The following is a 43,969-nucleotide window of genomic DNA, read 5'->3' as shown; positions in this document are numbered from 1 at the left end:
ACCGCCTTGGGCGAAGAGACGACAGCCCGCTACGCCGGGAACCCCTGGATCCGCAACACCTACCACGACAACCTCAAAGACGCCCAAAACTTCGCCCGCACCATCATCACCGGCCCCTAAACCAGCAAACCCTGAGCTGCTGGGGACTATGCGAGTTGGTGACTGTCTCTGCAGCAACGGATAATATCCACGGACGAGTTCACCATTCGTAGCGCTGTGACGGCTGCGGATAAACCCCTTGAGGAGGGCCAATGGCGCATTTTGTGATCATGGGCTGTGGCCGCGTAGGCGCCACGCTAGCGCATACCCTGGAGGACGCTGGACACTCAGTGGCTGTTATTGACCAGGATGACCGCGCCTTCCGTCGGCTCCGAACCGGATTTGCCGGCCGTACCGTCACCGGTGTCGGCTTTGACAGGGATACCCTCAAGCAGGCGGACATCGAAAGTGCCTACGCCTTTGCCGCCGTTTCCAGCGGGGATAACTCTAATGTTCTCGCCACCCGCGTGGCCCGTGAGACATTCCATGTGGAGCACGTAGTAGCCCGTATCTACGATCCGGGCCGCGCCGAAATCTACCAGCGCCTGGGGATACCGACAGTCGCCGCAGTGCGCTGGAGCGCTGACCAGGTGCTCCGACGGATTTTGCCGGAGGCTACCATCAGCGGCGACTTCCGGGAGCCCTCCGGCCGGCTGATCCTAACTGAAGTGAACCTTCATGCTGGCTGGATCGGGCGGCATGTCCTGGATATCGAAAAGGCTTCCCGCTGCAAAGTGGCCTACCTGACCCGGTTCGGGGAAGGCATGCTGCCCAGTGTAGACACCAGCTACCAGCAAGGGGATACCGTGCACGTGATGTTGCCGGTGGCAAATCAGCCCGAGATCAATCGTGTTCTTGCCACCGCCCCAGCTAAGGAGTCCGAGTGAAAGTAGTTATTGTAGGGGCCGGCAGTGTCGGTTCCTCGATTGCCCGCGAACTTCTCTCCCACGGGCATGAGATTCTGCTCATTGACCCGAAGCCAGAAGTTGTTGGCCGCAGCGGTCTGCGCGGCGCGCGCTGGCTGGTCGGTGATGCCTGCGAAATCAGCACGCTTAAGGAAGCCAAGCTTGAAGAGGCCGATGTGGTCGTTTCCGCCAGCGGGGATGACAAGGTCAACCTTGTGGTGTCGCTGCTGGCCAAAACGGAGTTCGGTGTTGGCCGCACCGTGGGCCGGGTTAATAATCCCAAGAATGACTGGATGTTCGATGATTCCTGGGGCGTGGACGTCGCCGTGAACACGCCCCGTCTAATGACCGCTTTGGTGGAAGAAGCAGTGGAAATCGGTGATTTAGTGCGGTTGCTGACGCTGCAGGCGGGAGTCTCCGCGCTAGTCGAATTCACTGTGCCCGAAGTAGCTGCGGTGATCGGCAGTACGGTGGGGTCGATTCAGTGGCCGTCCGACTCAACTCTCGTCGCAATACTCCGTGACGAGGCACCGATAACGCCGAGTCTCGACGACGTCATCGACAGCGGCGATGAGCTGTTTTTCCTGACCACCATTGCCGCCGAGGACGAGCTTAGGGCTCTGCTGTCCCCGGGGAAGCAGGGTCAGCAGCCAAATCCTTAGCCGGGACAGCCGGGACTGGGCGGCTCAAAAGCCATGCGAGCCAAAGCCCGAGCGCGTAAAGCGGCAGTCCCATGATCAGCCGTGTCGAGCCCAGCGCCGCCACCTGGTCTGTTACGTACAACGGAATTTGCACCACTAGGCGGAGCCCCATCACTGCGACCAACATCCAGGTGGCGACGCGGTAGGCACGAACCCGGCGGGAATCCTGACGCCAGCGCAGCCCCTCGTTGCGTACGTAACCGAATACCACGCCCATAATGGGCCACTTAACCAAGATTGAAATGACCATGGCTGCCATATAGCCGGCGTTGGTGAAGAATCCCGCGAGATAATAGTCTTTGGCCTGACCGGTGCTGCGGCTGATCAGCGCCGAGATTCCAACGCCTATCAGTCCCGCAATCGCCTGGGATAGCGGCTCTTTTTTCAGCAACCGTGCGCCTGTGAAGACCAGAGCAACGACCAGCGAAAGAACCAGCGAGACGTTCAGCTCGCGAGTGATGGTGAAGACCACCACAAATAACAGACCCGGCAACACGCTTTCGGAGATGCCGCGCCAGCCTCCGGCTGCTTTGAGCAGGTCGATTTGGCCGTTATCATTGCGCGTCAGGCCGGATTTTGCTGCCATCTCCTGTGCTACGGATGCAAAGGTCGAGGCATCGGGGACGTGCGCGTCCGCCACTCCGGTGTCGGGTGGCCGTTGACCGGACGACAGGGCCGGGGGCGCTTGACTGTCGTGCGGTCCGGCAGGCTTGTGCGGTAAGCCGTCGTCGGGAATGGTCACCTAAATCTCCTGTTTACCGATGATCTCGTAGCGCGGGTTAAACATTGTGGGCAGGCCGTCCCGCAGCGCCACCATGCCCTCGAAGCGCAACTGTGTTCCCGGCGCGATACCGGGTACCCGCCGTCGCCCGAGCCAGACTACGCGCATACGGTGGTTCTGTTTCGGCGGAACTTTTTGCCCGCTTTTGCGGGGGGCTGGCTGCGTGTACTTGTCCACGTCCGTAATGATGGCGGAAAATGACGGCGGAATATCGGGAGGGAGAATAGTGACCGAGTCGACAAATCCGCTGCACCGTGCCCGCCCACGTGCTGGTAGGGCGCAAATCGGGGTCGCGGTCGCGAAGAACTGCTGCAGCTCAGACATGGAGATCAGCCAATCTGGGTGATCTCCGGACCGCGCCGGTATGGCTCGCCGCCTTGCCCCTGGACCGGCTGATCCCCCGCCACGTGTCCGGCGCCGTCCGCTACGGCGTCCTTGGGCAGCCGAAGCACCAGCAGGTCCCGTGGTGGCAAGGGGCTGTCTCCCCGGACGACGACGACGGCGCGAAAGAGCGTCTCCAGCGTCGCCGCCGCTTCGCGGTCAAACGCAGCATCCCCGCCGAGCACTCCGCGCAGGAACCAGCGCGGGCCGTCGACTCCGATGAACCGGGCGATCCGGTAACCACGGCTTCCGTCAGCAGCTTCAGCCGGCAGCTTGGCCAGCACCTCGGGGCCGAACGTGCCGTCCAATTCTTCAATGCTTCCACTTTGGGAAGTCACCGATACAGCGATCTGCTCACGGATTTCCGGCCAGAGGCCTTCCGAGCGTGGCGCGGCGAAGGCCTGCAGCTGCAGGCTCGACCCGTCCAAGTCAAGGGTTACGGCAATGACCCGCTGGGAACGTTCTTCGACTTCGAGCCGCAGCTGCAATCCGTCATGCGGGGTGATGAGCAGCGCGCCCAGGTCGAGGTACCCGTCTCGAGTGGGGATCTCCTCGGCGTCGAAGGGGCCGTGTGTAGCGCGGTCATAGGCAACGTCTGCGGGATCCTCGATGCCGTTCCCGGCTTCGACGGCCGCAGCGTCAGTCGCTGACTTTTCCCCGGCGCCACTGGCGGATGGTTCGGCCTCCGGAACAGAAGTGTCCTGGACGTCGTCCGCAGCAAGGCCTGACTTGGCCCTCTTCTTACCTATTCCAAAAGCCATTGTGTGGTATCTCCTTTATTTTCACAGCGGTCAGTGGGCGAAATCCGTCAGCGGACGAATCGAATATCAGCCACTGGTGAAGCCACCGGTGGAACCGAAACCGCCGGTTCCACGGAACGAGTCCGGGAGTTCGGCCACGGGAACAAAAAGTGCATGTTCCACACGCTGAATGACCATTTGTGCAATTCTATCGCCGCGGGAGAGGTGAATGCTCTGGGCCGTGTCCGTGTTGAGCAGCGTAACGGCAATTTCTCCCCGGTATCCGGCGTCGACTGTACCGGGGGCGTTGACAATCGTCAGCCCATGTTTGGTAGCCAGCCCGGATCGGGGGTGAACCAGTGCCACGTATCCTTCGGGCAGTGCAATGGCCACGCCCGTGGGGACGAGAACGCGCTCCCCCGGGGCGATGATCAGGTCCAGGCGCGTGCGTAGATCTGCGCCAGCATCGCCGGGGTGGGCGTAGTGGGGTGGTTCGATGCCGTCATCAAGCATTTTTAACTGCACTTCGAGCCGGCCGGTCGTCGTTGGGGCGGATCTGAACTCACTATTTTCTTCGCTCACAGCAGATCACTCTAGCGGCTGCACCGATGGGCTTCCTTCGCCAGCAGAGCATCAAGGTGAAATCATCAGGGAAAGGTGAAAAGCTAGGGCTATGTCCCATGATTCCGCGATGAACGTTGCGCCGGCCTCCGCCGCCGTTGTCTATTCTGAAAAACTTTGGCCGAATGTGTGGATCTGGATCGTCGTGGTGGGCATTTCCGGGGCCGGAATTCTGATTCTGGCTCCCATCAGCATGCTGGCTGGATATCTGGCCGCCGTAGGGATTTTCCTGCTCATAGCCATTCTTTTACTGACGTCCACGCCGCGGATCGAGGTCACCGAGGACACCGTCCAAGTCGGTCGCGCCAACATTGAGCGACGTTTTGTGGGCAGTGTCGAGGGCTTCCGGGGCGACGACGCCACAGCTCAACGCGGCACAAGGCTCAACGGCCTCGCGTATCTATGCATTCGCGGCTGGATCGGCCCGGTGGTAAAGATCGACATCACCGACGAAACAGACCGTACGCCCTACTGGCTCGCGTCAACGAGACGGCCGGAGAAACTCGTCGCAGTGCTGACCGGGCGGCCCCCGCAGTCCGCCTCATAGATCGGCTCCCCCGGATCCGCACCTCAGATGCCACCCATGCCGACCCCGTCGGCCGGATGTCTTCGCGCCACGCCCACTCGGGTAGTAGGAAATACCGTCTTTCGGTGGCAAGGTTTTCAATGATGTAGTGAGAGGCTGGAGGGCTTATGCAGGATTTGCGGTTGGTGGGTGTCCATGATGACGGCGAACACCTGCTCCTCAGTGGTACCGGCGGGGAAATATACCGGCTGCGTATTGATGAAGCCCTTCGCGTAGCTGCGTCGAGGACGGCCAAGGCCAGCCGGATGACAGCCCGGGCGGCAGACGTGGAAAAGCCGCGGTTGTCCCCACGTGATATTCAGATGCAGATCCGTGCCGGCGCCTCCGCCGAATCGGTGGCCGAGTCCTCGGGGCTGGAGCTGGCCCACATCCGTCGTTATGAGGGTCCGGTGCTGGCTGAGCGCGAGTATATTGCCCGGCAGGCCCGCGCCGTCGAAGTATCGGCGGCTGTCCCGGCGCACGATGGATATCGATCCGCTTTTGGCGACAACCCGGCGAGCCTGGAGGAAATGGTGGCCTGCCGCCTCACGGCTTTCGGCATCAATCCTGCCAGTGTCGTGTGGGACGCTTGGCGCCGTCCCGACGGCACCTGGACGGTCACCGCCGACTTTGACAGTGACAGTTCCAAGAGTGACAGTTCCAAGAGTGACAGTTCCAAGGGTGACAGTTCCAAGAGTGAGAACCCGAAGAGCGACGACCCAAAGCTTGACAATTTGAACAACAGGACTCCAAACAGCGCAGCTCCCAAAACCGGCACTCATCCCCAGGCAGCCAATTCCAAAGGTGCTGCGTCCGGCGCCATCGCCAGCATTGGTGAGCCTGCTCCTGCGCAATGGGTTTTCAGCCCCGGCCGCAGGACCATTCACAACAGCAACCGCTGGGCACAGCAGCTCAGCGAACTCGAGCCCCTCGACGGCCCGCTTCCGGCCCGGCGGCTCACCGCCGTCGCGGACAGGCCTTTCGACTTTGAAGCTCAGCCTGCCATCGACGCGGAATCGGTCGACGACGACGAACCGGCCGGTGCCGATCCGGCCAGCGCAGCGGAGAACCTGCTGGATATGCTGCGGTCCCGCCGCGGGCAGCGTCTGGGTGTGGACGAGGACGAAGATGACGCCCTTGCGTCGCTGTTGACAAGCGGAATCCCGGCCGCGCATCCGCGGTCGTTGACCCCTCCGTCCGAAAACTCCGCTGGAAGTGATTCCACCAGCGACGGACTCGCTGCCGATAATTCCAACACCCGCGGAACTGATTCCAACGAGGCCGAAGATGGTAGTTCCGAATCCGGCGCACAGCGGGGGCCGGAAGGCCGCTCCCGCCTCTTCCCCGGTCTTAGCCTGGCTCCGCGCCACCCGGAGCCGTCCCCGGACAGCATTGAACTCCATGACGTCAGCACCCAGACCAGGGAAGTGCGCATTTCGGCCGCCCCCAAGGGGGCTCCTGCCCAGGAGATACCTGACCGGGCAGAGACCACGGACCGTGCTGAGCGCGCGGACCGAAAAGCTGCCGTCAAGCCCAAACGCTCAAGCGTTCCTAGCTGGGACGAAATCGTTTTCGGCACGAAGGGCGACTAGGAATCCGCCGTCCCCGCAACGATGAAGTCCCCGCAACAATAAAGCAGAGGAGGCCCGCCCGGCCGGGCGGGCCTCCTCTGCTTTATTGTGCACCTGCAATCGGACCGCTTAGGTCTTCGGGCCGCTCAATCGCGCCAGGTATCCGGCGAATTGCTCCAAATCGCCTGCAGACCAGGTTCCCAGCACCTGGTGCATGAGCATTTTCCCCGCAGCGCTGACTGTTTCCATTCGCTCCACAGCTTTGGGGGTGAGCGCAAGAAACCGCGCGCGGCCGTCGTTCGGATCGACCAGGGTTTCCGTCAGACCGAGGTCTTCGAGTTGCCGTGCCTGCCGGCTGATGACGCTTTTGTCGACAAACAGCAGCTCCGCCGCCGTTCCTGCATGAATGGGGCCACCGCGCCGCAGGAGCTGCAGCAGTTTTAGACCGAACGGATGTAAGGCCGGGTCGATGGCCGCCGCAGAGTCCCGCAGGTTTGCTCTGACCGTGCCGGCAAAAATTGCCATCTGCTCTTCGAGCCCGCGGATCGCTTCGGCGACGCGTTCGTCCTGCGTCATAGCCACTATCGACGTCCCGTCTTCGCCTCGATCAGTTCGGTCGTACCGGTGGGATCGGCCAGGCCAACAGAGGCCGCGGCAACCTCAATCAGCGTTTCCTCGATGTCTTCGAGCTCACGATTGTGTGCTGCGGACGCTGCATCGGTCTGCACCGCGCCAGGTGTCGCCACAGCAGCGCTGTTCTTCAGCTGCACGGCGTTCTGCGTCCCCAGCTTCGTATTCGGGATAAAGATGACGGCGATCAGCGTGACGATTGCCAGCGGGACGCTGTAGAGGAAAACTGCGCCCACTCCCGAGCCATACGCGCTCTCCACCACCTTCGCGATGGTGGCCGGAAGCTGTGAGACATGCGGGATCGTTCCGCCGCCGAGAACTTTCACGGCGGTGACCTGATCGGCGGGGCTGAGGCCGACGATGCCGTCCTTGATCTGCTGGGCAACGATCGTTCCCAGGACGGAACCGAGCACCGATACACCGACTGTGCCTCCGAGGCTACGGAAGAAAGTGACCGCACTGGTGGCAACGCCAAGGTTTTTTAGCTCAATGGAATTCTGCACGACCAGTACGAGGTTCTGCATGAGCATCCCCAGGCCGGCACCGAGGATAAACATGTAAATACCAACGAGCACAAGGTCGGTTTCATAGGTAAGAGTTGAGAGCAGGACCGAGCCGACCACCGTGAGCGCACCTCCGCTGACCATGATGGCTTTCCATTTGCCCCGGCGGCTGATCATGGTGCCGAACACCGTCGAGGAGATCAGCAGCCCGCCCATCATGGGAATGGTCAGCAGGCCTGACTGCGTGGGAGTGGCTCCGCGGGCCAGCTGCATGTACTGGGCCAGGAACACCGCGGTGCCGAACATCGAAACGCCGACGGAAATGCTGGCGATGACGGAAAGCGTGAAGGTACGGTTCTTAAACATGGTGAGCGGAATAATCGGCTCAGGAGACTTGAATTCCACCATGACCGCACCAACCAAGAGCACAACCGAACCCACGACCATGATCAGCGACGGCAGCGATACCCAGTCGAACTGGTTGCCCGCAAGGGAGACCCAGATCATCAGCAGCGATACACCGCCGGCGATCAGCACGGCACCGAAGTAATCAATATGGACTTTCCGCTTCGGATGCTTGGGCAGGTGGAGGGTGACCTGCAGCAGAATAATGGCAACGATGGCGATGGGGAGGGCAATAAAGAAGTTCCAGCGCCAGCCGAAGGCGTCCGTTACAAGTCCACCCAGCAGGGGGCCACCAACAGTTCCGATCGCCATCACGCCGCCGAAAAGACCGGCGTACTTCCCGCGGTCACGCGGGCTGATGATGTCGGCCATGATGATCTGGCTCAGGGCCGCCAGGCCCCCGGCGCCGAGGCCCTGAAATACCCGGAAAATGATGAGGGTCCCGGTGTCCTGTGAGAAACCGGCAAGCGCGGACCCCAGCACAAAAACACCGAGGGCAAGCTGGATGAGCAGCTTGCGATTGAACAGGTCAGCGAATTTTCCCCACAGAGGGGTTGAGACTGTCGTTGCCAGCAGGGTCGCCGTGACAACCCAGGTGTACGCGGACTGGTCGCCCTTGAGGTCCGAGATAATCAGGGGCAGCGACGTGGATACCACCGTCCCGGCAAGAATGGAGACAAACATGCCGAGCAGAAGACCGGAAAGTGACTCCAGGACCTGCCGGCTACTCATCGATCCATCGGCGGACACTGTACGTTTGGTGCGCTTGCCGGGTTTTAGTCGTGCGGGGCGTTCTGCGGGTGACATCGGACTCCTGCTAGTAGTTGACAGTTGTCAAGTATATGGCGGGAGTGGTCGGAAGGAAAATTAAGGTCGATTAGGAACATCAAACGGCAGCGGGGCCTCGCGCGCTCCGGCCAGACTGGCACTGTGTGCGGTGACCTTGCCCATGTAGTGGCGGCGACAGAGCGTTTCGTAGCCTACCGCAGCAACACCGGTAGCGGCTGCTGCGACTTCACCTCCGGTAACGTCGGCACCCAGGCCCATTTCGACGTCCCCTACCGCTACCTGCGCACCTTCAATCACCATGACACCGTCCACAGTGCGCGCGTTATGCGTGGCGCGCCGGCCGCACCAGCACAATGCCTCCAGCTGGAGCAACTGGACGCGGTCGGCCAGCTCAATGAGCCGTTGGGAGCCGGGAAAGAGCCTGGTTTGGAAGTCGGTGGCTATGCCAAAGGCAAAGACGTCCACGTTCATCTCGTCCACTGCGCGCGCCAATTGTTCAATCTGCGCGGCGGCGTAGAACTGCACTTCGTCGCAGATCAGATAGTCGATGCTCTCCCCGTGGGTGCGTCGTCGGACGATTTCGGCCCATAGGTCTGTCCCAGGGCCCACCTCTATGGCATCGCTACGGGGACCCAACCGGCTGGAAATCACCGAGAGTCCAGCGCGGTCGTTGCAGCTGAAGCGCAGCCCGCTGCGGCCACGCTGACGGTAGTTATGATCCATTTGCAGGGCCAGGGTGGATTTCCCGCAGTCCATCGTGCCGGAGAAGAAGATCAGTTCAGCCACGCCGGCTCCGGCTCCGGCCCTTGCCGCTGCCCTTGCCGGTGGCAGTGCTCATCGGAATCCGCAGCAGCGGGACCTCGCGTTCGGCTTTCGTGAGGGACCCGTGCTGGCCCACCATTTCCATGGCTGAACTGCGCACCCGGCGCAGATCGTAGAACGCTATGGGCTCCCTGGCAGCGATCAGCACATCGCCGATCCGGCCCAGCACCTCGGGCCGGACAGTGCCGAAATAGCGCGCCCGGACGGCCTGCTCACGGGTCAGCACCCAGGCCTGTTTGCCGTAACGCCGCAGCCAGGCGTCAACAAGCCGGTCCCGTACCTGGTCGCCGGCGTCCGGTTCGAGATACAGATGCACCATCCGCGGCTCCCCCGCGGTATGGCGCACACCCGCGACGAGTTCGTCCTCGGCAGAGTAATCGATGCGCCCCTGCACGGGGATATCCAGCATCCCGTGATCCGCAGTCAGCAGCAATACCGTATCCGGCGGAAGCGCCGACGCAAGACGCTTCATCGCCGCATCCAACTCTTCCAGCTGGTGTTCCCAGGCGGCCGACTGGGAGCCGTGGCCGTGGCCGGCTTTGTCCAACTCGCTCCAGTAGAAGTACAGCAGCATGTTTTCATTAGCCGCCATCAGCTCGGCGGCGGCCGCGGTGCGTGCGTGCGGGGAAGTGGCTGCATGGAATTCGCTGCCGCGCAAGGCCGCACGGGTCATCGGTGAATCGGCAAACTTTGGCAGGCTGACCGTCGCCACCGGAACGTTGCCGCGGAGCCGTTCAAAAACGGTGGGGAAAGGCTGCCAGGCAAGCGGATCCACGCCGGGATCCCAACCGCCCAGCAGGTTCACCACCTTGTCCTGTGCCGGATCCAGCACGTCGTACCCGACCATGCCGTGCTGACCGGGGGCGACGCCGGTCCCCAGACTGGTCAGCGAGCTCACCGTTGTGGACGGGAAGGAAGCGCTAAGTGTTGCCATCCTGCTGTCAGGATCGCCCATCACCGAGCGTAAGAAGGGCGCATGCGCAGCCCGCTGGGCCAATAACGCTTTGCCGAGACCGTCTACCAGCACTACACAGATCCGCCGGCCTGATGGAATCCGAAGCGGATTCGTAAAGCCCGGCACACCCAGCGCGGCCGCACTGCTGCTGAGGACTTCGCCAATGGTATTGCGCCCGTAACCGGGTGCCTTTGGCCACGGTTCCTGCGCCGGAACGTCCGCTGCGGCCGTCAGTGCTGCGGACGCAGCTTGCATAGGCGGCGTCCCACCGGTCGACGACACGCCCTAACGCCGGTCGTGCCCGCGATTGAGCTTGGACCCCAGGGAGGGAAACCGGCCCCGTTCGACGGCGTGTGGCTCTACTGCGGACGTGACGGTGGCGGCGGCGGGTGCAGCGGCCGCAGCTGTGCTGATGCTGCTGGTATTGACAGCCCGCAGGGAACGGGCAAAGGACTTGGCGTCCTGCACCGCCTGCAGCCCGTCCGCCTCGGCGCTGATCCGCAGGGCGATGTCTTCCTGGGCGACGGTGCCCGTGTAGCCGTGATCGGCGTCGCATTGCGGATCAGCGCAGCCGGCCGGGGCAATGTCGATCCGCTGGCCGCCCGACCAGGCAATGGACACCGTCAGCTCCCGTACTGGATCGGATGGCTTGTAATTTTGCGGCTGGGCATACAGGTAGCTGAGCACCACGGATTTGATTTGGCTCACCGGAACGGATTCGGTGGATATCTGCGCCACCATCTGTTCGCCTTCGTCGTCGAGCTGCTGATCGTCCACATGGGTGATGACCAGCATGTCCTCAGTGAGCACCAGCACCGTGATGTGCCGATGAACTTCGGTCCGGTCAAAATGGGTTTCCAAGTGAACCAAATGCGCCAGGCAGGACCGGCCGTCAAGGGCATCCTCCACCACGTCAGCGACCAACGGTGGATAAAATCCGGCCCGTTGCAGGGCAGCTTCCAGGTCATGGCCCTGGGCAGCGTGAGGCGTAGTGGTTCCGAACGAGTTCATTGCTCCATTTTCACAGATCAGCCGCCCGCATGCTAACTAGGGTCAGGAGATCATTGCACGGCGGGCGCTGTCGGTCCGCTGTGCAGGGTTTCCGATCCGCACGTCGGCGGCAAGGATCTGTAGTCCGTCCTGCCCTGCCAACACCGGATTGAATTCCACCAGCGCAATCTCCGGGTGCTCGTCCTTCAGCACAGCCAGCCTGGCCACCAGATCCTCCAGCGCGGCAATGTCCACCGGGGGCAGGCCCTGATAGCCGAATAATTTGCGCGCCGCCTGCGGCGAACGCACCAGGTCCGCCACGTCTATCCCGGTCAGCGGGGGCACTCGGTGAGCCCAGTCCCCCAACAGATTAACGGCGTCGCCGGCCAGTCCAAACGAGACGACGGGGCCCAGCAGCGGGTCCTCGATGGCCCGCAGCGTGCACGACTGGCCCACCGCTGACATGCTCTGGACTTCCATGGCGAATCTTCCAAATGGCGCAAGCACCTTGGCCATCTGTGCGATGTTCAGCCGCAATGAGACAGCGTCTTCGATATTGAGCCGGACCCCTCCCAAGTCCAGCCGATGGCGCAGCATCGCATCGGTCGTCTTCAATGCCACCGGCCAGCCCAGCCGCTGCGCCGCGGCCACCGCCTCATCGGGTGTCTTAAAGGGTGCGGACTCCAGCACCCGGATGTCATAGTGCGCCAGCAGCGCCGCGCCGGTGGCCGGGTCCAGTGTCACCAGTGTGTCCCCCACGACGCCGTCCAGAAGCCCCTCCAACGCCGCCGCGACCGCGTCGGAATCGATGTGCTCCGGCTCCGCAAACGCCACCTGTTCGCGCTGGCGCCACTGTGCATAACGGACGACGGCGGCGAGTGCGCGAACGCCGTTGGCCGGATTTGAGTAGCACGGCAGTCCTGGATCGATCAGCCCCTCGACGTAAATCGAAGGGTCCAAGATCCCGGTAAACGCTGCGACTACCGGCTTGCCCGCTTTCTGCCCGCAGTCATAGAGCACCTGGGCAATCGCTTCAACGGTCAATCCGCGGGCGGGCAGCAGCGTCACCACGGCGGCGTGCACGCTCTCCCTGCGCAGCTCATCGAGCAGACGCCGCCGCAGGGTGGGAAGGGCCACGGACTGGCCGCTGTCCAGCTGTAGATCCGCGGTGATGGAACAGACGTCAAGTCCGTGCCCCTGGGCGGAATCCGCGACAACTTTGCCCAGGGCCAGGGAATTGCTGAACACGGCCAGACCGGGACCTGCGGGCAGCGGCTGGTGATCCACGATCTGCGCCACATCCAGCAGCTCGTCGATGGTCTCAACCCGGATGACGCCGGCCTGGCGCAGCATTGCATCCAGCGCACCTGGCGGGGCCGCGGTGGTGCGGACGGCGTGACCGGGCGGCAGCACCAGCCCCATTACCTCCGATTTCGCCACAATCACCGGTTTGCTGCGGGCCAGCCGGCGGCAGATCCGGGAAAATTTCCTGGGATTGCCGATGGATTCCAGATAGAGCCCGCACGCCCGCGTCTGCTCATCATCTTCCCAATACTGCATTAGATCATTACCGGAAACGTCGGCCCTATTGCCGGCCGAGAGCATGCTGGAGAGTCCGACGCGACGCCGGCTGGATGCAGCGTACAGCAACACGCCGATCGCCGCAGATTGGCTGAACAGTCCCAGGCCACCACGGCGCGGCAGCGAAGGTGCCATCGAGGCGTTCAAGGACACATCGGGGTGCGTATTAGCCAAGCCGAGCGATGCAGGTCCGATCACACGCATGCCGCTGGCCCTTGCCTGACGCACCAGGTCACGCTGCCGCAGCAGGCCGCGGGCGCCGTCGTCCGCGAAACCTGCGGTGGCCACCAGTGCTCCCTTCACGCCCGCGGCGCCGCATTCGGCCACGACCTTAGGCACCTCGTCATAGGGGACGGCAATAATGGCCAGATCCACCGGTCCGGGGATATCACCGATACTTGCGTAGGACATCAGGCCGGAGAGCTCCAGCGCCTCGGGATTGACCGCGTGGACCGGACCGGGGAACCCGCCCTCCACAATGTGCTCCAGCAGCTGGTTGCCCAGGCTCCCCCATTGCCTGCCCGCGCCGATCACAGCCACAGAGTTCGGCGCCAGCAGTCCGGCCACGCTCCGGGCCTCTGCCCGGTGTTCCCTGGATTCCATCACCGCCCGCGATCGTTGCGTCGGATCGATATCGAAGGCGAGGGAAATGACGCCGTCGTCAAAGTGCCGGTGGACTTCATATCCGGCCTCGGAAAAGACCGCGAGCATTTTGCGGTTCTCCGGCAGAATCTCCGCAGTAAATTTGCGGATGCCGTTCTCCCGGGCGGCGGCGGCCAGGTGTTCGAGCAGGATCGAACCAAGACCACGGCCCTGATGGCGGTCGGCGATGTTGAACGCGACCTCGGCCTGCGCCGGATCGTCCAGCCGGTCATAACGGCCGATCCCAATGATTTCGCCGGAGATAGTGATCACCAACGCAACCCGGTTCCGGTAATCGAGTTCGGTAAAGCGACGCAGCTCTTTCTCGCTCAACCGGGACTTGTAGGTGAAAAAACGCAGGTAAATCGAGTTCTGTGACTGCCCCACGTGGAACGTCTGCACCGCATCTGCATCGGAGGCGGCCATGGGCCGCAGATGAGCCGTCCCGCCGTCGCGCAGCACGACATCGGCCTCCCAGTGCTCCGGATATTCGGCTTTCTCGGGCTGTTCCACCATAGACTCACTGTACCTAGTACATGTATCTTCACCAGTAAGGAACCCGTTTTCCCATGGCCAAGCGCCAACCGCCCACCGATGACTTCGTCGAAAAAATCATTGACATTGATGTTTCCAGTGAAATGGAAGGGTCATTTCTCGAATACGCCTATTCGGTTATCTACTCCCGCGCCCTGCCCGACGCGAGGGACGGCCTGAAGCCGGTGCAGCGCCGCATTCTGTACATGATGAGCGAGATGGGGCTGCGTCCGGACCGCGGCCATGTTAAGAGCGCCAGGGTGGTAGGCGAGGTGATGGGGAAGCTGCACCCGCACGGGGACACCGCTATCTACGACGCCATGGTGCGCATGGCGCAGGACTTTTCGCTGCGGCTGCCCTTGATTGACGGGCACGGAAACTTTGGCTCGCTCGACGACGGACCGGCCGCCCCGCGCTACACCGAGGCACGGCTGGCCGCGGCGGCCCTGACGCTGACCGACGACTTGGATGAGGACGTCGTCGACTTCGTTCCCAACTACGATAACCAGCTGACACAGCCGGAGGTGCTGCCTGCCGCCTTCCCAAACCTGCTGGTCAACGGCGCCAGCGGTATCGCCGTCGGCATGGCCACCAATATGGCCCCGCACAACTTGGGCGAGGTCATTGCGGCCGCCCGGCATTTGATTGCGCACCCGGACGCAAGCCTGGCAGACATAATGGGCTATGTCCCCGGACCGGACCTGCCCAATGGCGGCCGGATCGTGGGTCTGGACGGCATCCGCGACGCCTACGCCACCGGGCGCGGATCCTTTAAAACCCGTGCCAAGGTCGAGATCGAGCAGCTCTCCGCACGCCGTACCGGGCTGGTGGTCACTGAACTGCCGTATCTGGTGGGACCGGAAAAGGTCATTGAAAAGATCAAGGACGCCGTCACAGCCAAGAAACTGCAGGGCATCAGCGACGTCATTGACCTGACCGACCGCAACCACGGCCTGCGCCTGGTGATTGAAATCAAGAACGGCTTTAATCCCAACGCAGTGATCGCCGCGCTCTACCGCTACTCCCCGATGGAGGATTCCTTCGGCATCAATAACGTCACTCTGGTGGACGGCCAGCCGCAGACACTGGGGCTGTTGGACCTGCTGCGGGTCTATGTGGCCCACCGGCTGCAAGTTGTCCGGCGCCGAACGTCCTACCGGCTGGGAAAGAAGAAGGACCGGCTGCACCTGGTGGAGGGTCTGCTGATCGCCATCGTTGACATTGACGAGGTAATCGCGGTTATCCGCTCCTCCGATGAGGTCTCCGCGGCCCGGGAGCGCCTGATGGCGATCTACGATCTGAGCGAGATCCAGGCCAACTACATTCTGGAACTCCGGTTGCGCCAGCTGACCAAATACTCCCTCATTGAGCTGGAAAAGGAACAGGAGGAGCTGCTGCGCGAAATCGCGGAGCTGGAGGCAATTTTGGCCTCCGAACAGCGGCTGCGGGACCTGGTCTCCGGCGAGCTGGGCGACGTCGCGGACAAATACGCCACCCCCCGGCGCACGGTACTGCTCGAATCCGAAGCGGTGGCCCCCGGAGGTTCCAAAGCCCTGGCTGCGGGCGACGGCGGCAGTGCCGGGAGCAAGGGAAAAGCCGCTCCGCTGGCGCTGGAGATCGCCGATGACCCCTGCTGGGTGATCCTCAGCGCATCCGGTCAGATTGCTCGGACGGCCAACCAGGAACCCCTGAACGACACCGGCCCGCGCAACAAGCATGACGTCTTCCGTTCCGTGCTGCGCACCAGCGCGCGCTCCGAAATCGCTGCGGTTACCTCTGCCGGACGGATGCTGCGGCTGCAGGTGCTGGACATGCCGGCGCTTCCACCCACCACCGCAATGCCCAACATGGCCGGCGGCGTTCCCGCCAAGGAATTCCTGACGCTGACGAAGGGGGAAACGCTCGTTGGTTTCACCCCGCTCAATGAGATCATTGCCCTTGGCACCGAGCAGGGAGTCATTAAACGCGTATCGCCGGAGTATCCGCTCAACCGCGATGACTGGGACGTCATTGCACTCAAAGCCAAGGACAAGGTGATCGGTGCAGCGCCCGCGGGCGAGGACGATGAGCTCGTCTTCGTCACCGAGCAGGCGCAGCTGCTGCACTTCCCCGGCTCCAGCGTCCGCCCGCAGGGCCGCACCGCCGGCGGGATGGCCGGCATTAAGCTCCTGGCTGGGGATCGGGTGCTCAGCTTTACCGTCGTCAAAACCGACGACGGCGGCGCACCTGACCCGGCCGCCGTCGTCGTCACGATCGCCGGCAGCTCCGACGCCCTCCCCGGCACCGTCCCGGGCTCCGCCAAGGTAACGGCATTCACCGAGTACCCGGCCAAGGGCCGTGCCACCGGAGGGGTCCGGGCGCACCGCTTCCTCCGGGGCGAAGACTGCCTGCTGCTGGCCTGGGCGGGGCACGGTCCCGCAAAGGCGGCCTCCGAAACCGGCGTCGCCCGGTCCTTGCCCACCGAGCACGGGCGCCGCGACGGATCCGGAATTGTGCTGACCCAGGCCATCGATGCGATCGGCCCCAGCCAAACCTCCAGCGTATGACGTCAAACGCGCCCCGGAGCGCGGTGTGTATGCCTAGACTGGTGCCATGATCATCGCTCCGGAGACCAAGGACTGGACCTGGGTGCTTGCCCGTCCCTGTCCCGAGTGCGGCTTTGACGCGGCCAGCACCACACCGGCGACGGCGGCCAGCGCCTTACCGGAGCTGCTGCCACGCTGGCACATGGTACTGCGCCGCCAGGACGCCGCCGAGCGCCCCAACGAGGCCACCTGGTCCGCGCTGGAATATGCCTGCCACGTGCGTGACGTCTGCAGCCTTTTCGACCTGCGCCTGCAGCAGATGCTCGCTGCTGACGACCCGGAATTCGCCAACTGGGATCAGGACCAGGCCTGCATCGACGGGGCCTACAACGGCTCGGACCCGGCTGCTGTCAGCGCCGGCCTGCGGGATGCCGGCGCGGAAATTTCCGCTTCCTTCGCCGCCGTGTCGCAGGACCAGTGGCCCCGGACCGGACGGCGCAGCGACGGAAAGTCCTTTACCGTCCGGACTATCTCCGGCTACTTTCTGCACGAGATTGTCCATCACCTGCACGACGTCGACGGCTAAGCGGCCCGCGGCTGCCCAGTCCGCTCTGGCTGCTTCCCGATCAGCGGAGCCCGCAGTCCCAGGCTGCCGAGCGGTTCGTGGGCCGGAACCCCATCCGCTCGTAGAGACCAAAGGCTCCGGTGGGGTTCTCCGTATCCACATCCAGCGTCGCGTAATCCAACCCGGCCAAGCGGAAGCGTTCCATCGCGTCCGCCAGCAGCGCGGCAGCGATCCTGCGGCCGCGCCAGGCCCGGCGGATGCCCAGCAACTCCGTATAGCCCTCCTGCCGTCCCTGCGTGTTAAGCGGGTCCGGGTCGTAGCTGGCAAGTTGGTATCCCACCACCTCGCCCGTTCCGCGATCCACCGCAATGGCGCTGAAGTCCGGACGTGCCAGCGGGTGGTTAACCATGAACCCCCAGGCCTCCTCATCGCGGGGTTCAGAGCCCCAATGGTCGGCAAACGCCTCGTTATGTGCTGCCCGTACCTCCTCCGACCGGTCCGGCGTGAAGGGAAGCATCTCAATCCCCGCATCCACCGTGACCTGGGGAATATCACCGGCCAACGGCCGGACCATCTCGGTGAAATACCGCACGGGGCTAAATCCCGTTCTGGAGAGGAGGGCGCGTTCTGCCGCGTTGTCCTCCTGCGAATGAGCGCGCACCACCACCGGTGCCTGGCCATCCCCGGCAAAACGCCGCTTTGCCTGGGCCAATTGCCAGTGCAGTACGGCCGAGCCAATCCCGCGGCGCTGCCACAGCGGGTCCACACCGCCGAAGGCATAGGCCTTGGGGCCCCCGGCGTTCTTGGTTACCCGGCCGTAAGCCCGCGCAACACCGTCGGCGTCCAGACCGATCACCGTATTGACGGTCGGATCATTCTTACTGCCGGCAAAGACCTGTTCCAGGTCCGCACGCTGGTCATGCCACGGCGGTTTCTCGGCCGCCGTAATCCGTTCAACCAACGCCAGCCATTGGTCAATGTCCGCCGCAGTAATGGCACGGAAGTGCAGATTCGTGGCAGCAGGCAGGGCAACAACATGGGAGAGTTCGCTCATGCCGCCAGCCTATTGCGGAGGGTTGCCTGCGGCCAAAGTCCTGCCGCGTCCGGATAAGCGGGACGCAGTCATCCAGTATGCCGGCACGTTGGACAGATGCCCTGGGAATGTCCACGGCATCCGTCCAAATCCATGGCAGAGCGCCCGCGATTGACGCTTTTCAGACGCCTACCAGAGCGTTGCAGGCCTTGGCGGACGCTACGGCAGCCCCGATGCCATCACCGCCTCTCTCCCGACCATCGAGTTCCAGCCTGAGGTCCTCGGGATCTCCGGCCGCGGGGTCATGGGTAACCAGCACCACCGCTTTGTCCCGCAGCGCCCGGCGCAGGTCGGCCATCAGCAAGGCTGCCGATTCGTTGTCCAAATGCGCCGTGGGTTCATCGAGCAGCAGGATGTCGGCGCCGGTGAGCAGCGTCCGGGCGACCGCGACCCGCTGGCGCTGGCCGCCGGACAAGCGGCTGCCCTCGGGGCCGAGCCGGGTGTCCAGTCCGCGTGGGAGCTCCCGCAGCAACGGACCGAGGCCGACGTCGTCGAGCACCTTGACCAGCTCGGCCTCGGTTGGTGCGTTATCCCGTGCGCGGGCCAGCAGCAGATTCGCCCGGAGGGAAGAGTCGAAAAGGTGTCCCTGCTGCGGACACCACGCGATCCGGCCCCTCGAGGTGAAGTCTCCCGCCACAGGTGCCAGGAAGCCAAGCATCACGGCCAACAGTGTCGATTTCCCTGACCCTGACTCTCCCGTCACCGTCAGCCATTCGCCGCGGCGGACGGTCGCGTCCAGTCCGCTGAAAACTGATGCGGCAGAATCCGGCCAGCGGGCCGTGACGCCCTTGAGAGTGAGGCCGGCCATCCCGGAGCCCTGTCTGGAGTCCACGGGCTGCGCCGGCAACGGGTGGGGAAGGGAGAGCGCGGAGTGGGCGTTTTCCCGGCGTGCGGGCGCGGGCACCGGCGCAGCCACAGGCTCGGAGCCGGGTGCAAAATCATCGCTGAAACGGGCCAGCACGGTTCGCAGCGCCGGCCAGAGCTGCACTGCGGCACTGACCGGGGCGAACGCGTCCACGAGGGAGAGATTCAGCAGCACCAGCGCGGCCAGCGCCTCAACCGGCAGCGTCCCGGACGCGACCTGCCCCGCGCCAACGGCGAGCATGCCGAAAGCGCCCAGGGCAGAGAGCAGAACCAACAGCCCCTGCGCTGTTCCCTGTGCGCGGGCCGCCCGCTGAACCGCCGCCGTCGCCTCGAGATCGTCCAGTCGCAGCCGCTCCAGCAGCGGTCCTTCCGCGCGATTGACACGAAGATCCGCGGCCGCGCCGAGCAGGCCGCTTACGATCCGGATGACGGCGGACCGGTGCCGGTGTTCGGCAATGCCGGCCCGATTGTCAGCCCAGAGGGCGATGGCCGGGGCCAGCAGCAGGGTACCGGCCAGCACCACGAGTTGGAGCGCGACGGCGGCAGGCAGTAGCAGCGACGTCGTCGTCGCTACGGCAGCCGCGGCCAGCAGACCGGCGGCCGGGGGCAGCACCACCCGCGGCGCCAGATCACGCACGGCATCGAAATCCCCGATCAAGTGATCCACCGCGCCGTCACCGCGCAGCAAGGACCGCCGGGACAGCACGCGCAATGCGAGGGATTCCCAAACGCGCACACGCAGACGGGTCAGCGCAGCGAAGACCGCATCGTGCAGCCAGAGTCGCTCACAGTACCGCGAAAGCGCCCGGAGCAGCCCGAAGAAGCGGACACCGACAATGGCGACGAGCAGGTACAGAATGGCCGGCTGCTGGCTGGCGCGCACGATCAGCCAGCCTGAGAGAGCGGTCAAGGCAAGGGCGGCAAGCGTCGCAACCGCGCCGGCGACGACGGCGAGAAGGAACCGCGGACGCCATGGTTCCAGCACGCTGACCAGCAGTTTCAACAGTCGTGCGGTGCCTGCCCTACGGCTTCCGCTTGCCGCGTCCGGACCGGTCGCAGCGCCAGCCGCAGTCACGTCAACGGCGGCGTCAGTGTCAGCAGCGACGTCAGCAGCGACGGCGGCGTCAGCGTCAGCGTCGTCAGCGTCGTCAGCGTCAGCGTCGTCAGCGTCAGCAGCGACGTTCGTCCGCACGCCGCAGGCATCCAGCTGGACCACGTGATCGGCGAGCGCGAGCGTGGATTTATTGTGTGCGACAACAATGATGGTGATGCTCCCACGCAGGTCGCGTATGGTCCGCTCGATGCGCCGTGCCGTGCGGGCGTCCAGATGGGCCGTGGGCTCATCGAGCAGGAGTACGGTTGCGCCCGCATCAATGCGCGCCAGCGCCCGGGCCAGCGCAAGACGACGCAGTTCCCCCGGGCTAAGTTCCGCCGGGTGCCGCAGCGCCGCATATGTGAGACCCACCCGGGCCAGGAGCATATCCGCGGCTCCGCTGGGCTCCGCGCCGCTGCTCGTGGTTCCGCTGTTCCGTGTAGTTCCAGTCCGTGTAGTTCCAGTCCGTGTAGTTCCAGACGCACCATAGAGTTCCACCTCGGCGCGCGCCGTCTGCGCAACGGTGGCGGGATGCTGCGGCACCCAGGCGAGGCGATCGGGGTCTATCCCGGTGATGCTGCCGCTGACCCGGACTGCCGACGAGGTAACGGATGTTGCTGCTGCTTCATCGACCAGCGGCGCTACAATTCCGGCCAGCACGTGCACCACGGTGGACTTTCCGCAGCCGCTTGGTCCTGACAGGGCGGTGATCTTCCCGGCCGGTGCCGTGAAGGTCAGCGCTGAGACCGCTTCAGTACTCCGGTCCGGATAACCGACGTGCAACCCAGCTGCGCTGACCTCCGGCGCCCGGTCCTGAGCAGCACAGTCAGCCGGCGCGCCGCCGTCGTTCCTTTCCGTCCGCCACGCCGACTCAATCACGCGGCCGGCCAGCGGCGCGGCGGCCGGAGAGGTCAGAATTTTCTCCGCCCGTGCCAGCGCTTCGCGTCCGTCTTCACTGGCGTGGTGCGCGGTGCCCAGCTCGCGCAGCGGGAGGTAGCATTCCGGCACCAGAATCAGCACCAACAGGCCCGTTTGCAGGTCCATCGATCCCTGCACCAGCCGCAAACCAATGAAGACGGCGACGACGGCGACCGAGAGGGTGGCGATCAGTTCCAGTGCCAGCGCGGACAGGAACGCCACCCGCAGCGTGCCCATGGTGGTGCGGCGGTAGTCGTCGGCAACCTTCCGTAGCGCCTCGGTCTGCGCCCTGGCCCGGCCCAGTCCCACCAGCACCGGAAGCCCCTTCGCCAGTTCCACCAGGTGATTGGACAGTCGGGACAGTGCGCCGGCGGCGCGTTCGACTTGTTCCTGGGTGTGCATGCCGATCAGCACCATGAACAAGGGCACCAGCGGAACCGTGAGGACAACGATCACCGCACTGACCCAATCGGCCAACAGCACTCGGGCCCCGATCAGCAGCGGCACCGTGGCGCAGGCCAGCAGAGCGGGCAGAAACTGTGTGTAGTAATTGTCCAGAGCATCCAGCCCCCGCGTGGCCAGCACGGTCCCGGAGCCCTGTCCGCCGGCACCGCTGCCGGCGTCCTGAACCATCCGTGCAGTGAGTTTTAGCCGCAGGTCTTCCTTGGCACCTGCCGCTGTCCGCCGCGCCACGACGGCGATGCCCCAAACCGCGGCCGCCCGGGCCAGAGCTGCAGCGGTGCCCAGCAGCAACGCTCCCGTGAGACTGTCGTGGGAAGAGATCAGGGCGGTTATTCCGCTCACCACTGCCTGCGCCAGCACCACCCAGGTCAATGCCTTCAGCGCGCTCAGCAGGCCCAGCAGATACAAGGTCCGCTGCGAACCGGTGGGCAATGGCGGGCGCTTTGGCACAGCCACTTTAAGCCCTTCCGACGGCCGGCACTACATCATGCGTGGGCGGCAGATGGGACGAACTGACCCGTTTGCGGAAGACCCAGTAGGTCCACCCTTGATATGCCAGCACCAAAGGTATTCCAACACAGGCCACGATGCTCATCAGCCCCAAGGTGTAGGACGAGGAGGAAGCATTGCTGACGGTAAGGTCCCAGTCGTGATTCAGGGTGGACGGCAGGACCACGGGGAAAACGGAGCCAAACAGGGCCGCGCTGCCGGTCAGGAGGAAAACCCCCAGCCCCAGGAAACTCCAGCCTTCCCTGCCCCGGCGCGCCAGCCGCCACGCAGCCACGGCGGCTGCCGCGGCAACGGCAACAAGCAACCAACTGAGCAAATGCCCATGCCGGTTCGTCACCAACACCACCCAGACCACCAGCGGCAGCAACCCCACCGGCAGCCACCGGATGACCAGGCGTTGGGCGCGGTCCCGGATGTCACCGTCGGTTTTCAGCGCCAGGAATGCCGCTGCGTGGACTAATGAGAAGCCGACGACGGCGAAACCACCGAGCACGGCGTACCAGCTGAACCAGGCGAAAGGCCCTCCCACCCGGTCTCCGTTGGCGTTCAGCGGCAGACCGGTGGTGGTCAGCGCGAGGGCGGCGCCGATGCCGAAGGCGGACACGAAGGACCCGAGCGCGATGGCCCAGTCCCAGCGGTTGCGCCACTGCTCTGTATTGACTTTGCCCCGGTATTCAAAGGCCACCGCGCGGAAGATCAGTCCCAGGAGCACAAAGACCAGTGGAATATACAGGGCGGAAAAGAGCGAGGCATACCACAGCGGGAACGCAGCAAACATGGCACCTCCGGCGGTGATCAGCCAGACTTCATTCCCGTCCCAGACCGGCCCCACGGTATTGAGCAGGACGCGGCGCTCGGTATTATTCCGGGCGAACAGCTTCATGAGCATTCCGACGCCCAGATCAAATCCCTCCAGAAAGAGGTAGCCGGTCCAGAGCACGGCAATCAGCACAAACCAGATAGTCGGCAGTGTCTCCATGACGGTGTCCTTTGTGTGTGGAAAGTCGGGTTCGGGCGGTCAGGATGCTGGCGGGTCAGTAGGCAAAGGCAAGGAGGTCATCGGTGTCCCCGGTACCCCCGCCGGACGCGCCGCCGTCGTTGTCGCCGTCGTCGCCCTTCTTGCATTGCGCGCCGTGCGCCAGTTCGGGCATCGCGGCAACAACCCCGCCGCGGACATAACGGAACAACAGTTTCACCTCCACCACCAGCAACACCGCGTACACCGAGCCCAGCGTCACCAACGAGAAGATCAGCTCACCGGCGGAAACTCCCGGCGAGACGGCCGCAGCGGTGAACATGAAGACTGGGTCGATCCCGGTGAACTGCGGATTAGGCGCTACCACGAACGGTTGCCGGCCCATTTCGGTAAAGATCCAGCCCGCAGCATTGGCTCCGAACGGCGCGAGGATGCCGAATACCGCCAGGCGCATCAGCCATTTCGATTCGGGTACGGTGCCCTTGCGCACCAGGACCAGTGCCACCAGCGCGGCCAACGCGGCCAGACCGCCGAAGCCGATCATCATCCGGAACCCCCAGTACGTCACGGCCATCACCGGTACGTATTGGATTTCCTGTCCGGCGCGGTCACCGTAAATGGGGTTATCCGGCAGAGTCTTGCCGTATTTTTGCTGATATTCCGGCACCAGGGTGTTAACGCCCTTGATGTCTGTGGTGAAGTCGTTGTGCGCCAAAAAGGACAGGATTCCCGGAATCTCGATGACGGCGGTGACGTCGCTGCAGTTCTTGCTGCCCGGATCCCCGATGGAGAGGACGGAAAAGCTGGTCCCGTCGTGGCAGGCGGCTTCCGCGGCCGCCATTTTCATGGGCTGCTGTTCAAACATCAGTTTGCCCTGCATGTCCCCGGTAATGGCGGTGCCGGCGAACGCAATCATGGCAACGACGGCGCCGATCCGCAGCGATCGCAGCCAGACGGCGTGGTCGGTTTTGTCCCGGCCGGGAATCGTGGCGGACTCCCCCACAAGGACCCGGCCCTGCTCATCCACGGTATCGATGCCGTCGCGGCGTCGGCGCCAGAGGTGGTACCAGGATATCCCCAGCAGGAAACCCCCCGCAACGGCGACGGCGCCGGTGAGCGTATGCGGGAACGCTACCAGCGCCGTGTTGTTGGTGAACACGGCCCAGGCATCAACCATCCGCGGCCGTCCATTGACCATTTCCACACCGACGGGATGCTGCATCCAGGAATTAGCGACCAGGATGAAGTAGGCGGAGACCACCGAACCCAAAACCGCGGTCCACAGACACGCAAGGTGAATTCGGGCCGGAAGCTTCTTCCAGCCAAAGATCCACAGCCCCAGGAAGGTGGATTCGATGAAGAACGCCAGCAGTGATTCCATCGCCAGCGGTGCGCCGAAAACGTCGCCGACGAAGCGGCTGTATTCGCTCCAGGCCATGCCGAACTGGAACTCCTGCACCAGGCCCGTGGCAACTCCCATGATGAAGTTGATCAGGAAGAGTTTGCCCCAGAATTTCGTCATTCTCAGGTATTCTTCCTTGCCCGTGCGGTGCCACTGGGTCTGCAGCAGCGCCACCAGCAAACCCAGGCCGATGGTGAGCGGAACCATCAGGAAGTGGTAAACGGTCGTGATGCCAAACTGCCATCGTGCGATGTCCAGCGCTTCCATCGTTTACACCTTCAGGTCCGGGTACAGGAGATTTCTACATTACGTAGAAAACCCGATTTCTACCAATTGTAGAAATTTTGGACCGAACCCTGTAGATTTGAGTCAAGACATCTGCATCAAACGACTTTGAAGGATCATGAATGGCCACTTTGGGGGAGCTCGAACGAGCCGTTATGGATTTGCTGTGGGAACACCCGGAAGCGATCACGGCCAACGCCCTGCGGGACCTGCTTTCGCAACGCCCACCTGCCACTGCCGGCGGAACCGACACGAAGGAACTGGCCGTCACCACGGTCCTGACCGTCCTGTCGCGTCTGGAGAAGAAGGGTCTGGTGGAACGTGAGCGGAGCATCCGCCCGCACCGCTACCGTTCCGTCACCAGCCGCGCCGAGCACACCGCCGAGCTGATGCTTGAGGTGCTCGGTTCCGCGCCGGACCGAGAGGCCGTGCTGGCCCGCTTCGTCGGCACCGTCACCGACGGCGAGGCCAGCACACTGCGCAAACTCCTCGGCCTGAGCTAAGCCACGGGCCGCCGTCGACCGCTCTGACCCATGTTCTGGACCTCGTGGTTCCTTGCCGTCTTCGCCGTCATCCTCGCGTGGCCGGTTCCGCTGATACTGGCTCGTGCCCGATGGACCGCCCGCTCCCCCTTCACCGCTATGGTCCTCTGGCAGGCAATAGCCTTGGCCGGCGGGCTGTCAATGATCGGTGCCATGCTGGTTTTCGGCCTGGTACCTCTGGGCGGGAACCTCATCTCCGGGCTGAAAAGTCTGCTGGGCATCATGTTGGGGAGATCCTCGGGCGCACAGCTGGAGTTCTGGCACGCCTTCGCGCTCAGCGCAGCAGCGCTCCTCTTTGCCCACCTGGTGTTTACCCTGCTGCTCACGTCTGCACGGATCCGCAAACAGCGCCGCCGGCACCGGGAAATGCTGGAGCTGCTCAGCTCACCAGCCACCGGACGGCCGGGAACCGTGGTCATTAACCATGATGTGCCAGTAGCGTACTGCCTGCCGGGCGGCTCCCGGTCCATCACCGTCCTGTCCGACGGGCTGATGAATCTGCTGGAACCGGACGAACTGCGGGCGGTACTGATTCACGAAAACGCGCACCTCACCCAACACCACCACCTGCTGCTCTGGGCCTTTGCCGGTTGGCGATCGGCCCTGCCATGGCTGCCGACCTCCCGCTTGGCTCAACGCTCCGTCAATGCCCTGATTGAAATGCTGGCCGACGACGTAGCGCTGCGCACGGTGGACCGGGCCACCTTGATCAAGGCGATCGCCTTAGTGGCAAGCGGTCCGGCCAGGCTCCCGGCAAGCGAACTGGTCGACGGCGGCGGGGACCGCATCGATACGCCGGAAACTACGTCGGCACGGCTGGGCCGGCTGCTCAACCCGGCGCCTGCCCTGCCCGGTCCGGTCCGGACTCTGGTACTGGCCGGCTCTGTACTGCTCTTGGCAGTGCCCACTGCCCTGCTGACGGTACCGGGACTGCTGGGCTAGCAGTAGCGGGGCAAACCTGGGCTAGATTGATGGCATGGCAAATTCCGTCGTGTGGCTCCGGGACGATCTTCGGTTGGCCGACAACCCCGCCTTGACCGCAGCTGCCCGGCACGGCGGTCAGATTGCAGTTCTCTACGTTCTCGACGAAGAATCCGAGGGGATTCGTCCTTTGGGCAGCGCGTCCAAATGGTGGCTCCATCATTCCCTGGAATCTCTGGCGACGCAGTTGGCAGCTATCGGAGGCACGCTGATCCTGCGGCGTGGCTGCGCCAGGCAAGCCGTCCTGGACGTCGTTGCAGAGGCGGAAGCGGACGCCGTATTCTGGAACCGGCGCTATGGTCTGGCGGAGCGGCGGGTCGACGCCGCTCTGAAGGAGGAGCTGGCGGATGCGAATATCGACGCCGAGAGCTTCCAGGCCAACCTCCTCTACGAACCGTGGACCATCAGAACAGGCGCAGGCGGGCCCTACAAAGTTTTCACCCCGTTTTGGCGCGCTTGCAACGACGCGGGAGAACCACGCGCACCGCTGTCAGCCCCGGAACAGATCCGCAGCCCCCAAGCTGCCTCGGAGGCCCTCGGCAGCTGGCAGCTCCTCCCCACTAACCCGGATTGGTCCCCGGGGCTGGGCTCGGAATGGACCCCCGGGGAGGACGGTGCCAACAATCGGCTGGCGGAATTCTTTGATCGCCAGGCCCGCGAATATGCCACGGACAGGGACTTTCCTGCCATTGAGGCCACGAGCCGGCTTTCGCCGCATCTTCGTTTCGGAGAAATCAGCCCGTTCCAAATCCGGCACGCACTGCGCTCACTTCCGGCCGCTGCAGACAAGGACCTGCAGGTCTTCCGCAGCGAACTCGGCTGGCGCGAATTCTGCTGGCACCTGCTCTATTTCAATCCTGACCTGGCGACTACCAATTACCGCCCGATGTTTGACCGATTTGCGTGGGATTCCCCCTCGACAGCGGGCACTGCGGCCGAAATCAAAGCCTGGCGCCGCGGCCGAACCGGTTATCCGCTCGTTGATGCCGGAATGCGCCAGCTCTGGCAGACCGGCTGGATGCACAACCGGATCCGGATGGTCACCGCCTCATTTCTGGTGAAGAATCTCCTAATCGACTGGCGGATCGGTGAACAATGGTTTTGGGACACCCTGGTGGATGCGGATGCAGCGAACAATCCAGCGAACTGGCAATGGGTTGCTGGTTCCGGCGCTGATGCTTCGCCGTACTTTCGCATCTTCAATCCCGTGACGCAGAGCCGCAAGTTTGATCCGGACGGACTCTACCTCCGTCGCTATGTGCCGGAGCTCGCCTCACTTGGAGCGCGGTCAATCCACGAACCGTGGAAGACCCCGGACGATGCCGGGTCCTATCCGGCTCCGCTGGTGGAGCTCGGCGCCTCACGGGAGCGTGCCTTGGACGCCTATGCCGCGCTGAAGGAGGGCCGCTAAGCGCCGACCACAGCCGCTGGGCGCCGGTCGATCGGTGGCTCAGGCGTCGATCTGCTCCCGGTCAAGGGACGCGCTGCCGGCGATAATGAAGTCCTTACGGGGTGCAACATCAGAACCCATGAGGAGTTCGAAGGTCTTCTCCGCCATTTCCGCGTTTTCGGCGGTGACCCTGCGAAGCGTCCGGTGCCGAGGATCCATCGTGGTCTCCGCAAGCTGGCCGGCGTCCATCTCCCCCAGGCCCTTGTAACGCTGAATCGGCTCCTTGTACCGTCTCCCGGCCTTTTCCAGTGATGCGAGCAGCGTGTGCAGCTCCTGCTCGGAATAGGTGTAAATCATCTCGTTCGCTTTGGCGCCGTGGTTGATCACTTCCACACGATGCAGCGGGGGAACGGCCGCAAAAACGCGCCCGGCATCGATCATCGGCCGCATATACCGGAAGAACAGGGTCAGCAGCAGCGTGCGGATATGGGCGCCGTCGACGTCGGCATCCGTCATTAGAATCACTTTGCCGTAACGCGCGGCGTCAGGCACAAAGCTGCGTCCGGATCCGGCACCGACGACCTGAATCAGGGCAGCACACTCGGCGTTGGAGAGCATGTCCCCGACGGAGGCCTTCTGCACGTTGAGGATCTTCCCACGGATGGGGAGAAGCGCCTGGAAATCCGACGAGCGCGCGAGCTTGGCCGTGCCCAGTGCGCTGTCACCTTCGACGATGAACAGCTCACTGCGGGCAGTGTCGTTCGTACGGCAGTCCGCGAGTTTGGCCGGAAGCGAGGACGTTTCCAGCGCATTTTTGCGCCGCTGCGTTTCTTTATGCACTCGGGCGGAGATCCGGGACTTCATCTCGGAAACCACTTTTTCCAGCAGTTGCGCGGACTGTGCCTTCTCGTTGCGCTGTGATGAGTTGAGCTTGGCAGTCAGCTCCCGCTCCACCACCTTGGCTACGATGGTTCGCGCGGCCGGGGTGCCAAGGATTTCCTTGGTCTGGCCCTCAAACTGCGGCTCTGCCAGGCGCACCGTCAACACGGCCGTAAGGCCGGCCTGCACGTCGTCCTTTTCGATCTTGTCGGTCCCGGCCTTGAGCTTGCGGGAGTTGGCTTCGATGACCTTGCGGAACGTTTTGAGCAGCGCCTGTTCAAAGCCTTCCTGATGCCGGCCGCCCTTAGGGGTGGAAATGATATTGACGTAGCTGCGCACTGCAGTGTCGTAGCCGATCCCCCACCGCAGCGCGACGTCCACTTCGCAGTCGCGTTCCACTTCGGTGCTCTTCAGATGTCCGTTCGCATCCAGGACAGGAACGGTTTCCTTGAAGGTGCTGGTGCCATGGATTCGCCAGATATCGGTTACGGCGGGGTCCACTGCCAGATAATCAACAAATTCGGACAGTCCACCGTCGTGCTGGAAGACCTCTTCATGGACTTCCAATTCGCCGGGCGTTCCCGGCAACCGCCGCTCATCACGGATGGAAATACGCAGCCCCGGCACCAAAAAAGACGTCTGCCGGGCACGATCGGCGAGCTCCGAATAGGAAAATTTCGCGTCCGGCGTGAAAATCTGCCGGTCCGCCCAATACCGGATTCGGGTGCCGGTAACACCGCGCTTAGTGCTTCCAACTACGTCCAGGCTCGAATTTTCGATGAAGGGCTCAAACGACGCTGTCGGGCTCAGACTGCGTCCGGTGTCCTTGAAGTGTCCAGGTTCGCCGCGTCGGAAGCACATCTGATAAGTTTTTCCGCCACGGTCCACCTGCACATCAAGACGAGCCGAGAGCGCATTGACCACGCTGGCCCCAACACCGTGAAGTCCGCCCGACGCGGTATAGGAACCGCCACCAAATTTTCCGCCGGCATGGAGCTTAGTCAATACGACTTCGACGCCGGTCAGACCAGTCTTGGGCTCCAGATCAACAGGAATTCCGCGGCCGTCGTCATGGATTTCCACCGAATTGTCGGGGTGCAGGATCACCTTGATGCTCTGCCCATGACCAGCCAAAGCCTCGTCGACGGAGTTGTCGATGATTTCCCAGAGACAGTGCATCAGTCCGCGGGAGTCGGTGGATCCGATGTACATCCCCGGCCTTTTCCGAACAGCTTCCAGCCCCTCCAGCACAGAGAGGTGACGGGCGTTGTACTCGGAACTCGGTGGGGCCACGTTCGGCAAACTCCTTTATGCGGTGCTGGTGCAGGGGTCCACATGGGAAGCGGGCCATTGTCTAGGATATCGCCCGCGCGGGCACAGCCGGTGCAGACGAGCCGCGCGTGCCGGGTGCATCGGTATTTCACTGCCGACAGTCGCCATACCGGTCCTCGGAATCTGGTCACGGCTACGCGGTCAGCGAAAGTTAACCCAACCGGACGTCCGACGGCTACGAATAGTGATTGGATGTATGTACAGATCTACTAAGGAGGCCATCATGACAACAGCTGTTGCCAGCCGCGAGTTGAACGCCCTGGACCGCTGCGACCGCTGCGGAGCTCAAGCATATGTCCGCGTTGTGCTGGAATCCTCCGGCGGTGAACTGCTCTTCTGCGGGCACCACGCCCGGAGCGTCGAGCCCACATTGAAGCCGCTTTCCTCGCAATGGCAGGATGAGACGGCCCGCCTCCACCAGAAGGACCCCGTCCTGGTTGACGACTGACCGGGTTGTCGACTGACAGGGTCGATGATTGGGTCGATAGCTGATTGCTTTTCGGATAAATAACAGACAGGAAGGGCCCCTCCATTGGAGGGGCCCTTCCTGTCTGTCTTTACTTAACCTGTCTTTACCTGACCTGTCTCAGTCCAGGTAGTCCCGCAGCACCTGAGAACGTGAGGGATGCCGCAGTTTGGACATCGTCTTGGATTCAATCTGTCGGATACGCTCACGCGTCACTCCATAGACCTTGCCGATTTCGTCTAAAGTCTTCGGCTGCCCGTCCGTCAAGCCGAACCGCATGGCCACAACGCCCGCCTCACGCTCGGAGAGCGTGTCCAACACCGAGTGCAGTTGCTCCTGCAGCAGGGTAAAGCTGACGGCGTCGGCCGGAACCACTGCTTCGGAGTCTTCGATCAGGTCACCGAACTCGGAGTCCCCGTCCTCGCCCAACGGAGTATGCAAAGAGATAGGCTCGCGGCCGTACTTCTGAACCTCTACGACCTTCTCCGGCGTCATATCCAATTCAATGGCCAGCTCTTCCGGAGTAGGCTCGCGGCCCAGATCCTGCAGCATCTGCCGCTGAACACGGGCCAGCTTATTGATGACCTCCACCATGTGCACCGGGATGCGGATGGTACGGGCCTGATCGGCCATGGCGCGCGTAATGGCCTGACGGATCCACCAGGTGGCGTAGGTGGAGAATTTGAAGCCCTTGGTGTAATCGAACTTCTCCACCGCACGAATCAGACCCAGGTTCCCTTCCTGGATGAGGTCCAGGAACAGCATTCCGCGGCCGGTGTAACGCTTGGCCAGTGAAACAACCAGCCGAAGGTTGGCTTCGAGCAGGTGGTTCTTGGCCCGCTTACCGTCATGAATGACCCACTGAAGCTCGCGCTTGAGTTTGTCGTCGATCTTGCCCTTGTCGGCCGCAAGGTCGGCGGCAAGCTTCTCCTCGGCAAAAAGACCGGCCTCGATCCGCAAGGCGAGGTCAACTTCCTGCTCAGCATTCAGCAGCGCGACCTTGCCGATTTGTTTGAGGTAATCCTTTACCGGGTCCGCTGTGGCACCGGCAGACATGACCTGCTGAACGGGCGCGTCGTCGTCGTCGGCATCGGAGTAGACGAAACCGCGCCCCGTCTTCTCGGGCACAATCTCGACGGTCTCAGTGTTTGTATTGGTCCGCGACTCGTCATCGTCAACGGTCCCTGCGTCCTCGGTTTCGTGATCCTGAGATCCCTTCGAGGCCCTTCCACGGGTGGCCTTGGCAGGGGCGCCGGCAGGCTTAGCCTGGCGTCCGCGGGCCTTAGGAGCGGCGGCCTCACCATCAGAGGAGACCGCTTTCCGGGCGGCAATGGTGGCCGCACGCTTCTGCGCAGGCGTCAGTGTGGCGGAGGCATCGGGGGCATCTGGCGCAGCAGCGGATTTAACAGCCTTGCCGACGGCGGCAGCCGTACGGGAGGAACCGGTTTTCGCTGCAGGAGCCTTCTTCGGGCCAGCTGCAAGGGGTGCCGAGGCATCAACCTCGGAAGTAACAGAGTCATTGCTCTTAGCAGTGTCAGACACAGAAAACCTTTCTTGCGGCGGTCTGTGGAGTCACCTACGGGCAACACCACTATGACCCTGTCAAGTCCGCGATGTTGTACACACACCATCGCAACCTGCAGAGTCACTAGGTACAACTACCAGCAAGCCGACATTGTTCCCGTCGGTGTGCGGAGTTTCCCCGGCAACTGCACGTAGCAAACGCGATGGAGGTGAATCACGGACCCAACCGGGTCGCAGCTTCCAGTCTCTCACGATAATTCGCTGCAGACGATATCCGTCCCCGCTCTTGTCGGAATCTAGGCCGGCTTGCGCCAGGAGGTGCGCCGGTTCCGGGCCCAGTTGCAGATGGAGCCACGGCTGATCAGTTCCTCCAGCAGTACCGCCAGCGGGTAGCCGCCAAACTCCCGCAGCGCCAGCTGAAGGTATGCGTCCGCGCTGGAACCGCGTCCCCGGCACCATTGCGTCCAGGCCAACATGGTCAATACGGCCGCCCGCGGTCCGGCGGTACCGGCCCGGGACAAATAGGTCAGCAGCTCGTCCATAACATCGAGCTTCTGCCAATCCGGATCGCTCGCACCCTCACCCACGAGGATTGACCCGAAGTCCTGGACCGCCAAATCCTGCCCCCGGTCATCCTGCAATTGGCTAAAGCTTCGCCGCAGGGCATCCTGCTCGCTCCGGTTGGGGTCCCAGGGCGCCGGCCGCGTCACTGCGTGCTCCGAATCAATGAGCAAGCGGCAGGCCAGGGCTCCTCCGAACGCAAGCCGGGCACTGACACTGGCCAGGACCAGTACCGAGTCGCGGATGGTCACGCTTTGCAACGATGCCAGCAGGTATCCAGCGCTGGACGCGGTGGGCGGTTCCGGCCACCGCAGAATTGCCAGCTCCCAGGCCTGGAGCACTGCCTTGAACTGCGCCTGCTCCCGCTGCCGGCCGGCCAGCAGTGCATCGTGTTTGTGCACCTCCCGCTGCACGGCCACGACATCAACATCCGCAGGGGTCACCACCGCGGCACCAGCCCTGTCCACGGGATCCACCAGTGCGCTGCCACGAAAAACCAATTCCGCGTTCAAAGCGCTGTTGGTGATGTCTTCCAACGGACGCCCCGGCCAGCCGCAACACCCTGCGTCCCCGCAAAGGTAGTTGCGCCAATGCTCGGGTCCCACGTACCACTTATCCCGCACCGGCATACCCGCCTGTGCCAGAGAACGGCCCAGCGTTCTGATCATTTCCCGGTACGGAGTACGTCCTTTCAGCTGCCAGTCAGTTTGTCCAAAAACTGCCACCAGCACACCGTCGGCGGCTTCGTCCGCACCGAGCGTGGAGCAGATGTAATCGGCGAAGTCGCGCAGGCCACCGCCGCCGGGCCGGGGAAGATCCACGCGTAGGGTCGCGCCGACGCTCCCGCCGTCCAGGGTGAGGCAGACCAGGCTGTTGGTGGGCCAGTAGCCCACCGCATGCGCAATGTAGCTGAGAATATCTTCGCCGGTCCTGACGGAAAGACGCTGTTCTGTAGTCATGGTGCAACTGTCCGTCCCTCGCGGCTGCGCGCCCAGAGGTCAACTGCTGATTGTGCACCGAACGCCGGTGTAAGGGCCTGTGCAGGGCTAGTCTGTGGACTTTCCCTCGTCGCTGCCGGACGAACCGTCCCTGCCGCGGGAACCGCGCAGCTCCGCACGGTACTGCCGTCGTCGTCGTCGGTTGTCCGAAAGCACAGCGCGCAACGGGGGCAATCGAACGCCCTCCAGCGCCATCTGCTTACGCACCGCCCGCCGGCATGAAACTACTCCGCACGCTCCAACCGCCAGGACAATGAACTGCACGGAAAAGGCGATCCGGAAGGAATCGAGCGAATACAGGTCCCCGCCGGAGAACCCGCTGTTATTGAGCAGATCCAGCACCAATCCCACAATGTACATGGTGAGCAAGGAGGCGCAGAAACCGCCAATATTGACGATGCCGGTGGCCGTGCCCATCCGATGCGAAGGGTTATAGGTCCGGGCGAAATCGAAGCCAATCATCGAGGCCGGGCCGCCCAATGCCAGCACCAGCACCAGCACCAGCAGCAGCCACAATGGGGACCTTCCCGGATAAAGCAGCGTGGCGAGCCATACGACGGCGATAGCCGCCGCGATCAACAGCACCATGGTGGAGCGCCGCAGCGGATGCCTGCCGACCCAGCCGCCCAACAGCGGTCCGCAAATAATGCCGACAACGACGAACAAACTCATCAGCAACGTCACCACGGCCGGGTCAACCCCCTGCGCGGACGCCAGAAAGGGGTAGCCCCAAGTCAGGATGAAAACCGTGCCGGAGAACTGGGTGGTGAAGTGGCTCCACATGCCCAACCTGGTGCCGGGCTGTTTCCAGGCTTTGCTAACAGCCGTTGCTGTTTCCCGCAGGCCCTGCGCCATCCTGGCATCCGGCTCGCCCGCGGGCTGGTTGCGCAACAGTGCAGCTGCCAGCACGAAGGCCAGCAGCGACAGCCCGGCAACGCCCAGGAAGGCCGGGCTCCAACCGAAAGCGTGCAGGACCAGGGCAAAGGGGATCACGCTGATCAGCTGACCCAACTGTCCCAGCTGGCCGGTCAGCTGGGTCAATATCGGCACCCGGGAGGCGGGAAACCAAGCCGGAAGCAGCCGCAGAACGGCAATGAACGTCATCGCATCTCCGGCGCCTACCAGCACCCGGCCCACGATGCCGGCCGGGACGGAAGTGGCGGCAGCCAACTGGACCTGGCCCAGACACATCAACACTGCGCCGGAGGCGATCATCAGCCGAGGGCCGAAGCGGTCAACCAGCACCCCGACAGGTATCTGCAGTCCCGCGTAAACCAAAAGCTGCAGCACGGTGAAGGCAGACAGCGCCGACGCCGTGGCCTCGAAGCGGGCAGTTGCCTCCAGTCCCGCGACGCCAAAGGAGGTCCGTGCCGTAATGGCGATCAGATAGGCGAAAACTCCAACGCCCCAGACAAACCATGCACGCCCGTGCCCACGGCTGGACAAAGCGCCGCGCCCCGATGTTGCACCCGTTGACTGTCCAGGTCCGGTTCCACTCCCGCTGGTTTTCACACAACCATCTTAGGTGCGGGCCGCGTCCTGTATTTTCGCCAGGGTGGTTACCGGCCCACGCCAATCTGAGGAGCCGCCGAAACGCCCGAGGCAGGAGCGGCAGCGGCACCCGCAGCAGCTGACGGCGCGTTTAGGCAGCGGCCTTCAGGAGCCGCCGCCGTCGTTCTCCCGATCCTGACTGGCCAGATAGGCCTCCACAGCAGCCCCCAAAGCATCCGCGTCCGGCAGTTCATCGTTCTCGCCCGCCAGCAGCGACCGGCGCGCCGTTCCCTGGGCCCGGCTATCGAACTGGCTCTCCAGATTATGCACCACGGCCTGGACCTCTGCGGAGCCCTGCGTCTGCTCCGCAATCTGCCGCTCCACGTCACGACCTGCTTCCCGGAGACGCTCGCTGGGCAGCATCAGCGATGCCACCGCGCCCAAGTGCTCCAATCCGGCGACGGCGGCCGGCGGGTACTCGGCGTCGGCCAGGTAATGCGGAACGTGGATCGCGTAGCCGGCCACGTTCCGACCGGCCTCCTGCAGCCGGAATTCCAGCAGATGACCGACGGCGGAGGGAAGGTCCACGGTGGCCTGCCAGGTCGAGATTCCCTCAATCAGCTCAGGCCTGTTGCCGTGCACGGTCACGCCGATCGGGCGCGTGTGCGGAACGGGCATCGGGATGGAGTGCACCCACGCCACCAAATTAACGTCGAAGCGTTTGACGAGCTTCAGCACGGCACCGGTGAACCGCTCCCATTGCAGATCCGGTTCATTACCGGTCAGGAACAAAAAGGGCTGATTGAGCGCGTCCTTCATTCGGTACAACGCCAGCCGTGGCTGCTGGTAATCGGTCAGACGGTCCTGGGCGAAGGTAATCCGCGGCCGTCGGGAGCGATAATCAATGAGCTGATCGATGTCGAAAAATGCCACCGGCTCGCAATCCAATTGCCCGAGCAATTCGGTGGTGATCTGCGAGACGACGTGACCGGCGTCGGAAAAACCGGAAAAACCCATGAGCATATTCAGTCCGCGCAGATCCTCCTGCTGTAACAGCGCGTCGTTGAGGGCATACAGCCCGGACGGCTCCATAAACGGTGTGTACTCGATGTCTTTCACTTTCTTCCTCCACGAACCAAGGGCCCGGCGTTCTCGTCCGCCGCTGGGCGGACATCTTCAGTACCGTTATCAGCTCAGTACCGCTGTCATGTACTAGAACGCCTTAGCTACCCGGAAACATTCCGGCCTCTACAGCACGGGGGCGGAGCCAGCCATTCCGACCCTAGTTCATCGTAGCTTCGACCGTCCGCTTGCCGTCCGCTTGCCGTCCGCGCGCATCATCAGACTACGATCGTATTCAGAGCCGCAAACGGTACCTACCCACAACCAGCGAGGATCAGTATTCGTGTTCAAAAATCATGAAGTAACTTTCCGTGCCATAGCCAAAGACCTCAAAAAGGATAATTCGCAGGCACTGGTGGTCGGCGTTGGGCAGGGCGCCGACGGACCCGTTCTTTTAGACAACCCGCTGCCCGTCAAGGCCGCAAACGCGTTGGCAGCGTCACTTCAGGTTCTGGGCGTTACGGGCGCCGCCGATGAGGTTCGTCGCTTGCCCGGCATCCCTGAGCTCGGTGCCCAGGTGCTGGTGCTCACCGGCGTCGGAAAGCTCACCGATAACCAGACCAGCGAAGAGGCGCTGCGCCGCGCTGCCGGGTCTGCGGTCCGGCAGCTCGCCGGCGTGAGTTCCGTCGCCGTCGCCCTTCCGACGACAACGGTAGGCCAGGCTGCCGCCGTCGCTGAGGGTGCCGCCCTCGGAGCCTATTCCTACACCGGTCACCGCGCTGCTGACGCCGCGAAGACTGACGTCGGAACCGTCACCATCTTCACTCCGGCAGCGGAGGACCCCGCGCTGGCACCGGCGTTGGAACGGGCCTCCATCATCGCCAAGGCCGTAAACGCCACCCGCTCGCTGGTCAACGAGCCTCCGAGCCATCTCTACCCGGAGACGTTCGCGGAAGCGGCCAAGGACCTGGCCAAGGGGCTGCCCGTCAAGGTTACCGTGATGGATGAAAAGCGGCTGGAACGCGAAGGCTTCGGCGGGATCCTGGGCGTTGGCCAGGGGTCCTCGCGCCCGCCGCGGATGGTCAAGGTGGAATACGCACCAACGCGGGCCAAGGTCAAGCTGGCATTTGTGGGTAAGGGCATAACCTTCGACAGCGGTGGAATTTCCCTCAAGCCCGCGGGCAGCATGATGACCATGAAATGCGATATGGCAGGTGCGGCCGCGGTGTTCAACGCGCTGCTCGCCGTCGCTGAGCTGGGCCTGCCTGTCAAGCTGACGGCTTGGCTGTGCCTTGCCGAGAACATGCCCTCCGCAACGGCCATCCGTCCCTCGGATGTACTGACCATGTTCAGCGGCAAGACCGTCGAAGTACTGAACACCGACGCCGAAGGACGCCTGGTGATGGCCGACGGTCTCGCCGCAGCCTCAGCGGAATACCCTGATGCCATTCTGGATGTCGCTACCCTGACCGGCGCACAGGTGGTCGCCTTGGGGAACCGGGTTTCCGCCGTGATGGGCGACGACGGCGTCAGCGCCGCGGTAAAAGCCGCCGCGGACCGCGCCGGAGAGCTTTTCTGGCCGATGCCTATGCCGGAGGAACTGCGTCCGTCACTGGATTCACCGGTTGCGGATCTGGCCAACATCGGCGAGAAAATGGGCGGCATGATGACAGCCGCAGTATTCCTCAATGAGTTTGTCGGCAAGGCCAAGGACGGCTCAACGATTCCGTGGGCACACTTGGACATTGCCGGGCCCGCCTTCAATGAAGGGTCTCCCTTCGGCTACACGCCCAAACAGGCCACCGGCATCGCCGTGCGCACACTGGTCGCGTATGTGGAGGATGTGCTGGTCCGGACCGTCTGATCCGACGCCTGCTCCTACCCCTGCTACGGCCGGCAGCACTATAGCCGCCGGCCGTGGCAGGTCGCTCACAGTGGACCGTGAAACTCGACACAACCGGCCAAAACACCTTCATCTGCAGACCTCGCAGGTGGAGCATGGTAGCTGTGAACGATAAGGTAAAGGCTGAAAGCCCTGCCTGCTGGATTTATTGCTGCACAGGAATCCGGCGCTGCAGGTACGTAATACGAAATTATCGAGCACGAGCAGTGAACAAGGTAGTGACAACAAGACGCGCGACTACGCGCGCCAACCGATACGCGAGGGAGCGTCTAAGTGGCCGATCAGGCAGCTGCGCAAGAATTTGACATCCTGGTTCTCGGAGCTGGGAGCGGCGGCTATGCCGCGGCCCTCCGTGCCGTCCAGCTGGGCTTCACTGTTGGACTTGTCGAGAAAGGCAAGCTGGGCGGAACCTGCCTGCACAACGGTTGTATCCCCACTAAGGCGCTGCTGCACTCAGCGGAACTCGCTGATCACGCCCGCGACGCTGCCAAGTACGGCGTCAACGTCACGCTTGATTCCATTGATATGTCCGCCGTGAATGCCTACAAGGACGGCATCGTTGCCGGTAAGTTCAAGGGCCTCTCCGGCCTGATCAAGGGCAAGGGCATCACCGTCATCGAAGGCGAGGGCAAGCTCACCGCCGAGAACGCCGTCACGGTGAACGGAACCGCCTACACCGGTAAGAACATCATTCTGGCCACCGGTTCCTACTCCCGCAGCCTGCCGGGACTGGAAATCGGAGGTAAGGTCATCACCTCTGACACCGCCCTGACCATGGACTATCTGCCCAAGAGCGTCATCGTGCTTGGCGGTGGCGTCATCGGCGTTGAATTTGCGTCCGTCTGGAAGTCCTTCGGCGTTGACGTCACCATCATCGAGGGCCTGCCATCGCTGGTCCCCAATGAAGACGCTGCGATCATCAAGGTGCTCGAACGCACCTTCAAGAAGCGCGGCATCAAGTTCAGCACCGGCACGTTCTTCCAGGGCGTGGAGCAGAACGACGACGGCGTCAAGGTGACCCTCGTCGACGGCAAGACGTTCGAGGCGGACCTGATGCTCGTCGCCGTTGGCCGCGGACCGTCCACCGCCAACCTGGGCTACGAAGAAGCGGGCATCACGATGGACCGCGGCTTCGTCATCACCAACGAACGCCTGCACACCGGCGTCGGCAACATCTATGCCGTCGGCGACATTGTCCCCGGCGTGCAGCTGGCGCACCGCGGTTTCCAGCAGGGCATCTTCGTTGCCGAGGAAATCGCCGGTAAGAACCCGGTGGTCGTCGAGGACATCAATGTCCCCAAGGTCACCTACTGCGATCCGGAAATTGCGTCGGTGGGCCTGAGCGAAAAGGCCGCCAAGGCCAAGTTCGGCGATGACCAGGTCGAAAGCGTCGAGTACAACCTTGCCGGCAACGGCAAGAGCTCAATTCTCGGTACCGGCGGCCTTGTGAAGTTTGTCCGCGAAAAGGACGGCCCCGTCGTCGGCGTTCACATGATTGGTTCACGCATGGGCGAGCAGATCGGGGAGGCCCAGCTGATTGTCAATTGGGAAGCCTACCCCGAAGACGTCGCGCAGCTGCTCCACGCGCACCCCACGCAGAACGAGGCCCTGGGCGAGGCCGCCATGGCCTTGGCCGGCCATCCGCTGCACGGTTAGTAACACTTGCTTAGTGCACCCGGTGTTTAGCACCGGGTGCACTAGGCTCTAAGCAGTATTCCATGCGGTATTTCAGGCGTAGAAATACCGCTATCAATTCGCATTGCAGATAAAAGGAGAACGGGGACGAAATGTCTGAATCCGTGAACTTACCCGCCCTTGGTGAGAGCGTCACCGAAGGTACCGTCACTCGCTGGCTCAAGCAGGTTGGCGACCGGGTAGAGGTAGACGAGCCCCTGCTCGAAGTCTCGACCGACAAGGTTGACACCGAGATCCCTTCTCCGATCGCGGGTGTGATCGAGGAAATTCTTGTTGCCGAGGACGAGACCGCCGAGGTTGGGGCCCCGCTGGTGCGCATCGGCAGCGGTGACTCCGAAGCGGCCGAAGAGCCCGCGTCTGCTGCAGCCCCGGACGCTGCGTCTGCCCCCGAAGCAGCGAAGACCGCTGCCCCCGAAGCGCAGGTTACCCCAGCCGAGACGGCAGCGCCGTCCACGGACGCGCCCGTCGGTTCGGATTCCTCCGCCGGACAGGGCGCACCTGCCGGTGGCCCGGCTCCTTCCGATAATGGACCTTCGTCCAATGGCGGCGAGACGCACGACGTCACTCTGCCGGCCTTGGGCGAGAGCGTGACCGAGGGAACCGTGACCCGCTGGCTCAAGGCGGTCGGCGATTCCGTTGAGGTCGATGAGCCCCTTCTTGAGGTCTCCACTGACAAAGTTGACACCGAGATTCCCTCCCCCGTAGCAGGAACGCTGCAGGAAATCCGCGTCAACGAGGATGAGACCGCCGAAGTCGGTTCTGTGCTCGCTGTCATCGGATCCGGCGCGGCTCCTGCGTCCGAACCGGCACCGGAGGCCAAGCCTGCTGCAGAGGCCAAACCGGCTGCAGAGGCCAAGCCTGCACAAACCCAGACCGAACCTGTCGACACCTCCAGCCCCGAAACCGGTGCCGGCAACGAGGCTCCCGCACCGGAAGCTGAGGTTCCCTCCGCTGCACCGTCCGCACCTCCGGCCTCGGCCCCGACGGTTTCCACTGCCAAGGATTCGGCAGCTAAGGCTACGGCTGCTTCGGCACCCTCCGACGGCGGCGAAGCCGGGTACGTCACTCCGCTGGTCCGCAAACTGGCCAACCAGCAGGGCGTCGATCTCGCATCTGTCACCGGTACCGGCGTCGGCGGTCGTATCCGCAAGCAGGACGTCGTCGCTGCTGCCGAGGCGAAAGCCGCGCCCGCACCGAGCGCTGCACCGGCGGCGGCGCCCTCTGCCCCGGCCGCTGCTTCGTCTGCTGCGTCGGCGGCTGCAGGTGCTCAGGCTTCCTCGCTGCGCGGCACGGTCCAGAAGGCCCCGCGGATCCGTCAGGTCATCGCCCGGCGGATGCGCGAATCTCTGGAGACATCTACTCAGCTGACGCAGGTGCACGAGGTCGACATGACCAAGATCGCCAAACTGCGAACGGCGGCAAAGGGGACCTTCCAGGCGCAGAACGGCGTCAAGCTCACGTTCCTGCCGTTCATCGCCAAGGCTGTCGCAGAGGCGCTGAAGCAGCACCCAAAGGTCAATGCTGCGTATGACGAGGACAAGCAGGAAATCACCTACCACAACGCTGAGCACCTGGCGATCGCTGTGGACACGGACAAGGGCCTCTTGGTTCCCGTCATCGCCGATGCCGGCAACCTCAATTTGGCCGGGTTGGCAGCCAAGATTGCCGACGTTGCATCCCGGACCCGTAACAACAAGATTGGTCCGGACGAGCTCTCCGGCGGAACGTTCAGCATTACCAACATCGGTTCTGTGGGCGCGCTGTTCGACACACCAATCATCAACCAGCCGCAGGTCGGTATTCTCGGAACCGGCGCCATCGTCAAGCGGCCAGTTGTCATGACAGGGCCTGACGGCGACGACACGATCGCCATCCGTTCCATGATGTACCTGTCATTGACGTATGACCACCGTTTGGTCGATGGTGCCGATGCGGGACGTTTCCTGCAGACGTTGCGGGCACGCTTGGAAGAAGGGAACTTCGAGTCGGAACTGGGCCTGTAATTCCCAGCTAGCTACTGCCAATGGGCGCTCCTCCGTTCCGGAAGAGCGCCCATCGTATTTTAAGCTACCCGAACCTTTGTTCTAGTCGGCTCTATAAAGAATTAGATTATTAGGATATAATTTGGGTATGGGAACCGGTCAGGGTTTTGAGGCGCTTCTTGAGGAATTTCTCAAGGCTCCCGACCATGCCCGGCCGGTGGGGCGTGGGCGGAATGCGGGACGTGCCCGGCAGGCGGGGCGCGGCCCGGCTGCGGGGCGCCGTCCGGCTGCGGAAGACGTGGCGACTCCCGGTGGCCGTCCGGCTGCGGAAGACGTGGCGGCTCCCGGTGGGGGGCCGACTGCGGATGACGCGGGGGAGCCCGGTGGCCGTCCGGCTGCGGAAGACGTGGCGGCTCCCGGTGGCCGTCCGGCTGCGGAAGACGTGGCGGCTCCCGGTGGCCGTCCGGCTGCGGAAGACGTGGCGGCTCCCGGTGGCCGTCCGGCTGCGGAAGACGTGGCGACTCCCGGTGGCCGTCCGGCTGCGGAAGACGTGGCGGCTCCCGGTGGGGGGCCGGCTGCGGATGACGCGGGGGAGCCAGGTGGCGGGCGCAGGGTTGCGCTGGTCAGGCGGCGTGGGCAGCTGCAAAAACGCAGGTCCGGGCACGGTCGTGGTGGTGCGGTGGTGCTGGATCTGGTGTGGGGTCCGGTGAAGGACGTGGTGGAGAGGGGCCTGTGGCATGGCCAGGCCCGGTCCCGGACGTTGTTGGCTGCGGTGGTGTGTGAGGAGGCCCCGGCGGTCCTGGACCCGGTCGCGGTGGCTACGGCCCTGGCGGTACTGGACCCCGCCGGTGGGGGTGCTGATGACTTCCTTGACTACGCCGGTGCTGCCGGGAAACTGATTTGTTGGGCCCAGGCCGTTCAGGCCCGGGCGGTAGCGGCGTTCGCGACGGTTCGTCCGCCGCTGCCGGAGGAAACGCCCCGGAGTTCCACCGTCCCGGCGAGGTCCGAATGGATTTCCGAACGCTCCAAACATGCCGCCGCGGAAGTTGGTGCTGTCCTGCATATGAGCTCCTTCGCCGCGCAGCGGCTGATGGACCAAAGTGAATACCTCACCCGACTGCTCCCGGCCACGCTGGCCCTGCAGGAACAGGGGATCCTGGATAAGGCGCGGGTACAGGCGGTTTTTACCGGCCTCGCCACCACTCCCGCGCATCTGTGGCCGCAGGTTGATGCCGTGATCGCCGGGATCGCGCCGTCGCTGGAACCCAGGGCGTTGGAACGCCGTGCCCGGGCCACGGCCGAGAAACTTGACCCCGAACCCCTCACGGCCCGCCACGAACGTGCCCGGACCGCCCGGGATGTCTGGTTCACCCCGCAAGCGGACCCAATGGCGGACATCGGTGCGCACCTTTCCGCCGTGGACGCCCGGCGGCTCTACGAAACCATCGATGCCTGGGCCCACCGTGCGCAACAAGAAGGCGGACCCTCCACCGCGTCCACGCCCGGCGGGAAACCCTCCCGCGCCATCAACGAATACCGCGCCGACGTCTTCACCGACGTCTTCGACCTCAACACCAACCCCAACACCGGGAACCCCGACACCGACACCGACACCGGGAACCCCGACGACACCGGCACGGGCGGGACCAACGCGGGCGACGGGACCGGCACCGGAGGGACCAGCGCGGGCGACGGGACCGGCACCGGCGGGGCCAACGCTGCGGCTTGGCTTGGCGGGACCGGCACCGGCGGGGCCGGTGGTGCCGGGGTGCGGCGTCGGCGGTGGGCTCCGGCGCAGATCGCCGTGACCGTACCCGTCCTGACCCTGCTGGGCGTGGACGACAAACCCGCGGTCCTCAACGGCTACGGACCCATCCCCCTCGAAACCGCCCGGTTACTGGCCGGGACAGCAACCTCCTGGCTCAGGATCCTCACCGACCCGGAAACCGGGACCATCCTCTCCATCGGACGCCGCCAACACGACCCGCCCGCAGACCTCAAACGCTGGATCATCACCCGGGACCAAACCTGCCGCGGCATCGGCTGCGACAAACCCGCCAGAGACTGCGAGATCGACCACACCATCCCCTACAACAGGCAAACCTACGCCCCCGACGGCACACCCCTACCCCTGGGCGAAACCAGCGACACCAACCTCGGCCCATTCTGCACAACAGACCACCACCTCAAAGACAACCCCGGCACCGGCTGGACCGTCACCCAACCCAGCCCCGGCACCTTCATCCACACCTCACCCACCGGCCGGACCTACACCAAAAACCCCCAACCCCCACCCTTCTAAGACCAACCCGTGC

General features: G+C 63.6%; 33 protein-coding genes. 14 read left to right on the top strand and 19 right to left on the bottom strand.

Features of this window, described 5'->3' with window-relative positions:
* Positions 1–251: 251 nt before the first annotated feature.
* Together IV500_RS20060 and IV500_RS20055 are read left to right on the top strand one after the other, a co-directional pair.
* Positions 252–926, top strand: a complete 675-nt coding sequence (locus tag IV500_RS20060; RefSeq protein ID WP_196398588.1) for a potassium channel family protein — start codon at positions 252–254, stop codon at positions 924–926.
* Positions 923–1,606 (top strand): potassium channel family protein, encoded by a 684-nt coding sequence (locus IV500_RS20055; RefSeq protein WP_196398587.1) that lies wholly within the window; start codon positions 923–925, stop codon positions 1,604–1,606. The genes IV500_RS20060 and IV500_RS20055 overlap by 4 nt, the downstream gene beginning before the upstream one ends.
* Here IV500_RS20055 and IV500_RS20050 read toward each other — a convergent pair.
* From IV500_RS20050 to dut, 4 genes are all read right to left on the bottom strand, one after another.
* Positions 1,557–2,387: a DUF3159 domain-containing protein gene (locus IV500_RS20050; protein WP_312876007.1), complete on the bottom strand. Its 831-nt coding sequence runs from the start codon at positions 2,385–2,387 to the stop codon at positions 1,557–1,559. The genes IV500_RS20055 and IV500_RS20050 overlap by 50 nt on opposite strands.
* Positions 2,388–2,750 carry a single stranded DNA-binding domain-containing protein gene (locus IV500_RS20045; RefSeq protein ID WP_196398586.1) on the bottom strand — a complete coding sequence of 121 codons (363 nt, stop codon included), beginning with the start codon at positions 2,748–2,750 and terminating at the stop codon, positions 2,388–2,390.
* Between the two features lie 5 nt (positions 2,751–2,755).
* On the bottom strand, positions 2,756–3,568 hold the full coding sequence (locus tag IV500_RS20040) for a DUF3710 domain-containing protein (RefSeq protein WP_196398585.1): 813 nt from the start codon (positions 3,566–3,568) through the stop codon (positions 2,756–2,758).
* A gap of 66 nt (positions 3,569–3,634) precedes the next feature.
* Positions 3,635–4,129: a dUTP diphosphatase gene (gene dut / locus IV500_RS20035; RefSeq protein ID WP_196398584.1), complete on the bottom strand. Its 495-nt coding sequence runs from the start codon at positions 4,127–4,129 to the stop codon at positions 3,635–3,637.
* Positions 4,130–4,220: 91 nt separating this feature from the next.
* Between dut and IV500_RS20030 the strand changes: the two genes are divergently transcribed.
* Positions 4,221–4,715: a DUF3093 domain-containing protein gene (locus IV500_RS20030; protein WP_230855250.1), complete on the top strand. Its 495-nt coding sequence runs from the start codon at positions 4,221–4,223 to the stop codon at positions 4,713–4,715.
* Positions 4,716–4,861: 146 nt separating this feature from the next.
* On the top strand, positions 4,862–6,325 hold the full coding sequence (gene sepH / locus IV500_RS20025; RefSeq protein WP_196398583.1) for a septation protein SepH: 1,464 nt from the start codon (positions 4,862–4,864) through the stop codon (positions 6,323–6,325).
* Positions 6,326–6,433: 108 nt separating this feature from the next.
* Here sepH and IV500_RS20020 read toward each other — a convergent pair whose 3' ends face one another.
* From IV500_RS20020 to IV500_RS19995, 6 genes are all read right to left on the bottom strand, one after another.
* Positions 6,434–6,880 (bottom strand): MarR family winged helix-turn-helix transcriptional regulator, encoded by a 447-nt coding sequence (locus IV500_RS20020; protein WP_196398582.1) that lies wholly within the window; start codon positions 6,878–6,880, stop codon positions 6,434–6,436.
* 5 nt (positions 6,881–6,885) lie between these two features.
* On the bottom strand, positions 6,886–8,574 hold the full coding sequence (locus tag IV500_RS20015) for an MDR family MFS transporter (protein WP_230855249.1): 1,689 nt from the start codon (positions 8,572–8,574) through the stop codon (positions 6,886–6,888).
* A gap of 135 nt (positions 8,575–8,709) precedes the next feature.
* Positions 8,710–9,417: a thymidine kinase gene (locus IV500_RS20010; RefSeq protein ID WP_196398580.1), complete on the bottom strand. Its 708-nt coding sequence runs from the start codon at positions 9,415–9,417 to the stop codon at positions 8,710–8,712.
* The gene (locus IV500_RS20005) at positions 9,410–10,663 is read right to left on the bottom strand and encodes an alkaline phosphatase family protein (RefSeq protein ID WP_196398579.1); all 1,254 of its coding nucleotides are present in this window, start codon (positions 10,661–10,663) and stop codon (positions 9,410–9,412) included. Before IV500_RS20005 ends, IV500_RS20010 begins: the two co-directional genes overlap by 8 nt.
* A gap of 30 nt (positions 10,664–10,693) precedes the next feature.
* Positions 10,694–11,419, bottom strand: a complete 726-nt coding sequence (locus IV500_RS20000; protein WP_196398578.1) for a DUF5998 family protein — start codon at positions 11,417–11,419, stop codon at positions 10,694–10,696.
* Between the two features lie 42 nt (positions 11,420–11,461).
* The gene (locus tag IV500_RS19995) at positions 11,462–14,137 is read right to left on the bottom strand and encodes a bifunctional acetate--CoA ligase family protein/GNAT family N-acetyltransferase (RefSeq protein ID WP_196398577.1); all 2,676 of its coding nucleotides are present in this window, start codon (positions 14,135–14,137) and stop codon (positions 11,462–11,464) included.
* 53 nt (positions 14,138–14,190) lie between these two features.
* Here IV500_RS19995 and IV500_RS19990 point away from each other — a divergent pair, with 53 nt between their 5' ends.
* Together IV500_RS19990 and IV500_RS19985 are read left to right on the top strand one after the other, a co-directional pair.
* A complete protein-coding gene (locus IV500_RS19990; RefSeq protein WP_196398576.1) occupies positions 14,191–16,701 on the top strand; it encodes a DNA gyrase/topoisomerase IV subunit A in 2,511 nt (836 codons plus the stop codon).
* A gap of 46 nt (positions 16,702–16,747) precedes the next feature.
* The gene (locus tag IV500_RS19985) at positions 16,748–17,266 is read left to right on the top strand and encodes a DinB family protein (RefSeq protein WP_196398575.1); all 519 of its coding nucleotides are present in this window, start codon (positions 16,748–16,750) and stop codon (positions 17,264–17,266) included.
* Positions 17,267–17,306: 40 nt separating this feature from the next.
* Here IV500_RS19985 and IV500_RS19980 read toward each other — a convergent pair whose 3' ends face one another.
* From IV500_RS19980 to IV500_RS19965, 4 genes are all read right to left on the bottom strand, one after another.
* On the bottom strand, positions 17,307–18,299 hold the full coding sequence (locus tag IV500_RS19980; protein WP_196398574.1) for a GNAT family N-acetyltransferase: 993 nt from the start codon (positions 18,297–18,299) through the stop codon (positions 17,307–17,309).
* A gap of 160 nt (positions 18,300–18,459) precedes the next feature.
* On the bottom strand, positions 18,460–22,131 hold the full coding sequence (gene cydD, locus IV500_RS19975) for a thiol reductant ABC exporter subunit CydD (protein WP_312876006.1): 3,672 nt from the start codon (positions 22,129–22,131) through the stop codon (positions 18,460–18,462).
* A gap of 1 nt (position 22,132) precedes the next feature.
* The gene (gene cydB / locus IV500_RS19970; protein ID WP_196398573.1) at positions 22,133–23,164 is read right to left on the bottom strand and encodes a cytochrome d ubiquinol oxidase subunit II; all 1,032 of its coding nucleotides are present in this window, start codon (positions 23,162–23,164) and stop codon (positions 22,133–22,135) included.
* A gap of 55 nt (positions 23,165–23,219) precedes the next feature.
* A complete protein-coding gene (locus tag IV500_RS19965; protein WP_196398572.1) occupies positions 23,220–24,830 on the bottom strand; it encodes a cytochrome ubiquinol oxidase subunit I in 1,611 nt (536 codons plus the stop codon).
* A gap of 140 nt (positions 24,831–24,970) precedes the next feature.
* On the opposite strand from IV500_RS19965, the gene IV500_RS19960 reads away from it, so the two are divergent.
* The 3 genes from IV500_RS19960 to IV500_RS19950 are packed head-to-tail and all read left to right on the top strand — an operon-like array spanning position 24,971 to position 27,782.
* Entirely contained in the window at positions 24,971–25,351 is a 381-nt protein-coding gene (locus IV500_RS19960) for a BlaI/MecI/CopY family transcriptional regulator (RefSeq protein WP_196398571.1), read from the top strand.
* Between the two features lie 30 nt (positions 25,352–25,381).
* Positions 25,382–26,332, top strand: coding sequence for a M56 family metallopeptidase (locus IV500_RS19955; RefSeq protein ID WP_196398570.1), 951 nt, complete (start codon positions 25,382–25,384; stop codon positions 26,330–26,332).
* A 34-nt stretch (positions 26,333–26,366) separates the two neighbouring features.
* Positions 26,367–27,782, top strand: a complete 1,416-nt coding sequence (locus tag IV500_RS19950) for a cryptochrome/photolyase family protein (protein WP_196398569.1) — start codon at positions 26,367–26,369, stop codon at positions 27,780–27,782.
* Between the two features lie 39 nt (positions 27,783–27,821).
* Here the strand turns inward: IV500_RS19950 and IV500_RS19945 are convergent, their stop codons facing one another.
* Positions 27,822–29,933 carry a DNA gyrase/topoisomerase IV subunit B gene (locus IV500_RS19945; RefSeq protein ID WP_196398568.1) on the bottom strand — a complete coding sequence of 704 codons (2,112 nt, stop codon included), beginning with the start codon at positions 29,931–29,933 and terminating at the stop codon, positions 27,822–27,824.
* Between the two features lie 262 nt (positions 29,934–30,195).
* Here IV500_RS19945 and IV500_RS19940 point away from each other — a divergent pair, with 262 nt between their 5' ends.
* Positions 30,196–30,420 (top strand): DUF7455 domain-containing protein, encoded by a 225-nt coding sequence (locus tag IV500_RS19940; protein ID WP_196398567.1) that lies wholly within the window; start codon positions 30,196–30,198, stop codon positions 30,418–30,420.
* 138 nt (positions 30,421–30,558) lie between these two features.
* On the opposite strand, the gene IV500_RS19935 is transcribed toward IV500_RS19940, so the two are convergent.
* The 4 genes from IV500_RS19935 to IV500_RS19920 all read right to left on the bottom strand — a co-directional run bounded on the left by IV500_RS19935 (position 30,559) and on the right by IV500_RS19920 (position 36,104).
* Positions 30,559–31,980, bottom strand: coding sequence for an RNA polymerase sigma factor (locus IV500_RS19935; protein WP_196398566.1), 1,422 nt, complete (start codon positions 31,978–31,980; stop codon positions 30,559–30,561).
* Between the two features lie 278 nt (positions 31,981–32,258).
* Positions 32,259–33,482 carry a DUF4192 domain-containing protein gene (locus IV500_RS19930; RefSeq protein ID WP_196398565.1) on the bottom strand — a complete coding sequence of 408 codons (1,224 nt, stop codon included), beginning with the start codon at positions 33,480–33,482 and terminating at the stop codon, positions 32,259–32,261.
* A gap of 87 nt (positions 33,483–33,569) precedes the next feature.
* Complete coding sequence (locus tag IV500_RS19925) at positions 33,570–34,967, bottom strand: MFS transporter (protein WP_196398590.1); 1,398 nt, start codon at positions 34,965–34,967, stop codon at positions 33,570–33,572.
* A 210-nt stretch (positions 34,968–35,177) separates the two neighbouring features.
* Positions 35,178–36,104, bottom strand: coding sequence for a proteasome assembly chaperone family protein (locus tag IV500_RS19920; protein WP_196398589.1), 927 nt, complete (start codon positions 36,102–36,104; stop codon positions 35,178–35,180).
* A gap of 313 nt (positions 36,105–36,417) precedes the next feature.
* Between IV500_RS19920 and IV500_RS19915 the strand changes: the two genes are divergently transcribed.
* From IV500_RS19915 to IV500_RS19900, 4 genes are all read left to right on the top strand, one after another.
* Positions 36,418–37,938 carry a leucyl aminopeptidase gene (locus IV500_RS19915; protein WP_196398564.1) on the top strand — a complete coding sequence of 507 codons (1,521 nt, stop codon included), beginning with the start codon at positions 36,418–36,420 and terminating at the stop codon, positions 37,936–37,938.
* A gap of 312 nt (positions 37,939–38,250) precedes the next feature.
* Positions 38,251–39,633, top strand: a complete 1,383-nt coding sequence (lpdA, locus tag IV500_RS19910; RefSeq protein WP_196398563.1) for a dihydrolipoyl dehydrogenase — start codon at positions 38,251–38,253, stop codon at positions 39,631–39,633.
* Positions 39,634–39,764: 131 nt separating this feature from the next.
* Positions 39,765–41,675, top strand: coding sequence for a 2-oxoglutarate dehydrogenase, E2 component, dihydrolipoamide succinyltransferase (gene sucB, locus IV500_RS19905; protein ID WP_196398562.1), 1,911 nt, complete (start codon positions 39,765–39,767; stop codon positions 41,673–41,675).
* A gap of 127 nt (positions 41,676–41,802) precedes the next feature.
* Positions 41,803–43,956 (top strand): DUF222 domain-containing protein, encoded by a 2,154-nt coding sequence (locus IV500_RS19900; RefSeq protein WP_196398561.1) that lies wholly within the window; start codon positions 41,803–41,805, stop codon positions 43,954–43,956.
* The last annotated feature ends 13 nt before the right edge of the window (positions 43,957–43,969 follow it).

The sequence above is a fragment of the Arthrobacter terrae genome, assembly GCF_015708085.1.
Classification (GTDB): domain Bacteria; phylum Actinomycetota; class Actinomycetes; order Actinomycetales; family Micrococcaceae; genus Arthrobacter_M; species Arthrobacter_M terrae.
This window is presented reverse-complemented; position numbering and strand designations above follow the sequence as displayed.

Coding starts and splice junctions, on each gene's coding strand:
- IV500_RS20060 (WP_196398588.1), top strand. CDS start 252: ATGGCGCATTTTGTGATCATGGGCTGTGGCCGCGTAGGCGCCACGCTA.
- IV500_RS20045 (WP_196398586.1), bottom strand. CDS start 2,750: ATGTCTGAGCTGCAGCAGTTCTTCGCGACCGCGACCCCGATTTGCGCC.
- IV500_RS20040 (WP_196398585.1), bottom strand. CDS start 3,568: ATGGCTTTTGGAATAGGTAAGAAGAGGGCCAAGTCAGGCCTTGCTGCG.
- IV500_RS20030 (WP_230855250.1), top strand. CDS start 4,221: ATGTCCCATGATTCCGCGATGAACGTTGCGCCGGCCTCCGCCGCCGTT.
- sepH (WP_196398583.1), top strand. CDS start 4,862: ATGCAGGATTTGCGGTTGGTGGGTGTCCATGATGACGGCGAACACCTG.
- IV500_RS20020 (WP_196398582.1), bottom strand. CDS start 6,880: ATGACGCAGGACGAACGCGTCGCCGAAGCGATCCGCGGGCTCGAAGAG.
- IV500_RS20015 (WP_230855249.1), bottom strand. CDS start 8,574: ATGAGTAGCCGGCAGGTCCTGGAGTCACTTTCCGGTCTTCTGCTCGGC.
- IV500_RS20005 (WP_196398579.1), bottom strand. CDS start 10,663: ATGCAAGCTGCGTCCGCAGCACTGACGGCCGCAGCGGACGTTCCGGCG.
- IV500_RS20000 (WP_196398578.1), bottom strand. CDS start 11,419: ATGAACTCGTTCGGAACCACTACGCCTCACGCTGCCCAGGGCCATGAC.
- IV500_RS19995 (WP_196398577.1), bottom strand. CDS start 14,137: ATGGTGGAACAGCCCGAGAAAGCCGAATATCCGGAGCACTGGGAGGCC.
- IV500_RS19990 (WP_196398576.1), top strand. CDS start 14,191: ATGGCCAAGCGCCAACCGCCCACCGATGACTTCGTCGAAAAAATCATT.
- IV500_RS19985 (WP_196398575.1), top strand. CDS start 16,748: ATGATCATCGCTCCGGAGACCAAGGACTGGACCTGGGTGCTTGCCCGT.
- IV500_RS19980 (WP_196398574.1), bottom strand. CDS start 18,299: ATGAGCGAACTCTCCCATGTTGTTGCCCTGCCTGCTGCCACGAATCTG.
- cydB (WP_196398573.1), bottom strand. CDS start 23,164: ATGGAGACACTGCCGACTATCTGGTTTGTGCTGATTGCCGTGCTCTGG.
- IV500_RS19965 (WP_196398572.1), bottom strand. CDS start 24,830: ATGGAAGCGCTGGACATCGCACGATGGCAGTTTGGCATCACGACCGTT.
- IV500_RS19960 (WP_196398571.1), top strand. CDS start 24,971: ATGGCCACTTTGGGGGAGCTCGAACGAGCCGTTATGGATTTGCTGTGG.
- IV500_RS19955 (WP_196398570.1), top strand. CDS start 25,382: ATGTTCTGGACCTCGTGGTTCCTTGCCGTCTTCGCCGTCATCCTCGCG.
- IV500_RS19950 (WP_196398569.1), top strand. CDS start 26,367: ATGGCAAATTCCGTCGTGTGGCTCCGGGACGATCTTCGGTTGGCCGAC.
- IV500_RS19940 (WP_196398567.1), top strand. CDS start 30,196: ATGACAACAGCTGTTGCCAGCCGCGAGTTGAACGCCCTGGACCGCTGC.
- IV500_RS19930 (WP_196398565.1), bottom strand. CDS start 33,482: ATGACTACAGAACAGCGTCTTTCCGTCAGGACCGGCGAAGATATTCTC.
- IV500_RS19920 (WP_196398589.1), bottom strand. CDS start 36,104: ATGGAGCCGTCCGGGCTGTATGCCCTCAACGACGCGCTGTTACAGCAG.
- sucB (WP_196398562.1), top strand. CDS start 39,765: ATGTCTGAATCCGTGAACTTACCCGCCCTTGGTGAGAGCGTCACCGAA.
- IV500_RS19900 (WP_196398561.1), top strand. CDS start 41,803: ATGGGAACCGGTCAGGGTTTTGAGGCGCTTCTTGAGGAATTTCTCAAG.